The following is a 57,553-nucleotide window of genomic DNA, read 5'->3' as shown; positions in this document are numbered from 1 at the left end:
TGGCGATCAGGTGCAGCTTGGTCATCATCCCGGCCATGGAGTAGATCTGGCTACCCAGCTGCGGGATGAAGAAGGAGTTCATCACCGAATCCGAGGTGATCTGGAAGTTCACCGGGGTGTCTTTCGGGAAGGCGATTTCGTTGACGGTGGCGATACCCTGTTCCGGGTAGATGAACAGCCACTTCCAGTCCAGCGAGATGGCCTGGATGGTCACCGGCTTGACCTCGGAGTCCAGCGGACGGTAGGGGTCCAGCTTGTGGGTGCTCTCCCAGGTGATCCAGCCAAGCACGGCGATGATCAGGCAGGGAACCAGCCACACCACCAGCTCGATCTTGGTCGAGTGGGACCAGTCCGGCATGTAGGTGGCCTTGGTGTTCGAAGCCCGGTATTTCCAGGCGAACGCGAAGGTCATCAGGATGACCGGCACCACCACGATCAGCATCAGCAGGGTTGCCGTGATGATCAGGGACTTCTCGTCGGCGCCGACCTGCCCTTTCGGGTCGAACAGCGCCATGTTGCAACCACCGAGCATCAGCATCGGCAGCCACGCAAGTCTCTTCAAAATTCCTGTGTACTGCTCTTTTTTCATCTTGCGGCCTTAGTGGATGAAAATCGCTTCACCGCCCATGAGCCTTCGCCACGCACTGCACGAGGACTCGTTACCCGCGACTTTTCCAAGCCGCCTGCCAGGGCTGTCATGGATTCACGAACGCGGCCGCAAGGATTCCAGGCAAAGGGAGATCGCCCGGTCTTCGCGATGCGAAACCGATTTCGTCAGCTGATTCGTTCCGTGAGTATTCAGCGTGTGGTGTCTGGACTGGCGGCTCGTTAGAACGCGCGCGTCGCACACCGGATGCACGAGCGGATTGCCCGACTCGTCTTATGACAGGAGCCCACCGATGGCAGCCCCCTGTTGTTATGCCGCTGCACCGAAGGGTGAACACTGGCCATGATCTGCGTCAGTGCGACTCAGCGATTTGGGGGTAGGAAATGGACGGCGGGTATTACAAAGCATTTCAGAAATGCCTTTCAAGGCCTCGGCCTTTCATTTTTAACAAGATATTTTCTCAACGCGGGAAACAGTGGCGGCCTGAATCGCTCAGAAAATGAGCAATTCACGCAAGCTGGGAAAGGGTATTACCTGCCTGCCAAAGGCCGGTCCGCGGGTGCCACGAAATTGTGTCAGATCCATGAAAAACGCGGCTTTCAAAGCCATTGCGAGGAAAGCGAACCCGGCTTGTGAAACACTTGGCAAAGACCTTGCCATGATGGCGATCAAGAACCTTCGCGAAAGTCGTCGAAGCACTGCGCACACCCTGCGACACATCGACGCACAGCGACATTTGCAAGGGACAAACTGCTTCAAGTTGTGACGATCGTACCCGGCGATCCGCTCCTCGGCATGCCCGTCCCGCACAGCAGGAACGAGTTGAACTTCCACGACCACCGAAGCGGGCATGCCAGGAAAAAGTGGGTGAACCGGGCGGGACGGTCCTTACATGAACCGCCCGCGATCAGTGGCTAGACGGCTCATTGCCCGGCGCCAGCCAGGCCATCAGGCCACTGGTTTCCGCGCGGATGCGCAGGTCGGCAGCCTTGGCGCTGTAGTAGGTATCGGACGCGGCGATCTGGTGCGTGTAGTACTCGTTCTCAGCAATCAGTACATCCAGCAATGTGCGCTTGCCCAGGTGATACCACTGGTCATAGAACATCTTGCGCACCCGGTCGGACTCCGTCAGCAGCGCCTTGTAGTCATCAGCGCGCGCCGCCGACAGGTCACGCTGCTCGACCAGATTGCGGATGCGGTACTCCGACTCGCGACGGGTCACCTCCATCTTCTCCTCGGCCGCGCTCGCCCGTGCATAGGCCGCGCGCTGCGCCGCCGACGCCGAACCACCGGAGAACGCCTGCCACTCCACGGCAAGGCCGGTCGACCAGGGCTCGTTGTTGTCGAGCATGCTGTTGCCGGTGCTGCGCCCTACCACCCAGTTCAGCTTGGGCATGCGCGACGACTTCACCGACTCGGCATTGGCCAGCGCCGCCTCCTTCTCCCAACGCGCCTGTCGCAACACGGGCTGCTCCGGCAGCAGCTCCAGCGCCTGGTCCAACGACATTGGCGACCAATCCCACTTCACACCCGCCGGCACGGTCACCTCCTCGCCCACCAGCTTGGCCAAGGTCACTCTGGTTTCCTGCAGCTTGGACTGCACCATGTCGCGGGCGGTTTCCGCCTGCAGCAGACGTGAACGTGCCTGCACCACCTCGCTGCCGCGGCCGGGATCCACGACGGCAATCTTCGACAGCATGTCCACCAGTTCACGCATGCGCGCCACATAACGATCGCTGATCTCCAGCGCATCCTGCTGATGGGCCAGCTCTACCACCGCCGAGGCGGTGTTGTAGGCAACCGTCACCTGCGCCTGGCCCTTCGCCTCTTCCTGGGCATTGGCGGTATTGCTGCGGCTGTCGATGGTGTGGCGGATCGCCCCGAAGTCATAGACCGGCGTCACCATCTGCACCGTCGTGCTGCCATCGTTGCCGTAGTCGCTCCTGCTGGACTGCAGCGTCTTCGAGCTGGCGCTGATCTGCACCTGAGGCCAGCGCTCGCCCTTGGCCTCATCCACATCGCCCTTGGCGGCCAGCCAGTTGGCGTCGGCCTGCTTCATCTCCGGGCTGATGCGCAGCGCGGTATTCACCATCTCGCGGAGGTAGGCGAGCGAGGCTTCCGCCTGCCCCATACCCGAGGCCGACGCCGTTCCTCCGTTGCCATACAGGGTGCCGGTACCAATGCCCACCGGCGGGCTCAGGTCCAGTGCGGGCTTCGGGGCGGTCGGACGTGCTTCAGGGGCCTTGGCCGGTGTTGTCTCGGTATCAGCGATGGCTGCTGGCTCGGCGGCGGCAGTCTTTGCGAGCGGAGCCGACTCCGGGGCTGCCGGTGCTGCGACGGGCATCGCCTGAGAGGCATCGGACTCCACCGCAGCTCGCTCCTTGGGCGTGGAGTAGAAGCTCAGCGCTCCGCTGTAGTCATCCGACGATGCCGCATCGGCCCCCGCGATGGATGCCAGTGAAGCCAGCGTGGCGGCGAGCGCCGAGCGGCCGAACCGGGATCGAGTACGAGGGTTCTTCGAGGTCTGTTCAGGGCGTTTCATTTTCATCATCTCTCGCGGAAGGCCTCACGCGCCTTCAGCGCGGGCTTGAGTAGGTAATCCAGGATGGTTTTTTCTCCGGTCCGGATTTCCGCGGTCGCGGTCATGCCGGGGATGATCGGGAAGCGCTTGTCGCCTTTGCTCAGCTCGGCTTCGTCGGTGCGGATCAGCACCCGGTAGAAGGAGGTATCCGGACGGCCCTGACGGGCCATCTCGTCGTCCTTGATGGTGTCGGGGCTGATGAGCTCGACCTTGCCGGTGAGGCCGCCGTAAATCGCGAAGTCGTAGGCGGAAATCTTCACCGTGGCGGGCAGACCGGGGCGCAGGAAAGCCACGTCGGCCGGACGGATCTTGGCCTCCACCAGCAGGCGATCCTCCAGCGGAACGATCTCCATGATGTCCTGGCCCTGCTGGATCACACCGCCGATGGTGGTGACGCGGACGTTCTTCACGATGCCCTTGACCGGCGCCGTGAGCGTGGTGCGTTTCATCACGTCCTCACGCCCTGCCGCGTTTTCCACGGACTGGGCGAGCTCGCTCTCAACCCGGGTCAGTTCGGCGTTTGCCTCGGAGCGGTACTTGTTGCGACGCTCGCTGATCTGCAGGTTGAACTCGTTGGCCTGGCGGCGCATGCGCAGGATCTCCACGTCCGAGATCAGGCCCTGCCTGGCCAGTCGCTCCGAAACGGTCAGTTCGCCCTGGGCCAGCGAAAGGCTCTTCTGCAGACCGGCAACGCCATCGTCCAACGCATGCTTGCGGGCGTTGTAGGCCTGGGTCTCTGCCTCCACGATCGAAGGCACGGCCATCACATCCGGCGGGAACACCAGGGGCTGGCCGTAGGCCTCCGAGCGCAGGCGCACCAACTGGCCCTTGAGCGCCAGCGCCTTGGACTGCGCCTCGCGGTAGCTTGCGCTGGCCCGGGTCGGGTCGATCTTCAGCAGGACCTGCCCGGCCTCCACCACATCGCCCTCGCGGACATTCATCTGCTCGAGAATGCCGCCCTCCAGGCTCTGGATGACCTGCTCGCGGCTGGAGGGGATCACCTTGCCCTCGCCACGGGTGATCTCCTCCACCCGGGCGAAGTACGCCCACAGGATGAGCCCGCTGAACACCGACGCGATCAGCAGCAGCACCACGGTGCTCGCCGTGGTCTTCTGCTCGATCAGTGCAGCCTGCAAGTCCGAGACATAAGCAATATCGTTGTCGCGCAGCCGTGCGACTTCCTTTGCGTAAGGCGTGACGTCCATCGTCGCCACGGCCTTCTCGGACTGCGCGACAACCGGCACCGCTGCCGATCTGTTTTGGCTATTCGTCATGATCCGCTCACCAGGTCGCGGCCGGAGCCTTGTCCGGCGCAGTGCTGTTGTTGGCCTGCAGGGCGCGCAGCACTTCATCCTTCGGGCCGTCGGCAACGATCTGGCCGGCGTTCATGACGATCAGGCGGTCGACCTGCCCCAGCACCGAGAAGCGGTGCGTCACCACCACCACGGTGCAGCCCTGGGTGGCCGCCTCCAGGCGTTGCAGGAACAGGCGTTCGGTCTGCATGTCCATGCCACTGGTGGGCTCGTCCAACAGCAGCACCTGCGGGCGCAGCAACAGGGCGCGCGCCAGGGCGACCAGTTGCCGCTGTCCGCCGGAGAGCGCCTGGCCCATCTCGCCCACCGGGCGGTCGAAGCCCAGGGGATGGCTGGCCACCACGGCGTCCAGTCCAGTCAGGCGCACCACATGGAGGATTTCCTCGCTGCTCGCCGATGGATTGCCAATCAGCAGGTTGTCGCGCAGCGAACCGAAGAACAGCCGCGCGTCCTGGCCAACGAACCCCACCGTGGAATTCCAGTCCGCCGGGTCGATCTGCTCGGCATCGATGCCGTTGATCAGCAGTTGGCCTTCCACCGGCTGGTACAGGCGAGCCATGACGCGCAGCAGGGTCGACTTGCCGCTGCCGATGTTGCCGACGATGGCGACGCGCTCGCCGTGCCGGATGCTCAGGTCGATGTTGTTCAGCACCGTGGGTCGTGGCTGCATCGGCGGGGCCGGGTAGGAGAACTTCAGCTTGCGCAGCGACAGCATCGCGTTCTTCGGCGCCTCCAGGTAGCGGCGGTTGTTGTCGCGTACGGTGGGGATTTCCATCAGCTGGTTCAGGGAGTTCAGCGCGGTCTTCGCCTGCTGGTAACGCACGGCCAGACCCACCGCGCTGGCCAGCGGGGCGAGCGCCCGGCCACTGAGCAGCACCATGCCGACCAGCACGCCCAGGGTCATGTCACCGTCGCCGATGCGGTAGACGCCCCACAGGACAAGGATCACCGTGGTCATCTGGGTGATCAGCGAGACTGCGTTGGCAGCCATGTTCGACAGGGACTTGGACTTGATCGTCGAAGCGGCCAATTGCGCGCTGAAGTCTTCCCAGCGCCGCAGCATGCTGCCTTCGGCATGGGCCGCCTTGAGGGTCTCGACACCTTCGATCGCCTCGATCAGCAAACCGTGCTTCTGCGAGGCCTCCCGCAGGTTCTCTTTCATGAAGCGCGACAGCGGCAGCTGGAGGTAGGCGCACACCCCGAGCAGGACGATCATCGAGCCCAGCGGCACCAGCGCCAGCGGCCCGCCGATCACGAACAGCACGAAGACGAACAGCAGGCAGAACGGCAGGTCCGCCAGGGTGGCGAGCGATGCCGACGTGATGAAATCACGCACCGACTCGAACTCACGGAACTGGTTAGCGAAGGAACCCGCTGACGGCGGCTTGTACTCCAGCCGTGCTTCCAGCAACTGGCGGAATAGCTTCGTCCCCAGGATCAGGTCGGCCTTCTTGCCGGCAGTATCGATCAGGTAAGCACGCACCTGGCGAGAGGTGAACTCGAACCCGATCGCCAGAACCACACCGGCGGCCAGAGACCACAGGGTGACGTACGCCTGGTTGGGCACGACCCGGTCATAGACGTTCATGATGAAGAAAGTGCTGGCCAGCGCCAGGATGTTGATCAGCACCGTCGCCAGCGCACTGCTGTAGTAGTAGCGGCGATAGTTCCAGAGGGTGGAAAACAGCCAGTGGCCCTTGCCCTCCCCGCGCGGAATCTCGGTGCGCGCATCCGCTGCCGGCTTGGGCCGTACCAGCAGCGCATAGCCCAGGTAGTGTTCCTGCAGCGTCTCGGCACTCAGGGTGATGGTGCTACCACCGGCTTCGGGAACGATCAGCTCGAACTGCTCACCGCGGCGGGCCACCAGGATGCGCGCCTCGCCATTGCGGAACAGCAGCATCAGCGGAAAAAGATAGGACGACAGCTCTGCGGGGCGACGCTTCACCCAGCCGGCGCCGATGCCGGCCTGCTCGAGCATGCGCACCACCAGGCTCGGTTTCAGGCGTTGGTCGCGCGGCAGACCGGCATGCAGAGACGCAAGACTCGTCGGCCGCTTGAAGTGCGCACAGAACCAGCGCACGGCGGCCAGCAGGCTGTCACTTTCGGAGGCAACGCCCAGATCGACTGCTGCGTCGGGCGTCAGGGAAGGACTCATGGGCACACCTTCACGAGTAAAGGGAAAAGCTGTGCGCATGGTAGAAATGCGCCGTTTCCGGCGGCATCGGAAAACCCTGATTGGGCTGACGTACCTTTCCCTCACCTGCTTAGTCGTATTGCACGGCCCGCAGAGAAACAGAGAGCTGAAAGAAACACCCCATCAGGGCCGCGCAGCGATACGCGCCCCGATGGGAAGCAGAGCAGGACAGCTAGAGGCTGCTACTTGCCGGCAACCCCCAGGATGACCAGCTCCACGCGGCGGTTCGGCGCGTTACAGGCGATGAGTTCCTTGCGCGAACCGCTATCGCACTGCACCACCGGTTCGTCGCTGCCACGGGCGGAAACCTCAACCAGATTGCTGGCAAGGCCCTGCTCCAGCAGCACGCGGCGGATGGTTTCGGCGCGCTGACGCGACAGTTTCACGTTGGTCTGCGAGCTGCCGATCGGGTCGGCGTGCCCCACCACATCGATACCTTTGATGCTATCGCGCAGTTGCTGAATCTGCTCTACCACCTCACGCAGGACGTCATGGCCTTCCGGGGTCAGGTCGTCGTAGCCGCCCTTGGCGAATTGGAACAGCATGTCGCTGCGCAGGCTCAGTTTGCTCTGCGTCTCGGTCTTGCAGGGCACCACGGAACTGGCGCGGCTGACCAACTGGATCTGGCGGTGCAGGCCTTCGAGGCTCTGCTCGGCATCCTTGCCGGTATGCACGATGGGGGTGCTCTGGTTAGGACCGACAGGCGCTTCGAGGACATAGGTCTGCCCACCGTCGAGCCTGGCGTAACTCTGCGGGTTGCGCTTGCCGGTATACCCCGGCGCATCGCCGATGTAGGACTCCAGCGAGTGCTCACCCGCCGGGGTGCAGAACACGGTGTAGCCGCCCGGCATCAAGGCGCTATGCAATTGGCCGTCGATGTAGACGTGGGCTGCGTCCTTGCCGCCATCCTTGCCACGGAACATCACGATCTGGGCCTGCTGGGGTACGACGGAGCCCACTTTCTGGTAAATCTCGCCGTAGATCTTCGGGTTGGGCTCGAACGCCAGGCTCAGGGGGGAGTGGAAACCAGCGATCACCGCCAGGGTCGCCAGGGTCGCGGGCAGTTGGCGTCTGTGCTTCGGCACACCAATTCCGGTCATAGTCGATTTCATGTTCAAAACTCTCTGGCTGGCTCCGCCGACAGGGACGAAGCGCAGGGATTCGGGACAGGGGCGTTAGACGATGCTGCTGGCGACGGCCTGCTTGATCAGGGCCTCGGCGTCCAGCTGGCTGTGGCCTTGGAAGATCGAACTGCCGAGCGTGGTGGTGCCGGTGTCCTGCCAGGTAGCCGAGCCGTGGTCGGGGTGGCCATTCAGGGCATCGCCGTCCACCGTTACCTTGGACTCGCTACCCTTCTGGAACAGGTCGCTCTCCCCCTGACTCAGCACGTCGTTGAGGGAGACGGTGAGTGCTTTGTCGCCGGCAAAGTCGGGCTTCTCGATCCTGACCTGACCGTTGTCTGCGGATAGCCCCCGCAGATCCGGGCCCTGGTTGGCGCCAGCCAGTTCCAGCGTATCGAGGCCAGAACCAGCGAAGATGTGAGTCGAGTCGTGGGCAGCGTATGCAGGGGGCTCTGTGGGCATCGAGAGGGCATCGCCACCCGCCGCCGGCGTGACCGAGGCAGGATTGCTGGTGACGTACGAGGAGACCTGATCACCAGTGACCTCGATACGGCCGGCAGTGTTGCCGGTCGACTCATAGGAGAACGACTGGATGACGTAGGCCCCGACCGGGGTGCTCATCGAGCCTGTATCCAGCAGGCTGGCGTTGCTGCCGTAGCCCTCTGCTACTGCACTGGCGACCGGGGTGCTGTCCTGCCCGGTCCCGCCATCGATCTGGTGGATGATGTCGCCCGGCGCGAAGTCGCTAACGGCGATCACCGGGGCGCTGTCGTTGGGGGCGACGTCGCTGGTCACATCACCGCCCTTCAGCGTGGTCGAGGCCGGGGTTTCGATAGTGATGGGAAGAAGGGTCGTCTCGCTCTGGTTGCCCGCCGGATCGGTGGCAATGAGGGAGATTTCGTTGTTGCCCGCGGGCAGCGCCTGGGTCGGGGCCAATGACCAGTCGCCATTCTCGTCGGCCTTGGCATGGATCACCTCACCCGTCGAGAAGGTAACGGCCACGTCGACACCCGGCTCGGCCTTGCCATCGATCGTCGGTGTCTGGTTGCTGGTGACGTCGTCGCCCTTGACATCGCTGCCCGAGGCAGGAGCAAGCCAGGCCTCTGGAGCGGCAGGAGCGACAGTGTCAACGACGAGATCGATCACCTTGAGCGGGGCGCTGGGCTTCTCGCCAGGGAGCTCCTGGGTGACATCGATGTTGTGCAGGCCGTCGGCCAGTTCTGCGGTATAGGACCAGACGCCATCCGGCGACACGGTGGTGGAAGCGATTTCCTGGCCATTGTCGATGATGTGGATGATTGCGCCCGGTACGCCATTGCCGGAGAGGGCCGGATGCGCATCGTCAGTGACATCGCCGTTGGACAGCTGGCCCTGGATCGGGCCGACACCGTCGGTAGCGACGGAGTTGCTCGGCGCAGGACTGGTCGCGGTGTGGTGATGACCGTCATCGTTGTTGTGATGGATGATGGCTGCGGCAGCGGCACCTACGCCAGCCAGGCCAAGCAGCCAGGGCCACATGACGAAGCCCGCCGCCTCCTCGAAGGTGGACGCCAGGTAAGGGCTGCCGTCCGCCAGGGAGTCGCCGCCCAGGCTAATGGGGGCGGACTCACCATCGGCCACCAGCAGGTGACCGTCGAAGCCTTCGCCATCGGTACGCACATACGCATACAACTGACGATCTTCGGCAACCCCGTAGAGCTGGCCATCCATGCCGTCAGCGAAGAAGTTCTGGATGGTCAGATCAGGTTTTTCGCTGCCCTCGAAGGTGATCTGCAGGTCATCACCTTCGCGCTTGACGGTGACGTTCTCGGGAGCGATATCGTTGTTTTCTACCTGGAGAAGGTACTTGGTACCTTCATGTGCCTTGATCTTTCCACCGGCCTTGACTGCAACCTTCCTGGCTGCATTCTCAGAGACGGCGACAAGACCGATAGTTTCCACTGCCATTTAAACCCACCTCGGGAGGGACACATTTCGAGGTGAAAAGCTTAAGTTTCCGCCACCAGCGAGAAGATCGGAACACTCCGACAAGGCGGGCTGATTTTCTGATTATCGTTATCAGGTGCTTGCGAAATCACACCATACGAGGTGGGACGGCGGGCTCGCGATGATGTCGGACAGAGGCCTTGGACAGCCGAGTGTCCACACAGGCACTGGCAGGATGGCGAAAGAGGATCGCTGGACAGCGCAAACAAAAAAGCCCACCTATGAAGGTGGGCTTTCTTGGTGAAGCGGCTTTTGATTCCGCTTCCAGCGCCTGGCGATGCAGGCGCCTTGAATATGGTGGGTCGTGTAGGATTCGAACCTACGACCAATTGGTTAAAAGCCAACTGCTCTACCGACTGAGCTAACGACCCATATTTGGTCGGGGTAGAGAGATTCGAACTCCCGACATCCTGCTCCCAAAGCAGGCGCGCTACCGGACTGCGCTATACCCCGCTTGGAAGTTGGCTCCGCGACCTGGACTCGAACCAGGGACCCAATGATTAACAGTCATTTGCTCTACCGACTGAGCTATCGCGGAACGACGAGCCTTCCAATCTCTTCTACTTTCTTCCGGCTTCACCGGATTCCCGTATCAGAGGCGCGCCATTTTACGTATATCGAAACGGCTGTCAACACTCTGATCCAAAAAGTTTTTCTCTTCTTTGCATGGGAGCAGGCGGATTGCTATATCTGCATGAATAACCGATGTGATCTCCACGGGTGTAACGGGCCGATCACGGACAGGAAGAGCATGAGCACCAAGGACACCCCTCCGCCCTCATCGATCGCCAGTCGCGTCATCCAGCCGCGGTTCGGCGAGCTGATGCAAGCCTGTCGGCAAATGGCGATGAACCGCCTGGCCGAACTGCTCGGTAATGTCTTTTCCCAAATCGACGACACACTGTTCGAATGCGCCGAGAAGGCCGAGAACAATCAGGTACAGGCGCTGTTCTTCGACGCCATGCGCCAGGTTCGCAAGGAGCGGCCGGCCCTGGAGCGCTTCTATCACCAACGCATCGCCCAGGGCCTGAACGACTTCCTCGAAGGCACGCTGCCTGCCGACGACCCTTATGACCAGTTGGATGCGGATCGGCTGACGCTGATCGAACACGACGAATACGAAGAGACCCTGCTCATCATCAATATGGTGAACCAGGTGAAGGCGCAGTGCGTCCAGTCGCTGTTCACGCTCGGCCAGCGCCTGGCATTGCTGAACAACGGCAGCAGGATCGGCGAGGACCGCAATCCCTTCGGCCCCCAGGCCATCGCCCGGGCCTATGGCGAAACGCTGGCACAGGCCGCCTTTCCCCTGCGCGTCAAAACCATCCTTTATGTACTGTTCGATCAGCAGGTGATGCAGCACCTGGCGCCGCTCTACGATCAGTTGAACCAGCGCCTGATCGACGCCGGCATCCTGCCGAACCTCAGGTACCGGGTGCCCGATAAGCCCCCAACCCCGGCGCCGCGCCCTGCCCCGCCCGAGCCGAGCAGCGCTGCGCCCGACACTGCACCGGCACCGCCCTTGCAGCCCCACCATTACGACGTCGCTGACCTGCCGGACCTCCCGCCAGCCGATCGTAACGCGCTGTTCGGTGGATTGGCGGTCCTGCTGGCCGAGTTCCGCCGGCGCGGCGCCAAGGCCACGCTGTTCGGCAACAGCCACAGCATCGTCAGCTTCGGCCCCTCCGCCGAAGCAGCCACCACCACCTACAGCGCCAGCGAGTTGCTCGAAGCGCTGAACCGCCTGCAGCGCGAGTCGGCCCAGGAAATGGCTCAGCGCCTGCGCCAGCCACAGCCGGTGGACGCCCTGAAGGCCGATCTGCAGCGCGAGCTGGAGGCCGGTGCCGAACAACCCGGCAATACCCGCCTGACCGATCAGGAAGCCGACGTCATCGATCTGGTGGGGATGGTCTTCGACTTCATCCTCGACGACGAAAACCTGCCCGACAGCTGCAAGACCACCCTCTCCCACCTGCACACGCCGTATCTGAAGGTCGCCCTGCAGGACAAGCAACTGTTCACCCAGCACCACCACCCGGCGCGCAAGCTGCTCAATGCCATGGCCCAGGCCGGCGTGATCTATGGCGGCGAGGATGAGGAGCGCAGCCTGCTGGCTAAGATGCACTGGGTGGTGGAGCGGGTGATCCAGGACTTCGTCGGCGACCTCGACCTGTTCGATGCGCTGCTCGGCGAGTTCAATGAGTTTGTCGCCAACCTGCGACAGAAGGTGGAGCTGCGCGAACGCCGCGCCATGGAAGCGGTACGCGGCCGCGACCGCCTGCTGGCCGCCCGCGAGCAGGCGCTGGAGGCCATTGCCGCGATCACCGGAGGCCGCGACCTGCCGCCGCTGGTGCGTAACTTCCTGGAACAGAGCTGGTGCGATGCGCTGACCTTCATTTCACTGCGTGCCGGCGAACACAGCGACGAGTGGAAGCGCGCCTGCGAAGTGGGCGAGCAACTGGCCTGGAGCGTCACCCCGCTGGACGAGGCGGGACGCGAGCACCTGCAGGCGCTGCGGCTGGGCCTGCTGGACGAGCTGCAAAAGGGTTTGGAGCTGCTCGGCGGCTACCATGAGGATGGCATCCGCCGCCTGCTGCAGGATCTGGTCGCCTGCCAGCACGCGGTCCAGGCGCAGCAGCCGCAGGTCGCGGCCCAGTTCAGGCAGGAACTGCCCGAAAGCCCGCTGGGGGTCATGCTCGGCGCGGAAGGCCAAAGCCTCGACCGCAATACCGGCGAGCCCCTGTCCGAGCGTGCGCGTGGACTGCTCAAGGAATTGGCGCAGGTGGAGTTCGGTACCTGGTTCGAATTCAACGATGTCACACCGGCTCGTCGACTCAAGCTGTCGTGGTTCAGCCCGACTACCCGCAACTACATGTTCGTCGATCACACCGGCCAACGCGTCGCAGTCAAACCCTTGGTACAGCTGGCACGGGACATGGACGCAGGCAAAGTTCGCCTGGCCCCCACGGACCATGTCACTCCCCTGATGGATCGCGCGCTGAATATGGCCTATCGGGTCCTGCAACGTATCACCGGGCGCTCCCCGGGACAGAACCGAGGAACACTCGATGAGTGAACGTCGCCAGCACCATCGGCACCAGACCGGGCTGACCGTAGAGGTCTTCGACCGCCACTCCGGGCGCAGCCTCGGACGCCTCGCCGACCTCTCCAGCGAGGGCTTCATGCTCTGCGGCGTGGACGTGCCGAACGTCGACTCGGTCTGGGACTGCCGCCTGATCCCACGGCCGCCGCTGGATGGCATCGGGGAGATCCAGCTGGGCGCCGACTGCCTGTGGAGCCGCGGGGGCTCCGACGGCCAGTTGGGCTGGGCGGGCTTCCATATCATCGACCTCGCCGAGGATCAGGCCCTGATATTGGAGCGCCTGCTCAGCCTGCTGGCGGAGTCGCGCGAGGACCGCTGAGCCGGCGCTGAAAGGTTCGCGAGCAAGTTCGCCCGTGCAGGTCCTGACAAGAAAAAGCCCCGCAGTGCGGGGCTTTTTCTTGTGCAGTGGATCAGGAGAAGACGATCTCGTCGTTCTCCACCTTGGCGTGGATCTTCGCGCCCGGCAGGAACTTGCCGGCCAGGATCAGTTGCGCCAGCGGGTTCTCGATCCAGCGCTGGATCGCACGCTTGAGCGGGCGTGCGCCGTAGACCGGATCGAAACCGACGGCGATCAGCTTGTCCATCGCCTCGCTGCTCAGCTCCAGGCTCAGTTCGCGCTCGGCCAGGCGCTTGCGCAGGCGACCCATCTGGATCTGGGCGATGCCGGCGATCTGCTCGCGGGCCAAGGGTTCGAAGACCACCACCTCGTCGATCCGGTTGATGAACTCCGGACGGAAGTGCGCATTCACCGCATCCATCACCGCCGCACGCTGGGCTTCGCGGTCGCCGACCAGTTCCTGGATCTGCGCCGAACCGAGGTTGGAGGTCATCACGATCACGGTGTTGCGGAAGTCCACGGTACGGCCATGGCTGTCGGTCAGACGGCCGTCTTCCAGGACCTGCAGGAGCACGTTGAAGACATCCGGGTGAGCCTTCTCCACCTCGTCCATCAGCACCACGGAGTACGGCTTGCGGCGCACCGCCTCGGTCAGGTAGCCACCCTCTTCATAGCCGACATAGCCCGGAGGCGCTCCGATCAGACGGGCCACGGAGTGCTTCTCCATGAACTCGGACATGTCGATGCGCACCAGCGCCTCCTCGGTGTCGAAGAGGAATTCGGCCAGGGCCTTGCACAGCTCGGTCTTGCCCACCCCGGTCGGGCCGAGGAAGAGGAAGGAGCCACTCGGACGATTCGGGTCGGCGAGACCGGCACGGGAACGACGCACCGCGTTGGCCACGGCCACCACGGCCTCGTTCTGGCCAATGACGCGCTTGTGCAGCTCGTCTTCCATGCGCAGCAGCTTCTCGCGCTCGCCTTCGAGCATCTTGGACACCGGGATGCCGGTCCACTTGGACACGACCTCGGCGATTTCCTCGTCGGTCACCTTGTTGCGCAGCAGCTGGTTCTCGGTCTTGCCGTGCTGGTCGACCATCTGCAGGCTGCGCTCCAGGTCCGGAATGGTCTGGTACTGGATGCGCGCCATGGTTTCCAGGTCGCCCTTGCGCCGGGCCGCTTCCATTTCCTGCTTGGCCTGCTCGATCTTCTGCTGGATCTGCGCGGAACCCTGGACCTCGGCTTTCTCCGACTTCCAGATTTCCTCGAGGTCGGCGTACTCGCGCTCGAGCTTGGCGATGTCTTCTTCCAGCTTGGCGAGGCGCTTCTTGGTGGCCTCGTCGTCCTCCTTCTTCAGCGCCTCGCGCTCGATCTTCAGCTGGATCAGGCGGCGATCCAGACGATCGAGCTCTTCCGGCTTGGAGTCGATCTCCATGCGGATGCGGCTGGCGGCCTCGTCGATCAGGTCGATGGCCTTGTCCGGCAGCTGGCGGTCGGTGATGTAGCGGTGGCTGAGCTTGGCCGCGGCGATGATCGCGCCGTCGGTGATGGTCACGCCGTGGTGCACCTCGTAGCGCTCTTTCAGGCCACGCAGGATGGCGATGGTGTCTTCCTCGCTCGGCTCGTCCACCAGGACCTTCTGGAAGCGACGCTCCAGGGCGGCGTCCTTCTCGATGTACTGGCGGTATTCGTCCAGAGTGGTGGCGCCCACGCAGTGCAGCTCACCACGGGCCAGGGCTGGCTTGAGCATGTTGCCAGCGTCCATGGCGCCCTCGGCCTTGCCGGCGCCGACCATGGTGTGCAGTTCGTCGATGAACAGGATGATCCGGCCTTCCTGCTTGGACAGTTCGTTCAGAACGGCCTTCAGGCGCTCCTCGAACTCGCCGCGGAACTTGGCGCCGGCAATCAGCGCGCCCATGTCCAGCGCCAGCAGGCGCTTGTCCTTCAGGCCATCGGGCACTTCGCCGTTGACGATGCGCTGGGCCAGGCCCTCGACGATGGCGGTCTTGCCCACGCCGGGCTCGCCGATCAGAACGGGGTTGTTCTTGGTGCGGCGCTGCAGGACCTGGATGGTCCGGCGGATTTCGTCGTCACGGCCGATCACCGGGTCGAGCTTGCCGTCCTCGGCGCGCTTGGTCATGTCGACGGTGTACTTGTCCAGCGCCTGGCGCGACTCCTCGGCGTTCGGGTCGTTGACCGCCTCGCCGCCGCGCAGGTTGGCCACGGCGTTTTCCAGGGCTTTCTTGGACACGCCCTGGCTACCCAGCAGCTTGCCGAGCTTGGTGCTGTCGTCCATAGCGGCAAGCAGCACCAGTTCGCTGGAGATGAACTGGTCGCCCTTCTGCTGGGCCAGGCGGTCAGCCTGGTTGAGCAGGCGCGCCAGGTCCTGCGACAGGTTCACATCGCCGGTGGGACTCTGGATCTTCGGCAGCGAGTCCATTTCTTTATTGAGGGCGCTGCGCAGGGCTGGGATATCGAAGCCGACCTGCATCAGCAGGGGCTTGATCGAACCGCCCTGCTGTTCCAGCAAGGCGGAAATCAGGTGCACCGGCTCGATGGCCGGGTGGTCATGTCCAACGGCCAGGGACTGGGCATCGGAGAGTGCAAGCTGCAGCTTGCTGGTCAAACGGTCTATTCGCATGAGGGTCGTCCTTCCTTTCTATAGCGGGCCGGAGCGATGAGTGCTCCTGGTCACGACAAAGCCCGCCGGGATGCCAGATAGATAAGGACGATTTTGGTCGGTTCAAGCCATTTGGCCATGACACCCGTCAGTTCGTGCTTTCGAAAGAACCGTAGGAGCGGACCTGCGAGCCACTTGCGGGGCGGAACCTGTAGAAGCGAACTTGCTCACGAACTTCGCCTGACACCACGGCATCAAGCGCTTCGCGAGCAAGCTCGCTCCTACAACAAGCCAGTCAGGCGAGCCAGATCAGGCTGGCCAGGCGACCGGTACGGGAACTGCGGCGGTAGGAATAGAAGCGCTCGGTATCGGTGAAGGTGCACAGACCGCCGCCGTAGACCGCCGTCACGCCCTTGGCGGCGAGACGGATGCGCGCCAGCTCGTAGATGTCGGCCATGTACTTGCCGGCATTGGCGCTGGGCAGGAAGGCGCGTTCGGCTTCAGCGTGATCCTTGAGGAAGGCGTCGCGCACTTCCGCGCCGACCTCAAAAGCCTGTGGACCGATGGACGGGCCGAGCCAGACCAGCAGTTCGCCCGGCGCAACGCCCAGGGCGTCGACCGTAGCTTCCAGAACGCCGCCGGCCAGCCCGCGCCAGCCCGCGTGGGCGGCGGCAACGCGGGTGCCGGCGCGGTCGCAGAACAGCGCTGGCAGGCAATCGGCGGTCATGATGGTGCAGGCGATACCGGGCTGAGCACTCCAGCTGGCATCCGCCGTGGCAACGACGGACGGATCGGCTTCGACCACCTCGATGCCATGTACCTGGCTCAACCACGCCGGCTGGCAACCCAACGCCGAGGTCAGGCGCCGACGGTTTTCCGCAACGGCCGCCGGCTCGTCGCCGACATGGTCCCCCAGGTTGAAGCTGTCGAAGGGCTCCGCGCTGACGCCGCCGGCCCGGGTGGTCACGCAGGCGCGAACATTCGCCGGGGCCGGCCAGTCGGGCGTCAGCCAGGGGTTCATACGAAGGACTCGTTATCCTGCCGCAGCAGGCTCAGCAGCCAGGTGAAGTCATCCGGCAGCGGCGACTCCCACTTCATCCGCACGTTGGTCGCCGGGTGGTCCAGCTCCAGGAAGCGCGCATGCAGGGCCTGGCGCGGGAAGTCGCGCAGGGATTCGATCAGGGTCGGGCTCGCTCCCGGCGGAATGCGGAAACGCCCGCCGTAGGTGGGGTCGCCCACCAGCGGGTGGCCGATATGCGTCATATGGACGCGGATCTGGTGGGTACGGCCGGTTTCCAGCTTCACTCGCACGTGGGTATGGGCGCGGAAGCGGTCCAGCACGCGGTAGTGGCTGACGGCGACCTTGCCGGCGTCCACCACGGCCATCTTCTGTCGCTGCACGCCATGGCGGCCGATCGGCGCATCGACGGTGCCGCCGGAGACGATCACGCCGGTGACGATGGCTTCGTAGATCCGACTGACGGTACGGGCCTGCAACTGCGCGACCAGGTTGGTGTGGGCTTCGAGGGTCTTGGCCACCACCATCAGACCGGTGGTGTCCTTGTCCAGGCGATGCACGATGCCGGCGCGCGGCACGTTGGCCAGGTGCGGCACGTGGTGCAGCAGCGCGTTGAGCAGAGTGCCGTCCTGATGGCCGGCGGCGGGGTGAACCACTAGGCCGGTCGGCTTGTCGATGACCAGGATGTGGTCGTCTTCATAGACGATGTCCAGCTCGATGTCCTGGGCTTTCCACTCGCCCTGGGCTTCCAGCTCCACCTGCAGTTCCAGGCGCGAGCCGGCGTGAACAGTGTCACGCGGACGCAGCACGGCGCCATCCACCTTCAGGCGGCCGTCCTTGATCCAGCTGGCCAGGCGCGAGCGGGAGTGATCGGAGAAGAGCTGGGCGGCGACCTGGTCGAGACGCTGACCACCGAGGTCGAACGGCACTTCTGCCGCGAGTTGGATGATATCGGACATGGCGGGACACGAAGGGCGCGCGGCCTTTTGGTTCGGCTGCGCGCTGTGGTTAAATACGGGGCCTTTGTCCCAGGGGTATCCCCCTGGGGCGCCAATCATAACAGACGGTTGCGGCCGCGACAGCCGACCGTCCAGGGACGCAAGCCGCCATGCAAGTGAAACACCTGCTGCTGATCGCCATCCTCGCCTTCGTCACCGCCTGCTCCTCCAAGGGCGAGAAGGTGGATGAGAACCTGAGCGAAAGCCAGCTGTACCAGCAGGCCCAGGACGATCTGAACAACAAGAGCTACACCAACGCCGTGGCCAAGCTGAAGGCGCTGGAGTCCCGCTACCCGTTCGGTCGCTATGCGGAACAGGCTCAGTTGGAGCTGATCTACGCCAACTACAAGAACATGGAGCCCGAGGCCGCGCGTTCCGCCGCCGAGCGCTTCATCCGCCTGCACCCGCAACACCCCAACGTCGACTACGCCTATTACCTCAAGGGCCTGGCCTCCTTCGATCAGGACCGTGGCCTGCTGGCGCGCTTCCTGCCGCTGGACATGACCAAGCGCGATCCGGGTGCCGCCCGTGATTCCTTCAACGACTTCGCGCAACTGGTCAGCCGCTTCCCGAACAGCCGCTACGCCCCGGACGCCAAGGCGCGCATGATCTACCTGCGCAACCTGCTGGCCGCCTATGAAGTGCACGTCGGCCACTACTACCTCAAGCGCCAGGCCTATGTCGCCGCCGCCAACCGTGGCCGCTACGTGGTGGAAAACTTCCAGGAAACCCCGGCCGTCGGCGATGGCCTGGCGATCATGGTCGAAGCCTACCAGCGCCTGGGCATGAACGACCTGGCCGATTCCAGCCTGCAGACCCTGAAGCTGAACTACCCGGACAACCCGAGCCTGAAGGACGGCCAGTTCGTCCCGCGCGAGGACGAGGCCGACAACCGTTCCTGGCTGGCCAAGGCGACCCTGGGCCTGATCGAGACCAACGACGCCCCGCCGCACATGGAAACCCAGGCGAGCAAGGACGTGATCAAGCAGTACGAAGACGCCGAGCAGCAGATTCCGGCGGAGCTCAAACCGGAGAACCAGTCGGACGTGCAGGAAGAAGAGCACGAGTCCGAAGGCAACAGCGGCAGCAACGACCGCTCCTGGTTCAGCTACATGACCTTCGGCATCTTCGACTGAATAGCGAAGATGCGCTGATCAAGGGAGGCTTCGGCCTCCCTTTTTCGTGGGCGATCGTCCGCCGGCGCGGACCACGTCTCTGTGCGCGAACCCACGCCTTGGATACACTGCGGCTCTCTATGGAATAAGGGAACGCCATGACCCGCCTGCTGTTCTGGATCCTACTGTTCGCGCTCGGCTGGTGGCTGTGGCGTAAGGCCACCCGCCCCGCCCGCCCCAGCACACCGGAGCCCCGCGAGGAGCAAACGGTGCCCATGGTGCGCTGCGCACAGTGCGGAGTGCACGTCCCACGCAGCAATGCCCTGCAGGACGAGAGCAACTGGTACTGCAGCCGCGCTCATCTCGAGCAGGACCGTGCAGACCGTGGCCACTGAAGGCATTTCGCTCACCGGGCAGGGACGGCGCGTCCTGCGCCTGTATCACCTGTACCGCCTGACCATCGGTCTGGTCCTGGTACTGCTGATTTCCAGCAACCTTGACGGCGAAGTCCTCAAGCTCGCCCACACCGAACTGTTCCACATCGGCTGCTGGACCTACCTGGTGGTGAACATCCTGATCGCCGTCCTGATGCCGGCGCCCCGGCATCTGATGCCGCTGTTCATCCTGGCGGCACTCGACGTGCTGATGCTCAGCGGGCTGTTCTACACCGCCGGCGGCGTCCCCAGCGGTATTGGCACGCTGATGGTGATCGCCGTCGCCATCGCCAACATCCTGCTGCGCGGCCGGATAGGCCTTTTGATCGCCGCATTGGCGTCCATCGGGCTGATCTACCTGACCTTCTACATCAGCCTTACCCAGGAGATCGCCTTCAACCACTATGTACAGGCCGGCGGGCTGGGCGCCCTGTGCTTCGCCTCGGCGCTGCTGATCCAGGCGCTGGCGCGCCGCCAACAGGTCATCGAAAACCTCGCGGAACAACGGGCCGCCACGGTAGCCAACCTCGAAGAACTCAACGCCCTGATCCTCCAGCGCATGCGTACCGGCATCCTTGTGCTGGACGATCAGCAGCGCGTGCTGCTGGCCAACCAGAGCGCCACCACACTGCTCGGCGGACAGGAACTGACAGGGCAGCCGCTGGCCGAGCACAGCCCGGCGCTGCTCAACAGCCTGCGGCTGTGGCAGCAGAACCCCGCCCTGCGGCCCCCCAGCCTGCAACCACACGACACCGCGCCCAGCGTGCAGCCTGCCTTCATCCCCCTGCACCGCGGCAATGAACAGCACACCCTGATGTTCCTCGAGGACATCTCGCAGATCGCCCAGCAGGCTCAGCAGCTCAAGCTCGCCTCGCTCGGCCGCCTGACCGCCGGCATCGCCCATGAGATCCGCAACCCCCTGGGCGCCATCAGCCACGCCGCGCAATTGCTGCTGGAGTCCGAAGAGCTCGATCCGCCGGATCGACGACTGACACAGATCATCCAGGACCAGTCGCGGCGGATGAACCTGGTGATCGAGAACGTGCTGCAGCTTTCCCGCCGACGCCAGGCGGAACCCCAAGCGCTCGACCTGAAATACTGGCTGCAACGTTTCGTCGACGAACAGCGTGAGGGGCTGCGCGAAAACCAGCAGCTGCATGTCGAAACCGGGCCCGGCGCTGTGCAGACGCGCATGGACCCGCATCAGCTGACGCAGGTGCTGACCAATCTGGTCCAGAATGGGTTACGGTACAGCGCCAAGAAAAACGGCACTGGCCAGGTGTGGTTGCGCCTGTTCCGCGACAGCGAAACCGACCTGCCGATCCTGGAAGTCCTCGACGATGGCCAGGGCATTGCTGCGGAGCAGCGGGGGAGGCTGTTCGAGCCGTTCTTCACCACCGAAAGCAAGGGCACAGGTCTTGGGCTGTACATCTCCCGGGAGCTCTGTGAAAGCAACCAGGCGCGCCTGGACTATAAAACGCGTGACGAGGGTGGCAGTTGCTTCCGCCTCACCTTCGCCCATCCACGCAAACAAAGCTAAGAACACGCAATGAGCATGAGTCGTCAAAAAGCCCTGATCGTCGATGACGAACCCGATATCCGCGAGCTGCTGGAGATCACCCTCGGCCGCATGAAGCTGGATACCCGCAGCGCCCGTAACGTCAAGGAAGCGCGCGAATTCCTGGCCCGCGAACCGTTCGACTTCTGCCTCACCGACATGCGCCTGCCCGACGGCACCGGGCTGGACCTGGTGCAGTACATCCAGCAGCGCCACCCGCAAACCCCGGTGGCGATGATCACCGCCTTCGGCAGCCTGGACACCGCCGTGCAGGCACTCAAGGCCGGCGCCTTTGACTTCCTCACCAAGCCGGTCGACCTGGGACGCCTGCGCGAGCTGGTCAGCACGGCGCTGCGCCTGCGCTTCCCCGATGCCGAAGAGGCACCGGTGGACAACCGACTGCTGGGCGACTCCCCCCCAATGCGGCAGATGCGCAACCAGATCGCCAAGCTGGCGCGCAGCCAGGCACCGGTCTACATCAGCGGCGAATCCGGCAGCGGCAAGGAACTGGTCGCCCGACTGATCCATGAACAGGGCCCGCGCGCCAATATCGCCTTCGTCCCGGTGAACTGCGGCGCGATTCCTTCGGAGCTGATGGAAAGCGAATTCTTCGGTCACAAGAAAGGCAGCTTCACCGGCGCCGTGGAGGACAAGCAGGGGCTGTTCCAGGCCGCCAACGGCGGCACCCTGTTCCTCGACGAGGTTGCCGACCTACCCCTGCCCATGCAGGTCAAACTGCTGCGGGCGATCCAGGAGAAGGCCGTGCGCGCCGTCGGCGGCCAACAGGAAAATTCAGTGGACGTGCGCGTCCTCTGTGCAACCCACAAGGACCTCGCGGCGGAAGTCGCCGCCGGCCGTTTCCGCCAGGACCTCTACTACCGCCTGAACGTCATCGAACTGCGCGTGCCGCCGTTGCGCGAGCGCCGCGAGGACATTCCGCTGCTCACCGAACGCGTACTCCAGCGCCTGGCCGGCGATGCCGGGCTGCCCGTGGCGACAGTCAGCCCGGACGCCTTGGAGAAGCTCAAGAGCTACCGCTTCCCCGGCAACGTGCGCGAACTGGAGAACATGCTCGAGCGCGCCTACACCCTGTGCGAGAACGATGTGATCCAGCCGCAGGACCTGCGCCTGGCCGAAACCAGCACCGGTGGCGACAATGGCGGGCAGGCCAGTCTCGCGCAGATCGACAACCTCGAGGACTACCTGGAGGAGATCGAGCGCAAGCTGATCATGCAGGCCCTCGAAGAGACCCGCTGGAACCGCACCGCGGCAGCACAGCGACTCGGGCTCACCTTCCGCTCGATGCGTTATCGGTTGAAGAAGCTGGGGATCGACTGATCCCCACTGGACTCAGACGATGGGCGTCGCTACCAGGCGCCCTTCCGGCGCGTAGGGCGCCGCCTCGATGATCGGCGGGCGCTGCTGCATCAGGTCCGCCAGCAACTGGCAGGACGCCGGCGCCAGCACCAGACCGTTGCGGTAATGCCCGGTGTTCAGCCACAGGCCGCGATGGCCCGACACCTCGCCAATGAACGGAACGCCCTGCGGCGACCCCGGACGCAAGCCCGCCCAGTGCTTGACCGGCTCCTGCTCCGCCAACGCGGGGATCAACTCTTCCGCCGATGCACGCAGACTGGCCAGCGCTTCAGCGGACGGCGTCTTGTCGAAACCCGCGTGCTCCAAGGTGCTGCCCACCAGGATGTGGCCGTCGCGCCGGGGAATCGCATAGCGCCCTTTGGCCAGCACCATGCTGGAGAGGAAGTCGGGCGCGCAGCGGTACAGGATCATCTGCCCTTTCACTGGCTCCACCGGCAGCTCCAGCCCCAGCTTCGCCAGTAACTGACCGCTCCAGGCGCCCGCTGCCAGCACGACCGAATCCGCAGTGAAATCGCCCTGTGCGGTACGCACACCCTGTACCCGCTCTCCGGCTTGAAGGAAGCCGGTCACCTCGACCTGCTCGCGCACGGAAACGTTCGGCATGCGCACCAGCGCTTCGCGCAGCGACCTGGCCAGGCGTGGGTTGCGCACATTGGCAACGCCGGACATGTACACAGCCCGGCTGAACCCCGTCCCCAGCACGGGTACGGCATCGTGCACGGCGGAAATGCTCACCTCCGACAGCGGACGCCCCTGGGCACGGGCCCAGGCCAGCGCTTCATCCTGGTCGTCCAGATCGAGCCAGTACAGGCCGGTCACATGCACTTCCGGGTCCACCCCGGTGTCCGCCAGCAGCCGCTGGCCGAGGCCTGGATAGAAGTCCTGCGACCAGTGCGCCAGATTGGCCACGGCCCGGCTGTAGCGCCAGGGATAGAGCGGCGAAACGATCCCGCCGCCGGCCCAGGACGCCTCGCGCCCGGTCTCGCCGCGTTCCAGCAGCAATACCTCGGCCCCGGCCTGTCCCAGGGTCCAGGCAGACAACAGCCCGACGACCCCGCCGCCCACCACGATCACATCCGGCATACAACGCCCCCACATCACTTACGGAAAACCAAAGGGAAATCGGCAGTCGAGCACTATACCGGGCAACGGGAGCGACCGGGTGACGGGCGACAACTGCAACCACCCCGGAAGCGCCCTACAACGGTTTCAGACGCCACAAAACAGGCAGCCCCAATACTCCCTGACAGACCCACGAACCAGGGACGGGACATGTTCAAACGCAACGGTTTCAGCCTCATCGAACTGCTGGTGACCCTGGCAGTCCTGGCCATTGTCCTCTCCCTCGCGGCGCCAGGATTCGGCCGACTCCTGGAGGAGCATCGGCTGCAGGTCGCCACGCAGGAGCTGCAGAGCGCACTGAATCAGGCACGCACGACGGCCGTGCTGAGCGGGCAACCGGTTAGCATCGCGGCCTTGGATGGAAACTGGGAACAAGGCTGGACGCTGTTCGTCGACCGCAACAACAACGGTATTCGTGAACCCTCCGAGCAACTGCTGGCGACTCACACGGCCATTTCGCCCATCACCGTTATCCCCGACAGCACCTCCCGCCGCTACGTCCACTACACACCTGGCGGCTACAGCGCCCAGCCCAACGGGGCATTCCATTCCGGGCACTTCGTGCTCTGCGCCAGTACACAATCTGCAGCCCGGATCGTGATCAACAGGGCCGGAAGAATTCGTCGGGAATCCAGCGAGGCGGACCCACTTTGCCCCCACTGACATGCGTCACACTCGCATCGCGACACCTGTCACATATGAGCAAATCGCATGACCGAACATCGCGCTATCGCGAACGGTCATCCGTCTAGATAGGACTTTTCCTACGACAGACGGCAGCATTGCCGCGACTTAAAACGCGAGGAATGCGCCATGTCGCGCCCAATGGGATCGGCCGGATTCACGCTGGTCGAATTGATGATCGTGGTGACCCTGCTGGCGATTTTCGCCGCGCTAGCCGTCCCCAGCTTCACCTCGACCATCGAACGCAGTCGTCTGCAAACCCAGGCAGATGAGTTGAAGTCCCTGCTGCTCTATGCCCGAGGCGAGGCCGTGAGCCAGAAGGCCACCATCACCGCCGCCGGCAGCGATGACGTCTGGAGCGTCAAGCGCGGTGACGGCGATGCGCTGCGCCAGCTCAAGAGCAACCCCGAGCTCACCCGGATCCGAGCCAGCGCCGACGAGATCAAGTTCAGGAGCAACGGTACGGCAACGGCTACCACTCTCACCATCTGCCACAACGACGACACCGCCACGGGGCTGTATCTGGAGGTCCAGGCAAGCGGCGCCATCAAGTTGTTCCGTCAGGGGACAAAGGATGCGGACGAAACGCCCCTGGACAGTTGCACCCTGTGAGGAACGCCATGACGACCAGCAAAGGCTTCAGCCTGATCGAGGTGCTCGTGGCGCTGCTCCTGACCACCGTCGGCGTACTCGGCATGGTGGCGCTGCAAGGGCGCAGCATCCAGTACACCCAGGATTCCGTACAGCGTAACGCCGCCGTCGAACTGACCAACGACCTGATCGAGATCATTCGCGCCAACCCCCAGGAGCTTTTCAGCAACACGCCACCGAAGACTCCCATGAACAGTGCAATGAAGACCGCCTCTCTGTTCTACAAGGCTGAGGGGAAAGACTTCTCCGGCCGCCAGAACTGCGTGTCCAGCCCGACCCGTATCGCGAAAACGGCGCAGGAGCAGCGCGATTGCTGGGCCGACAAGGTCAAGACAGCACTGCCCGGCGGCGCGGACCTCTTCGCCAGCGACATGTACATCTGCCGCAGTCCCTCCCCCGGACAGTGCAACGCGAATGCCGGCTCGATGATCGAAATCCGCCTCGCCTGGCAGGTACGGGAGGGCACCTGCCTGGACGCCGCAGAAACCGACGCCACCGTTTGCACCTACACCGTTCGAGTAGAGCCATGACCAGCACCAAGCGCCAACTCGGCCTGTCGATAGTCGAGCTGATGATCGCGCTCGCAATCAGCAGCTTCCTGATCCTCGGCATCACCCAGATCTATCTCGACAACCGGCGCAGCTACGCCTTCCAGCAGAACCAGGCGGGCAACCTGGAAAACGGTCGTTTCGCCACGCTGACGATCAATCATTACCTAGGCAAGGCAGGCTACCGCCGCAATCCTTCCACGCTGCTCGAAGCAGTTTTTCCCGCCCGCGCCGCCGGGGGTGGATGCCAGGCTTTCAAAGCCGGGCACGCCATCACCGGGCTCGCCGCCAGCGAAGGCACCGGTTTCTGTATTCGCTACCAACCGCAAGCCAGCGAGGAGCTGGACTGCCAGGGCGAGGCTAGTGGCGTCGAATACGACAAGGCCTTTCCGTCGGCGCCCGCTTCCGAAGGCGACCTGACCCTTCTGGCATTCAAGTACGAACCGAGCGAGGGCGCACTTCAGCAAGGCCGCCTACTGTGCAAGAGCCTGAACACCGCCACTCCCCAGTATGGTGAACTGCTCACCGGTATCGCCGATCTGCGCCTGGACTTCGGAGTCGGCAGCAACGACGTCATGGAGAAGAAGGTGTCGTCCTATATCCCGCAAGCCGACTGGTCGCCGGACAGCGGCGCCATTCGAAGCGTGCGCTACGCCTTGCTGCTCGCGAGCCGCGATAGGCAGCGCGACAGCGACGATTCGAAAGTGCTCAGCGACTGGCTGGCTACCGCAGCGGACGCTACCAAGAGCCGCATCCAGAAAGCGGACAATAAAAGCCTCTATCAGGTTGCCAGCAGCACCCAGACCATCAGGAACTTCATGCCATGACAGCCCCTACCCGCAACTCCCAGCGCGGTGCGGTACTGCTCGTCGCGCTCGTCATGATGCTGCTGCTCACCTTGCTGGCCATCGGAAGCATGCGCAGCGTGACCATGGAAACACGCCTCACTGCCCATCGTGCCCATGACACGAAACTGCAGAATGTTGCCGATGCGGCCCTGCGCGAGGCCGAGTTCCGCTTCTATGGTCCGGGCTACCTCGTCGAGAAGCTGGAAGCCAGCGCCGACAACTGCAGCAAGTCGAACACTTTGAAAGCCAATGGCCTGAACAAGCCGTGCCTGCTGGCGATCGACGACGCCCACCTGCTCACCTTCGTCGATCAGCCCCAGGAAGCTACCGACGACTTCCTCAAGTCCGAATCCCAGGGCGGCCTGCTCTGGATGCCCTATCGCGGCACCGACCCAGGGACCACGACCCAAGCCAATACCCAGTACCCGGCCTCCTGGAACAGCATCCTGGCGGTCGAAACCGGAAACACGGCGGTCAACGCGGAATACGGCATGGCCGCGGAAGGCCAGGGCACCTACTTCTACCTCAACAATGGCAAGGCAGGGGACGCCCTCTATCTCCAGTCGACACACGCCAATATCTATCTTGGCCTTAATAATTAATGGCTGACATCATGCACCGTTCTCGTCTTCACCCCTGCATCAAGACGCTCTCCTGCGCAGTGTTCGGCGTCACCCTGCTCTGCGCCGCCAACTCCTTTGCCGCCGTCTCCCAGAGCCCTCTGAGCCTGACCGTGGGTGTCGCCCCCAACATGCTGCTGACACTCGACGACTCCGGCAGCATGCGCTGGGCCTTCGCCCCGGACAACAAGAACAGCTACAGCGCCACCCGGCGCGCCAAGTCCAGCGCCTTCAACCCGCTCGCCTATAACCCCGCTGTGACTTATCGCGCCCCGATCGTGTTCGACACCTCGGGCAATGAAGTCCCACTGAGCACCAGCTTTACCTCGGCGAAGGTCAACGGCTACAACAGCGCACGCGGCACCATCAATATGTCCAACGACTACAAGGTCACCTGGACTTACGTGCTCGAAAGTGGGCAAGCCACGAGCTACGGCTACAGCAGCACCAGTAACCGACTGGCGGAAAACCCGGCAGCTGACTTCCAGGCATCCGTCACCGCGACCGTCGATGGCACCACGACTGTGACCACACCAGGCGGCATCGATTTCACCTTCAAGCGCACCTCTACCCAGACTTGCGGGAGAAGATGCACCACGACAGTCAGTTGCACCGCTTCCGCCACCGTACCAGGCTCCACCAGCGCCATTGCCACAGATTGCAGCGTGAACGGCAATACGCTGTCGGCCAGCCTCGCTCAAAAAGGAGTTCCGGCCTACTACTACACCTACAACTCCACTAATGCCGGTTGCACCACCGCTAACGACGACTGCTACAGCCTGAGGTTCGTAACGTCTGCCGAGCAGCAGAACTTCGCGAACTGGTATTCGTTCTACCGAAACCGCGCTCTGGCGACGATCTCGGCCGCGGCGCTGGCCTTCTACGACCTGTCTCCTGCGGTGCGCCTGAGCTGGCAAGGCCTGGGTCGCTGCGTCAGCTTCGACGGAACCGACAGCAACTGCCGGGACAACACCTTCCAGGCCTATACGCCAGCGCACAAGGGGCAACTGTATGCCTGGCTGCAGAACATCAACTTCGACCAGAGCACATACCTGCCAGCGGCAATGAAGCGCGCGGGCGAATTCCTCAAGACGGCCACACCCTGGCAGAAGACGCCCGGCGGCACCGGCAACACCTCGCAAAATACCTATGCCTGCCGTGCCAGCTACCAGATCATGATGACGGACGGTCTGTGGAACGAATCGGCCAGCGCGCCAAGCGACTTCCGCCACGACGCCGGCACCTTCAACCTGCCGGACGGCCGGGCATACAGTCAGGGCGCCCCCTACTACGACGCCACGTCCAACACCCTGGCTGACCTCGCCATGCACTACTGGTCCACGGACCTCAATACCAACCTGGCCAACAAGGTGCCGGCCTACACGCCCTTCAAGAGCAACAACACCACGACCGATTACTGGGATGCCCGCAATGACCCGGCGACCTGGCAACACATGTCCAACTTCATCATGGGCCTGGGACTGTCCGAAGCGCTAAATCGCACGAACATTCCCTGGGATGGCGCCACCCACAAGGGGGCCGGCTATGCCGCCCTGGCCGCCGGTACGGCAACCTGGCCACCGGCTGCCGCCTCGGGCGACAACGCCGCCAACAACGTCTACGACCTGTGGCACGCCGCGATCAACTCGCGCGGCGAGTTCTTCAGCGTGGACAGCCCGGAGGCCATGGTACAGGCCTTCTCCGACATTCTTTCGCGCATCGCCGACCGCAAGTCCACCGCCGCACGCCCGGCCATCAACTCCGGCCAGGTCAGCACGGACGAGAACGACAACGGCACGGTCAAGACCGTTTCCTACCAAACCTCCTACGCCAGCGACGACCACTGGTCCGGGGACGTGAAGCGCTTCGAGAAAACCTGGAACGCCCAGAGCAACGCTTTTGAAACCACCCAGATCTGGAGCGCCAAGGCGGGCGTGCCCAGTTGGCAGAGCCGGGCGATCAAGATAGCGGGAAATTCCAACAGCGGGCTGGTCGACTTCGCCTGGGAAAATGCAGGCACCAGCAGCACCACCGGCAGCCTGGCCAACCTGCTTAGCCGGGACCCGGCAAACGCCAATGCCGCCGACACCCAGGGACAGCAGCGCCTGGAATACCTGCGTGGCAACCGTAGTGGCGAAGGCACCACCTTCCGTCAGCGCAGCGGTGTCCTGGGTGACTTCTACTCCTCCAGCCCCGCCGTCGTGAATGGCCCCCGTTACCTGGTCAGCTTCAGCAACCGTCTGGAGGGAAACACCGCCTACTCCACCTTTGCGACCACCATTGCCGACCGCTCGCCCCGTGTCTACGTGGGCGGCAACGACGGCATGCTGCATGGATTCAATGCCCTTACCGGTGCCGAGGAGTTCGCGTTCATCCCAAGCGCCGTGTTCGCCAAGCTGAACAAGCTGACCAGCGCCAACTACAGCCACGAGTTCTATGTGGAAGGCACTCCCGTCGTCGCCGATGTGTACGACGGCAGCGAATGGCGCACGGTCCTGGTCGGCACCCTGAAGGGCGGTGGCAAGGCCATCTTCGCCCTGGACATCACCACGCCCGGACAGGAGAAACTGCTGTGGGAATTCGACGACAGCCGCCTTCCCAATGATGCGGCGGTGAAGATGGGCTACAGCTTCTCGCAACCGACCATCGCTCGCCTGCATACCGGTAAATGGGCCGTGGTCTTCGGCAACGGCTACGAAAGCGACGGCAACACCAACGGCAAGGCCGCCCTGTTCATCGTCGATGCGATGCAAGGCACCTTGCTCAAGAGCCTGGAAGTCGAAGGTACCGACGGGGTCGCCAACGGCCTGTCCACCCCCAAGCTCGGCGACTACAACGCCGACGGCGTGGCCGACTACGCCTACGCGGGCGACCTGCAAGGCAACGTCTGGCGCTTCGACCTGCTACGCAACGGCCGGAGCACCACCACCCCATTTACCACCGAGGACGACGGCGAAAACGCCATCGCGGCCTTCGAAGTGGCCTATGGAGGCAAACCGCTGTTCAAGGCCGTGGCGGATACCGGCAGCCGGCAGCCCATCACCTCCGCCCCCAGCCTGGTACGCCACCCTACCGGTACGGGCTACCTGGTGATCTTCGGCACGGGCAAGTTCTTCGACACCGACGACAAGGAAGGCGACAAGAGCATGGCCCAGAGCGTCTACGGCATCTGGGACAAACAGACCCTGGGCGAGGAAGCCAGCAACCCCGCCATCACCCGCGGCAGTTTGCAAGCGCAGAGCATTGTTACGCAAACCACTGTTGCCGCCGATGGAACAACCCGGCAAGGGCGTGTGATCAGCGACAACAACGTGCGCTGGCAGGCCTCGGGCAGTCAGTCCGCGCAGAACGGCTGGTACCTGAACCTGACCCGGACCGACGGTGAAATGGTTGTGGAAAACATGGCGCAACTGGGGCGGACCCTGTTCTTCCAGTCGCTGGTGCCCAATGACGACCCCTGCGGTGACGGCGCCGCCAACTGGACTTACGCGCTCAACCCTTTCACCGGAGGCAGAACACCCCAGCACGCCTTCGATTACCAGCCCACAGGCGACGTCGGCACCAGCAACATCTCGGCGATCCGCCAGGACGGTGAAGGCGGCGGGACCATCTCCCAGAACTCGGACAGCTCGTACCAGTACTGCACCGGACAGGAGTGCGTGAACATCCACCCGGACCCGACCAGCCTCGGTCGACAGAGCTGGCGCAGAGTCGAGGACCAGGAATGAGCCGCAACCCAGCTTCAACGGAGTATTTGATGAAACGTGTTCAGACCGGCTTCACCCTGCTTGAAGTCATGATCGTGGTGGTCGTCATCGGCATCCTCGCCGCCATCGCCTATCCGAGCTACGAGGAGTACGTCAAACGGGGAAACCGGGCGGAAGGTCAGGCCGCATTGAACGATGCCGCGGCGCGCCAGGAGCGCTACTTCGCCCAGAACAACAGCTACGTGACCAGCACCGCCGACATCAGCAAGCTGGGCATGCGCACCGACGGCAGCAACACAATCTCCGAGACCGGCAAGTACCGGCTGCAAGTGGCGGGAGGCGGCGGAGGCTACACGCTGACCGCCGTTCAACAGTTCGGTGATACCAAGTGCGGCAATCTGACCCTGAACGCCCAGGGTGAGAAAGGAAGAACCGGCAGCGGCAAGACCACCGAGGATTGCTGGCGCTGAGCCAAAGAAAAAGCCCGCCGTATGGCGGGCTTTTCATGTCACACAGCCTTCACCCGCAATTCCTTGGGCATCGAGAAAGTAATGTTCTCCTCCCGGCCATCCAGCTCAACCTCGGGCTCCGCGCCCCACTCGCGAAGCTGCTGGATCACACCACGCACGAGGACTTCCGGGGCCGAGGCGCCTGCGGTGATGCCGATGCGCTGCACGCCATCGAACCATTCCTTCTTCAGGTCCTCGGCGCCATCGATCAGGTAGCCCGGGGTGCCCATGCGCTCGGCCAGCTCGCGCAGGCGGTTGGAGTTGGAGCTGTTCGGGCTGCCCACCACCAGTACCAGGTCGCATTGGTCGGCCAATTCCTTCACCGCGTCCTGGCGGTTCTGGGTGGCGTAGCAGATGTCGTTCTTGCGCGGGCCCTGGATGTGAGGGAATTTCGCCCTCAGGGCGTCGATCACCTTGGAGGTGTCGTCCATGGACAGGGTGGTCTGGGTCACGAAGTGCAGCGCCTCGGGGTTGCGAACCTCCAGTGCGGCCACATCCTCCTCGTCTTCCACCAGGTAGATGGCGCCGCCGTTGGAGTCATCGTACTGCCCCATGGTGCCCTCCACTTCCGGATGGCCTTCGTGGCCGATCAGGATGCATTCGTGGCCGTCGCGGCTGTAGCGCACGACTTCCATATGCACCTTGGTCACCAACGGGCAGGTCGCATCGAAGACCTTCAGACCACGGTTCTCGGCTTCCTTGCGCACAGCCTGAGAGACACCGTGGGCGCTGAAGATGACAATGGTGTCGTCCGGCACCTGGTCGAGTTCCTCGACGAACACGGCGCCGCGGTTGCGCAGGTTTTCCACCACGAACTTGTTGTGCACCACTTCATGGCGCACGTAGATCGGCGGGCCGAACACGTCGAGGGCGCGGTTGACGATCTCGATCGCCCGGTCGACGCCGGCGCAGAAGCCGCGGGGATTGGCGAGTTTGATTTGCATGGTGGCCTCGGGTGCTAAGCAAGCCGGCCCACAAGGGGCCGGCAGGAGTTCTTCGCCGGGTGCACAGCGGCCCGTCTACACGGACCGCCTGCTCCTTCAGGCAGATTTCACGTCAATGATATCGACTTCAAAGGCCAGCGTTTTGCCGGCCAGCGGATGGTTGAAGTCGATGGTGACGTGCTGGTCATCGAAGGCTTTGACGATACCCGGCAGCTCGGTCTTGGCGGCGTCGTTGAAGATCACCAGCAGGCCCTCGGCCAGCTCCATGTCCTGGAACTGGTCGCGCGGCATCACCTGGACGTTGGCCGGGTTCGGCTGGCCGAAGCCCAGCTCCGGCTCGATGGTCAGGGTGCGCTTGTCGCCGGCCTTGAGACCGAACAGTGCCTGCTCGAAGCCCGGCAGCAGGTTGCCGTCGCCGACCTTGAAGGTGGCCGGCTGCTTGTCGAAAGTGCTGTCGACGACGTTGCCGTCTTCCAGCTTGAGGGCGAAATGCAGGGTGACCTGGGTATCCGCACCGATACGCTGAATGGTTTCAGAAAACTCAGCCATGGGCGGTTTCTCCGGACTTCTTCGATTTGAACATATCCAGCGCCAGCATGATGGCGCCGACGGTGATGGCGCTGTCGGCCAGGTTGAACGCCGGGAAATACCAGCGGTTCTGCCAGTGCACCAGGATGAAATCGACCACGTGACCGAGCACGATGCGGTCGTATAGGTTGCCCAGCGCACCGCCCAGCACCAGGGCCAGGGCGATGGCCAGCCAGGTCTCGCCGCGCTTCAGGCGCTTAAGCCAGACCACCAGCACGGCGCTCACCACGATGGCGATCAGGGCAAACAGCCAGCGCTGCCAGCCCGAGCCATCGGCCAGGAAGCTGAAGGCCGCGCCGGTGTTATAGGCCAGGGTCCAGCTGAACAGGTCGGGGATGACCACGATCTGCTGGTACATGGTCAGCTCGGCCTGAAAGAAAGCCTTGCTGACCTGGTCCAGCACGAACACCAGCACGGTGATCCACAGCCAGGGCAGACGGCCGAAACGATCAGGCATAGTGACGAACCTCGCCGGCGCCATCGATGTTCTCGACGCAACGGCCGCACAGCTCCGGGTGCGCGGTGTGGCTGCCCACGTCAGCGCGGAAGTGCCAGCAACGGCCGCACTTGGCATGGGCGGACTTGATCACCTTCAGCTTCAGGCCCGGCAGTTCGCTTTCAACCGCGTCGGCCGGCGCATCGGCCAGCGGCGCGACGGCGGCGGCGGAGGTGATCAGCACGAAGCGCAGCTCGTTGCCCAGCTTCTCCAGGCGCTTGGCCAGGGAGTCCTCGGCGTAGAGAGTGATCTCGGCCTGCAGGTTGCCGCCGATAGTCTTGGCGCTGCGCTGGTTCTCCAGTTCCTTGTTCACGGCAGCCTTGGCGGCCATGACTTCGTCCCAGTAGGCACGGTCCAGCTCGGCGTCGGCCGGCAGTTCGGAGAGGCCGTCGTACCAGGTGGTCAGCATGACCGACTCGGCGCGCTCGCCCGGCAGGAAGCTCCAGATTTCCTCGGCGGTGAAGGCCAGGATCGGGGCGATCCAGCGCACCAGGGCTTCGGCGATGTGGAACAGCGCGGTCTGGCAGGAACGACGGGCGACGCTGTTTTCCTGGGTGGTGTACTGGCGGTCCTTGATGATGTCCAGGTAGAAGCCGCCCAGCTCCTGCACGCAGAAGTTGTGCACCTTGGAGTAGACGTTCCAGAAGCGGTAGTCGCGGTAGGCCTCTTCCAGTTCGCGCTGCAGCAGCAGGGCCCGGTCGATGGCCCAGCGGTCCAGGGCCAGCAGTTGGTCGTTGGGCAGCAGGTCCTTGGCCGGGTCGAAGCCGGACAGGTTGGACAGCAGGAAGCGCGCGGTGTTGCGGATGCGGCGATAGGCATCGGCGCTGCGCTGCAGGATGGTCTGGGAAACCGCCATCTCGCCCGAGTAGTCGGTGGCGGAAACCCACAGGCGCAGAATGTCGGCACCCAGGGTGTCGGTGACCTGCTGCGGGGCGATCACGTTGCCCAGGGACTTGGACATCTTGCGGCCGGACTCGTCCACGGTGAAGCCGTGGGTCAGCAGCTGGCGGTACGGCGCGTGGCCGTCGATGGCGCAGCCGGTCAGCAGCGAGGAGTGGAACCAGCCGCGGTGCTGGTCGGAGCCTTCCAGGTAGAGGTCGGCGGCCGGACCGCTGGCGTGGCCCAGCTCGGCGTGGGAGCCGCGCAGCACGTGCCAATGGGTGGTGCCGGAGTCGAACCAGACGTCCAGGGTGTCGTTGATCTTGTCGTACTGCGCGGCTTCATCGCCCAGCAGTTCGGCGGCGTCAAGCTTGAACCAGGCCTCGATGCCTGACTGTTCAACGCGCTGGGCAACCTCTTCCATCAGCTCGACGGTGCGCGGGTGCAGCTCGCCGGTGGCCTTGTGCAGGAAGAACGGGATCGGCACGCCCCAGTTGCGCTGACGCGAGATGCACCAGTCCGGACGGCCGGCGATCATGCCGTGCAGGCGCGCCTGGCCCCAGTTGGGCACGAAGTCGGTTTCGGTGATGGCCTGCAGCGCGCGCTCACGCAGGGTGGCGCCGGCTTCCGGCTGCTTGTCCATGCCGACGAACCACTGCGCGGTGGCACGGTAGATCAGCGGGGTCTTGTGGCGCCAGCAGTGCATGTAGCTGTGGCTGATGCTGGCGTGCTTGAGCAGCGCACCGACTTCATCGAGCTTGGCGACGATGGCCGGGTTGGCCTTCCAGATGAACTGGCCGCCGAAGAACGGCAGGTCGGCCACGTACACGCCGTTGCTCTGCACGGGGCTCAGGATGTCGTCGTTGACCATGCCGTACTGCTTGCAGGTACGGAAGTCGTCCTCGCCGTAGGCCGGAGAGGAGTGAACCACGCCGGTGCCGGCGCCCAGTTCGACGTACTCGGCCAGGTAGACGGGCGAGAAACGCTCGTAGAACGGATGACGGAAGCGGATCAGGTCCAGCGCTTCGCCTTGTGCGGTGGCGATGACCTGGCCTTCCAGGCCGTAGCGTTGCAGGCAGGACTCGACCAGTTCCTCGGCCAGCACCAGCAGGCGCTCACCGGTATCGACCAGCGCGTAGGTGAATTCGGGGTGGACGTTCAGTGCCTGGTTGGCCGGGATGGTCCAGGGGGTGGTGGTCCAGATGACGATGGCGGTGGGCTTGGGCAGGCTGTCCAGGCCGAACGCGGCGGCCAGTTTGCCTTCGTCTTCCACAGGGAAGGCGACGTCGATGGCGTCGGACTTCTTGTCGGCGTATTCCACTTCCGCCTCGGCCAGGGCCGAACCGCAGTCGAAGCACCAGTTCACCGGCTTCAGGCCCTTGAACACGAAGCCCTGCTTGACCATCTCGGCCAGGGCGCGGATTTCGCCGGCTTCGTTGGCGAACGCCATGGTCTTGTAGGGGTTGTCCCACTCGCCCAGCACGCCCAGGCGAATGAAGTCGGCCTTCTGCCCTTCGATCTGCTCGGCGGCGTATTCACGGCACAGCTCGCGGGTCTTGTCCGCCGGCAGGTTCTTGCCGTGGGTGGTCTCGACCTTGTGCTCGATCGGCAGGCCGTGGCAGTCCCAGCCCGGCACGTAGGGGGCGTCGTAGCCGGCCAGGGTCTTGGAGCGGACGATGATGTCCTTGAGGATCTTGTTGACTGCGTGACCGATATGGATGCTGCCGTTGGCGTAGGGCGGGCCATCGTGCAGGACGAATTTCGGGCGACCTTCGCCAATCTTCCGCAGCTTCTGGTACAGGCCAATGTCGTTCCAGAGTTTCAGGGTCTGCGGCTCGCGCTGCGGCAGGCCGGCTTTCATCGGGAAGTCGGTTTCGGGAAGGTTCAGAGTGGCTTTGTAATCGGTCATCTCAGGGCCTGTTCAGGATCTTCAATCAAGCGGTTGGCCCAGCCAATAGGCCCGGGCGGCGGCGATGTCGGCGAGGATGGCCGCCTTGAGTGCCTCCAGCGAGGCAAAACGCTGCTCATCACGCAGCTTCTGGTGGAAAGTGATGTCCAGATGCTGGCCGTAAAGATCGCCAGCGAAATCCAGCAGATGCACTTCCAGGTGGGGCCGGCCGTCGCCATTCACAGACGGTCGGGTGCCGATGTTGGCAACCCCGTTGCAGCGCTGGCCAGCCACCATCGTGCTGACCAGGTAAACCCCATTGAGCGGCGCCTTGCGGCGCTTGAGCTGGATGTTCGCGGTGGGCGAACCCAGTGTGCGGCCCAGCTTCTGCCCGTGCAGCACACGGCCGCTCAGGCGATATGGACGACCCAGCAGGCGCTCGGCCATGTGCAGGTCGCCGTCGGCGAGGTCCTTGCGGATGCGCGAGCTGCTCACGCGCATGCCGTCGACTTCCACGGTGGTCGCAGCTTCGACGGTAAAGCCCTGCTCCGCACTGGCGTTGACCAGGAAGGCGAAGTCGCCGGAACGGTCGCAGCCGAAGCGGAAATCATCGCCCACTTCCAGATGGCGGACCCGCAGACCCTCCACCAGCACCTGGCGGACGAACTCGGCCGCCGACAACTCGCGCAGACGGCGATTGAAAGCCAGGCAGAGGACGAAATCGACGCCGTACTGGCGCAACAGTTCGAGCTTCTCGCGCAGGCGGGTCAGGCGCACAGGCGCCGCATCCGGGGCGAAGTATTCACGCGGCTGCGGTTCGAAAATCACCACGCAACTGGGCACGCCCAGCTCCAGCGAACGCTCGCGCAGACGCCCCAGGATCGCCTGGTGACCAAGGTGGACGCCGTCGAAGTTACCGATGGTGGCGACACAGCCCCCGGACAGGGGCCGCAGATTGTGAAGGCCTCGAAGCAGCTGCATAGCGCGCGTATTGCTCAGAAAGTGGTCGATTATACCCACACCCGTCGCCGCGCGACAGGCAAAATGCCGTCGCCGCAAACGGATGCAATGCTTTGCCCGGCGAAGGTTACAGCACCGCGCGGCGAGAGAAGTCCCGCAGGCGGAAGCCCAGGAGCGCGAGCATACCGAAATAGGCGATCACCCCGGCCACCACCAACGCCCCCAGGCGCACCAGGCGAATCGGCATCCCGCCCTCGTCCCAGGCCGGCATGACGTACATCATGCCGACCAGCACGGCACACATCACCAGTACAGATACCACCAATTTGGCGATGAACTTGCCCCAGCCCGGCTGCGGATCGAACAACTGGTGCTTGCGCAACTGCCAATACAGCAGCCCGGCGTTCAGGCACGCCGCCAGGCTGATCGCCAGGGCCAGGCCCGCGTGCTTGAGCGGACCGATGAACACCAGGTTCATCAACTGGGTGGAAACCAGGGTGAACAGCGCGATCTTCACCGGCGTCTTGATGTTCTGCCGCGCATAAAAGCCCGGCGCGAGCACCTTCACCAGGATGATCCCGAGCAGGCCGACGGCGTAGGCGATCAGCGCGCGCTGGGTCATCAGGGCGTCATGGGCGCTGAACTTGCCGTACTGGAACAGCGCAACGGTCAGCGGCTCGGCGATCACCGCCAGGGCCAGGGAGCACGGCAGCACCAGCAGGAAGCACAGGCGCAGGCCCCAGTCCATCAACCGCGAATACTCGTGACGATCGTCGCTGGCGTAGGTCTTGGCCAGCGACGGCAGCAGGATGGTGCCCAGCGCCACGCCGAGCACGCCGGACGGCAGCTCCATCAGGCGATCAGCGTAATACATCCAGGACACCGAGCCGGCCACCAGGAAGGAGGCGAAGATGGTGTTGATGATCAGCGAAATCTGGCTGACCGAGACGCCAAGGATCGCCGGGCCCATCTGCTTCATTACGCGCCACACGCCGGAGTCGCGCAGGTTGATGCGTGGCAGCACCAGCATGCCAATCTTCTTCAGATGGGGCAGTTGGTAGAGCAGTTGTGCCAGGCCACCGGCCAGCACGGCCCAGCCCAGCGCCATGATCGGCGGGTCGAAGTACGGCGTGAGGAACAGCGAGAACAGGATCATGCTGACGTTCAGCAAGGTCGGCACGAAGGCCGGCACCGAGAAGCGGTTCCAGGTATTGAGGATCGCCCCCGCCAGGGACGCCAGCGAGATCAGCAGGATATAAGGAAAGGTCACCCGCAGCAGGGCGCTGGTGAGCTCGAATTTCTCCGGCGAGTCGACGAAGCCGGGGGCCGTCACCCAGATCACCCAGGGCGCGGCGAGGATGCCCAGCGCGGTGACCAGCGCCAGGATCAGCGTCAGCAGGCCGGACACGTAGGCAATGAAGGTACGCGTCGCCTCTTCGCCCTGCTGGGTCTTGTACTCCGCCAGGATCGGCACGAAAGCCTGGGAGAAGGCGCCCTCGGCAAAGATGCGGCGCAGCAGATTGGGCAGCTTGAAGGCGACGAAGAAGGCATCGGTGGCCATGCCGGCGCCGAACATGCGGGCAACTATCGTGTCGCGCACGAAACCGAGCACCCGCGAGATCATGGTCATCGAGCTGACCGCGGCCAGCGACTTGAGTAGGTTCATAGCGTCCAGAACTGGTAGAATGGCCGCCCCTGCCGGGTGCGGCACTGGCTCCGAGCGACTGCTCATCCGCCAGGCGAAGCGCAGCAGTGTAGGGCCGCGGGGCGAATAAATCACCCCATCTGCCGGACAGCGTGCGCCCGTCGCACCACTCGTCGGCAGCGACTCATACCCTTGACAAGGCCCTGATGCAACGGCATTATTCGCGGCCTTAATTTATTCGCAACATCCCAAGTTTTTCTCGAGGAGCTCGACGGTGGCCAACACACCTTCCGCCAAAAAACGCGCCAAACAGGCTGAGAAGCGTCGCAGCCACAACGCCAGCCTGCGTTCCATGGTTCGTACCTACATCAAGAACGTAGTCAAAGCAGTCGACGCCAAGGACCTGCCGAAGGCCCAGGCCGCTCTGGTTGCTGCTGTACCGGTTATCGACCGTATGGCTGACAAAGGCATCATCCACAAGAACAAGGCCGCTCGCCACAAGAGCCGCCTGAACGCCCACGTGAAGGCCCTGGCCACCGCGTAAGCGTTCCGTTCTTGAAAAACCGGCCCCAGGGCCGGTTTTTTATTGCCTGCGATTCACCTCTCAAACAAGTTATCCACAGGCAAAGCCTTCTTGCAGGCAAAAAGAAAGGGCGGTCACCCGCCCTTCTCGCTTACTTGGTCGGCCACGGCATGATCGGAATCGCCGTCACCGCATTCTGCGGGCTGCCCTCGATCACCCGGTCGCTGTAGACCAGATAAACCAGCGCGTTGCGCTTCTTGTCGAAGAAACGCACCACCTGCATGCTCTTGAACACTAGCGAGGTGCGCTGCTTGAACACCTCCTCGCCATCCTTGAGCTCACCGACGAAACGGATCGGGCCGACCTGACGACAGGAGATCGACGCCTCGGCGCGATCCTCCGCCAACCCCAGCCCGCCCTTCACGCCGCCAGTCTTGGCGCGGGACAGGTAGCAGCTGACACCCTCGACCTTGGGGTCATCAAAAGCCTCCACCAGGATCTTGTCGTTGGGACCAACCCACTTGAAGACCGTGGACACTTCACCGATCTCTTCGGCATTCGCCAGCATCGGCAGCAGCATCAGCGCCGCCATCAATCCCTTGCGCATGGATTTCCCCTCAGACGAGCACCAGGTTGTCGCGATGGACCAGCTCCGGACCATCCACATAACCGAGCAGGCTCTCGATGGCATCGGTCGGCTGGCCGATGATCTTCTGCGCCTCAAGGGCGCTGTAGTTGGCCAGGCCACGAGCAATCTCACGCCCTTGCTGATCCACACAGACCACCATCTCGCCGCGACGGAAGCTACCCTGCACGGTTTTCACACCAACCGGCAGCAGGCTCTTGTGATCATGGGCAATAGCCTTGACCGCACCATCATCCAGCACCAGCGTGCCACGCATCTGCAGATGCCCCGCCAGCCACTGCTTGCGCGCCGCCTTGCGGCTCTGCTCGGGCGTCAGCAGGGTACCCAGGCGCTCGCCGACACGCAGGCGATCCAGCACGCGCTCGATGCGCCCACCAATGATCACCGTATGCGCACCGGAACGCGCCGCCAGACGCGCCGCACGCAGCTTGGTCTGCATGCCACCGCGACCCAGCGCACCGCCCGTTCCGCCAGCTACCGCATCCAGGGCAGGATCATCGGCACGGGCCTCGAAGATCAGCTCCGCATCGGGATTGTTGCGTGGATCGGCGTCGAACATGCCATCGCGGTCAGTCAGGATCACCAACAGGTCAGCCTCGACCAGGTTGGCCACCAGCGCCGCCAGGGTATCGTTGTCGCCGAAGCGGATTTCGTCGGTGACCACGGTATCGTTCTCGTTGATCACCGGGATCACACCGAGATCGACCAGCGTACGCAGGGTATTGCGCGCATTCAGGTAACGCTTGCGGTCCGAGAGGTCGTCGTGGGTCAGCAGCACCTGGGCGGTCTGCAGGTTATGCACGCCAAAGCTGGACTCCCAGGCCTGCACCAGCCCCATCTGCCCTACCGCGGCGGCGGCCTGCAGCTCGTGCATGTCACTAGGTCGGGAAACCCAACCCAGGCGACTCATGCCCGCTGCAACAGCACCGGAAGACACCAGCACCAGCTCAACGCCCGCGCAATGCAGCGCGACCATCTGCTCGACCCAAACCGCCATGGCGTCGCGATCCAGACCGCGACCGTCGGCGGTCAGCAATGCACTGCCAATCTTGACTACCCAGCGCTTGGCGCCGGTGACCTTCTCACGCATACCCTCAACCTTAGAAGTCAGGCTTCACACGTTTCATCCGGACCAGCAGGCGCCGTTCCGATCAAGGCACGTAGAAGATTTCCGGCCCATCGCCGTCGTCTTCGTCATCCTCGAAATCATCATCATCCAGATCGTCGGCATTCTTCAGGCCGGCGCGACGCAGGGCACGGGCATCGTCCAGCGCCTGCAGACGGGCACGGGCCTCGTCCTCGATGCGCTGATCCAGCGCCGCCAGGGCTTCGCCGTAGGCCGGCTCTTCCTCGATGCGCAAGGTGCGCTCGTCGAGGTACTTCATGATGTCCTGGCTCAGGGCCTCGGTACCTTCGCGCTCCAGGGCGGAGATCACGTAGACCGGACCTTCCCAGCCCAGACGCGCAACCACGTCCTGCTTGCGACGCTCCTGCTCCTCGGGCTCGAGGATCTGGTCCATCTTGTTCAGCACCAGCCAACGGTCACGCTCGGTCAGCGCCGGGCTGAACTTCTCCAGCTCATTGACGATGGTTTCCGCGGCATCGGCCGGGTCACTCTCGTCCAGCGGCGCCATGTCGACGATATGCAGCAGCAGACGGGTACGCGCCAGGTGCTTGAGGAAGCGGATACCCAGACCGGCGCCTTCGGCCGCACCTTCGATCAGGCCGGGAATGTCGGCGACCACGAAGCTCTTGAAGCGACCAACGCTGACCACGCCCAGGTTCGGCACCAGGGTGGTGAAGGGATAGTCGGCGACCTTCGGCTTGGCGGCGGACACCGCGCGAATGAAGGTGCTCTTGCCGGCGTTCGGCAGCCCCAGCAGACCGACGTCCGCCAGCACTTTCAGCTCCAGCTTGAGGTCGCGGGCCTCGCCGGGCTTGCCCGGAGTGGTCTGGCGCGGCGCACGGTTGGTGCTGGATTTGAAGCGGGTGTTACCCAGACCGTGCCAGCCGCCCTGGGCCACCATGATGCGCTGACCGGCAGTGGTCAGGTCGCCGATGATTTCCTGGGTGTTGGCATCGATGATGGTGGTGCCGACCGGCACGGGCAGGACGAGATCGTCACCTTTGGCGCCAGTGCAGTCCTTGCTGCCACCGTTCTCGCCGCGCTGGGCGTCGAAACGGCGGGTGTAGCGGTAGTCCACCAGGGTATTCAGGTTCTCGTCGGCCTCGAGGAACACCGAGCCGCCGTCACCACCGTCACCGCCGTTGGGACCGCCTTTCTCGATGAACTTCTCGCGGCGGAAGCTCATGAGGCCGTTGCCGCCGTCACCGGCTTTCACGTGGATGGATACTTCGTCGACGAATTTCATTGCGAACGCCTCCCGCCGAGCCGGCGGGTTGAAAATAAGAAAAGGAGCATAGGATACAGCCAAGTCCGCGCAAACGCCCGAACCGACAGCACCTCGCCTGGAAACGCCAGAAACAAAAAAGCCCCGTCGCGAGACAGGGCTTTTTCAGTGAGGGCTCGCTTAGGCAGCGACGACGCTTACATAGCGACGGCCAAAGGCGCCTTTCACTTCGAACTTGATCACGCCGTCGATTTTCGCGAACAGGGTGTGATCCTTGCCCATGCCAACGCCGTAGCCAGCGTGGAACTGGGTGCCGCGCTGACGCACGATGATGTTGCCTGCTTTCACAGCCTGGCTACCGAACAGCTTCACGCCAAGGCGTTTACTTTCGGAATCGCGGCCGTTGCGGGTACTACCGCCAGCTTTTTTGTGTGCCATGAGTCAATCTCCTGAAAAGGAATTAGGCCTGGATGCCGGTGATCTTGATTTCAGTGAACCACTGGCGGTGGCCCTGACGCTTCATGTGGTGCTTGCGGCGGCGGAACTTGATGATGCGCACTTTGTCGTGACGACCGTGGGAAACCACTTCAGCGGTCACTTTCGCGCCTTCTACCACCGGCAGGCCGATCTTGACGTCATCGCCATTGGCGACCAGCAGAACGCGATCCAGGTTGATCGCTTCGCCGGTGGCGACGTCGAGTTTCTCGACCTTGAGGAATTCGCCTTCGGTGACTTTGTATTGCTTGCCACCAGTAACAATTACTGCGTACATCTGGATGTCTCCGTTAGACCTGCTCACCCGACGCTTTATAGAAAGAGGAATCGGTCGGCATGGCTGCATGGGGCCGGAAAGGACGCCCGTGCAATTGCGTAAGGCAGGGTATGCCATGGAAGTTCGGGGCCGCGATTGTACGCAAAGCGATTGCCCGGATCAAGCCTCCCGGGGCCTTGCCTTGACAGCCCTACCCCCGGCACCTAGCATGCCGCGCAATCTACGAGGAGCGCTGTCTTTCATGCAACCCCAGGCTTTCTATCGCGTGGTGGCGGACGACTTCACCGCCGTCGACGGCATTATCCGCCGCCAGCTCACTTCCCGCGTTCCCCTGGTGGAAAAGATCGGCGATTATATCATCTCCGCCGGCGGCAAGCGTCTGCGCCCCCTGCTGGTGCTGCTCTCGGGCAAGGCCTTGGGCTACTCGGGCGATGATCTGAAGCTGCTGGCCGCTACCATCGAGTTCCTGCACACCTCCACCCTGCTGCACGACGACGTGGTCGATGCCTCCGGCCTGCGCCGCGGCCGCGCTACCGCCAACGCCCAGTGGGGCAACGCGCCGAGCGTGCTGGTGGGCGACTTCCTCTATGCCCGCTCCTTCGAAATGATGGTCGAGCTGGGCTCCATGCCGGTGATGCGCATCATTTCCCAGGCCACCCGCGTGATCGCCGAAGGCGAAGTGCTGCAACTGACCAAGGTGCGCGACGCCAGCACCACCGAAGAAACCTACATGGAAGTCATCCGCGGCAAGACCGCAATGCTCTTCGAAGCCTCGACCCACAGCGCTGCCGCGCTGGCCAACGCTCCGGCCGAGCAGTCCGAAGCGCTGCGCCTGTTCGGTGATGCCCTGGGCATCGCCTTCCAGCTCGTCGACGACCTGCTCGACTACCGCGGCGACGCCACCACCCTGGGCAAGAACGTCGGCGACGACCTGGCCGAAGGCAAACCCACCCTGCCGCTGATCGCCACCATGCGCGACGGCACCCCGGAACAGGCCGCACTGGTGCGCAAGGCCATCCAGCAGGGCGGCAGCCAGGACCTGGAAGGCATCCGCGCCGCCGTCGAGGCCGCAGGCGCCCTGGACTACACCGCCAACCTGGCCCGCGAGTACGCCGCCCGCGCCATCGACTGCCTGAAGGTGCTGCCGGACAACGAATACCGCGCCGCACTGATCGAGCTGGCCGAGTTCGCTGTCGCCCGCACACACTGATCCGCCGTTTCGCAAAAGCCCGCCCCGGTTCGCCGCGGCGGGCTTTTTGTTGCCCTTCTGTTGACTCGGAGCAAGGGATCATCGTCCGCGCAGAAAAATCTTCGATTGGGACTTGCTATTACGATAATAAGAATTATTCTCAATAAACGATTCACACGGAGGAACTGCCATGACCTACATGATCGACGCCTGGCTGGATCGCCCGCATCCCTACCTGCGCATCCTGCATCGGGATACCGGGGAAGTCTGCGCGGTGCTGGAGGAAGAGGCGCTGGACGAGCTACGCGAACAGGGCGGACTGGAGCTCTCGGAACTCTCCACCAGCGAGCCCGGCGTGCTCAAGGAACTGGTGCGCAACCTGTTCCTGTTCTGTTACGCCCGCGCACTGCGCTGAGGCGCTTGGGGGATTACGGCGGCGCCGGATGCGTCGTCAGTGCTCCGCCGCCCGGGAGGCGGATGCACAAAGGGGCGCCGGAGCGCCCCTTTTTCCTGCGGAGTTGCCAGGGACGGCACTCCGCAGTGAACCGCCCGATATCAGAGGATATCCAGCAGCTCGACGTCGAACACCAGCACGCTGTGCGGCGGGATGCTGCCGACAGCCTGGCCGCCATAGGCCAGCTCGCTCGGCACGTGCAGACGCCACTTGCTGCCAGCATTCATCAGCTGCAGGGCCTCGACCCAACCGGCGATCACGCCGCCCACCGGGAATTCAGCCGGCTGGCCACGCTCGTAGGAGCTGTCGAACACGGTGCCGTCGACCAGGGTGCCGTGGTAGTGGGTACGCACGGTGTCTTCGCGGGACGGCTTGGCGCCTTCGCCTGCGACCAGCACTTCGTACTGCAGACCGGACGGCAGGACGGTCACGCCTTCACGCTTGGCGTTGTCCACCAGGTACTCACGGCCAACGGCGGCGGCGGCTTCGGCTTTCGCCTGGGCTTCGGCCTGCATGCGCTCGCGAATCACCTGGAAGCTGGCGGACAGGGCTTCGCCCGGCACGCGGCTTTCCACGCTGGCATAGGCGTCGGACAGGCCGGCCAGGATAGCGTCGAGGGACATGCCCGGAACCGGGTTCTCGCGCAACTGGTCGCCGAGCTGACGGCCGATGCCGTAGCTGACGCGGGCTTCGTCGGTGGAAAGGTTGAGTTCGCTCATGGCGGCGCTCCGCTGGGGGTTCAAAAAAGGGCCGCCAGCCTAGCACAGATGATTCGCCGCCCCCACCGCCGCAGGCCTAGTGCAGCGGGATGAGCACGCCATCGCCGATATCGAGTTCCTCCTGCATGCCGACCATTTCGTCATGCACCACCGCGTGCACCAACCGGAACGGTACCGTCGGCACGGCATGCAGCACCTCGCGGGCATGCTCGACGGAGCGCACGCTGAGCACGTGCCCCATCACGTCCTGGACCGGATAGAAACGGCCGCCCATTCGGGCCTCCAGCACATAGATATCGCCTTCCAGCGACACCAGGTTGATTTCGTCGATATCCCCGGCCAGAGAGCGATTGGTCAGTTCCTCGAGGTTCATGGGGTACCTCCTGCACGTGGCGTCATGCAAAAAGTCTTGTACAGCTACCCGTCACCGCAAGGCGGAAACGCAGCCGCCCGTCCGTTTCACAACGGCCGGGCGGCTGGAGGGAGCCTTTCGGGATCAGTGGTCGTGGCGCGTGGCCTTGTCCAGGTAACCCATGGCAAACGCGGAGAGGACGAAGGTGAGGTGGATGATCACGTACCACATCAGCTTGTTGTCCGGGACGTTCTTGGCGTCCATGAAGATGCGCAACAGGTGGATCGAGGAGATCGCCACGATGGAGGCGGCCACCTTGTTCTTCAGCGAACTGGCGTCCATCTTGCCCAACCAGCTGAGCTTCTCCTTGCTCTCGTCGATATCCAGCTGGGAAACGAAGTTCTCGTAACCGGAGAACATCACCATCACCAGCAGGCCGCCAACCAGCGCCATGTCGATCAGCGACAGTAGCACCAGCACCAGGTCCGCCTCGGCGATGCTGAAGATGCTTGGCAGGATGTGGAGGATTTCCTGGAAGAACTTGATGGTCAGGGCCAGTAGCGCCAGCGACAGGCCGATGTAGATCGGCGCCAGCAGCCAGCGGGCGGCGTACAGGGAGTTTTCGACGAAGCGTTCCATGGCTCTCGAGGGGCTGTTCGGAAGGTGCGAAGTATAGCTGAAGGCGATTTCGGAGCTGACCCGTATTTCTGTGGACAAATATGTCGACTGCCCGGGATCGGCAGGCGAAAGCCAGGCAGCACGAGCGTCCGTTGCTCAGGCGGCGTCCCGCATCAGGATTCGGGACGGAACTGATAGTTCCCGAGATTGCGGCTGCGCTCACCATTCAGACGGCGCAGCTCGGCTTGCAGGTGCAACTGCCAGATCGGTGGATCGCAAGCCTTGATATAGCCCTGCTGGGCCAGGCAGTCGGAAATCGCTTCAAGCACGCCTTCGGCGACGAAGGGCCCGAAGAACGGGCCTTGCGCCTTGATGGCGGTGGGTTGTGCACCGGCCATGCCGGCCGCGCACAACAAGGTCCAGAGTCCATTCTCTCCGGCCAACGGCCTGATCGCGCATTCGATTCGCGTGGTCAGCCCCAGACAGGGGCGGATAAGGCAGAGGTTACGCGGCATGGCGGCACCCTCGCGGCGGTCCTGAGTTCGAGACTACACCCAGGTTCCGACACGCGAAAGCGCCGTTTTATCCACGCAGGCTGTGGATAAGCATGTGAACTGCACGGGGGCAGTAGCGCCGGAGCGCCGCCCCGCGCGGTGCGGAGCCGCCTGATCAGGTTCTGCTCAGTCGGCGTCCTTCTTCTTGCGCGCCCGCTCCTTCTCCACCGGCGCCTTCGCCGCCTTGGCCTTCGCCACGGCTTCCTTGACCGGCTTTTCCTTCTCGTCCTCCTCCATGCCCAGCTCGGAAATCTCCTTCAGGCGCTCGACGACACGGGCATTCACGCTGCCCTTGGGGAAATTGCCCTTGGCATCCGGCGCACCGGCCGGTTGGCCGACCAGCAGGCTCAGCGCCTCGTCGGCCTGGCGAACAGCGTAGATATGGAACTGGCCGTTGCGAACCGCCTGCAGCACACGCTCATCGAGCATCAGGGTACTGACGTTGGAGCGCGGGATGATGACTCCCTGCTCGCCGGTCAGGCCACGGGCCTCGCAAAGACGGAAGAAGCCCTCGATCTTCTCGTTGACCCCGCCGACCGCCTGCACCTCGCCGAACTGGTTGATCGAGCCGGTGATGGCGAAGCACTGACGCAGCGGCGTGCGCGACAGCGCGGAGATCAGCGTGCAGACCTCGCCCAGCGAGGCACTGTCACCGTCCACGTAGCCATAGGACTGCTCCAGGGCGATGCTCGCGGAAATCTCCAGCGGGAATTCCTGCGCATAGCGGCTGCCCAGGTAGCCCGTCAGGATCATCACGCCCTTGGAGTGGATCGGCTGGCCGAGGCTCACCTCGCGCTCGATGTCGACGATGCCGCTGCCGCCGGGGTAGACGGTGGCGGAAATCCGCGCCGGCACGCCGAAAGCCGAGTCACCGACTTCCAGCACGGTCAGGCCGTTGCACTTGCCGACCGCGGCGCCTTCGGTATCGATCAGGATGATGCCGGCCAGCATATCGTCGAGGATGCGTCCGGACACCCGTCCGGTGCGGGTCTCCTTGGCCTTCAGGGCGCGCTCGATGTGGCCGAGGTCGGTCACCGTCTCATTCGCCAGCTGGCGGATGAAATCCGCCTCGCTGACCAGCTGGAACAGGTCGCTGATGCGCGCCGACAGGCGCCCCTGGTGCTCGGCCAGGCGCGCGCTATAGGTCGCCAGGCGGGCGACGGCGGCGCTGGTCAGCGGCGCCAGGCCCTCTTCCGAGGTGCGGGTTTTCAGCAGTTGGGCGAACTGTTCGAGGCTGTCCTCGCCCAGCGGGATGTCTTCGTCGAAGTCCACCAGGACGCGGAACATCTCCTGGAAGTCCGGATCGAGATCCTGCAGCGTGTAGTAGATCTGCCGCGAACCAATGATGATCACCTTGATGTTCAGCGGGATCACCTGCGGCGTCAGGCTCATGGCCGCCAGGCGGCCCAGTTCTGCCAGCGGCGACTCCATCTTCAGCTGGCGCGAATGCAGCGCACGCTTGAGCGCATCCCAGACGAACGGCTCGCTGAGCAGCTTCTCCGCCTCCAGCACCAGGAAGCCACCGTTGGCGCGGTGCAGCGCGCCCGGACGCAGCTGGCGGTAGCTGGTGTACAGCGCGCCCTGGTCGGAGGCGTACTCGATGCGGCCGAACAGGTTGTCGTAGGTCGGGTGCGACTCGAAGATCACCGGCGCACCGCTGGTGGCATGGTGGCCGATCACCTGGTTGGGCGCGTACTGCTCCTGCAGGCCCAGCTTGCGCTGCGGATCGGTGCGGTCGGAGTCCACCAGTTGGTCGACCACGGTCTTCAGCAGGTTCAGCTGCATCGCCTGCAGGTAGGCGCTGACACCGGAGTTGTTGTTGTACTTCTCCACCAGCGGCGCCAGCAGCGGCTGCAGGGCGAGGGTGATGGTTTCTTCGTTGAGCTGGCGCAGCTGGTTGCTGGACTCGCGCTTCCACTGCGGCAGGCTGGCCAGTTCTTCGTTCAGGTGCTCTTCCAGTTCAGCGATGTCGGCGTGGAAGCGCTCGCGCTCGGCCTCGGGCAGTTGGGCGAATTCGGCTTCGTCCAGAGCCTTGCCGTCGCTCATCGGGGTGAAGGCGATGTTGGCGCTGTCGCGGTACAGCGCGACGTCCTTCTCCAGCGCCAGGCGCTCGACGGTGTCCAGGGCCTTGTCGTAGCGCTGGTTAAAGGCGCGGTCGATGGCGCTCTTCTTCTGCTGGTAGGCCGGGTTCTCGAACACCGAGGGGAAGGTGGCGAGCAGATTGTCGATCAGGTGATCGAAGTCGGCGCCAAAGTCCGCCGCGCTGCCCGGCGGCAGCTCGATGGCACGCGGCTCGCGGGATTCATCGAAATTGTTGACGTAGACCCAGTCCGCCGGGGTCGGCAGACGCTTGCCTTCGGCCTTCAGGTAGCGCTGCACGAACGAGAAGCGACCGGTGCCCGGCTCGCCCATGACGAACACGTTGTACCCCGGACGCGGCATCGCCACGCCGAACTGCAATGCCTCCACCGCGCGCTCCTGGCCGAGTACGCCGAGGAAGGGCTCCAGTTCGTCGGTGGTGGTGAAGGGGAATTGTTCGGGGAAGAAGGGACGGGTCAGTTCATCGGGCGCCAGGCGCAGGCCTGCAGCAACGGAATCGGGCATCGGAAATCCTTGCTTCGGGCGGCACGAAGCCGCGGAGAGTTGCCCGCATTCTCGCGCCGCCCGCGCGCCACTGGCAAGGCGGTATTGGTGACAGTTTCAGTCCACTTCATCGGCGCAGCGCAGGCAGTGCTCCGCCGCCGGCAACGCCTGCAGCCGACGCGCCTCGATGGGCTCTCCGCAGCGCGCGCAGAAGCCGTAGGTGCCGTCAGCCAGGCGCAGGCGCGCCAGGCCGACCAGCCGCATGCCCGCCTCCGCTTCCGCCAGCAGCGCGCGCAGGACGTCGTCGTTCTGCCGCTGCTGGGCCTGCTCGGCGAAGTCCGGCGAATGGGTCCGGCCGAGATCGCGACGGATCGCCTCGGCACGCCGGGAATACTCTATCGCCAGTTGATCCAGGCGCGGACGCGGATCGAAATCGGCCATGGCGACCTCCTTGCAAGGGGAACTCCTTCCAGTGTGGCCCGTTCCAAGACAACCGCCGCTGATGCCGATCAATAACCTGCCGGCGGCGGCAGAAAGCGTGAATATGCCGTACAGGAGAGCACCGGCTTCCTTGACACCCCGAGTTCATTCCTAAAAGCTTCAGGCGGCGCTGTTTGCTGTCAGCGACACCTGCCCGTATTCAAGAAAAGAGAGAAAAACGATGAAAAGGATTCTGATCGGTACCCTCCTCGCCACCGCCTCCCTGAGTGCTATGGCCGACGCTCCCGGTAGCGACGGCTGCGGCTGGGGCAACATGCTCTTCAAGGGCCAGCGCGGCACCGCTACTCACGTCCTGGCGGCCACCACCAACGGCACCAGCGGCAACAACACCTTCGGCATGACCACCGGCACCAACGGTTGCCACACCAACGGCGCACTGACCTACGGCGGCAAGCCGATGATCGTGCTCAGCAGCATGATGGACGAGCTGTCCGAAGACATGGCCAAGGGTAACGGCGAAGCCCTGACCACCTACGCCGTAGTCCTGGGCGTGCAGCCGCAGGATCGTGCGCACTTCGCCGAAGTGACCCACCAGCACTTCGCCCAGATCTTCAACAAGTCCGACGTCACCGCGGAAGACGTGTACGCCAACACCCAGGCTGTCCTGAAGCAGGACGCCCAGCTGGCCAAGTACGCCGAACAGGCCTGACGGCCACGCGCGAGCCCACCGCCACGGTGGGCTCTCTCCTCCCCTTCCAGTAGCCCCCTCCATGCCCAAACGCCTGTTGCCCTGGATGGCGCTGTGCGCCTGCACCCCACTGTTCGCCGCACCACAGATCGCTCCAGAGCGCCTGCAGGCACTGGCCAGCGAACCCTACTGGCTCGCCCTGGGTCACTACGAACACACCAGGCTGGGCGGCTGGCGCAGCTTCGTCGACGACCCGAAGTTCTTCCTCGCCGCCGACGGCGAGCAGCACCCCGATGCCGAACTGGCCGCTACCGTGAAGGCGCTCTACGCCCCCGCCGAACTCGGCGACAAGCACGCCCAGTGCGTCTACCCAGCGCGCACCCGCTGGCTGCGCCAGCAACTGCAACTCGACGACCTGCCGTCCGTGGCCTGCCAGGAGTACAAGACCTGGTACACCGACATCAATCCGCACAGCGCGGTGCTGGTGTTCCCGGCGGCCTACCTGAACAGTCCATCGTCGATGTTCGGCCACACCCTGCTGCGCATCGACCAGGCCGATGTCGACTCCGACAACACCGCCCTGCTGAGCTACGCGCTGAACTTCGGTGCCTACATCGAGGGCATGGACAACAGCATCCTCTACGCCTGGAAGGGCCTGATGGGCGGCTACCCCGGCCTGTTCGCCCTGGTGCCGTACCGCGAGAAGCTCTCCGAGTACAGCCGGCTGGAGAACCGCGACCTCTGGGAATACCGGCTCAACCTGAACCCTGAAGAAACCGGGCGGATGGTCGAGCACGTCTGGGAGCTCAAGCAGGTCCGCTTCAAGTACTACTTCTTCGACGAGAACTGCTCGTTCCGCCTGCTGGAACTGCTGGAAATCGCCCGCCCCGGCACCGAACTCACCGACCAGTTCCCGCTCACCGCCATCCCCACCGACACCGTGCGCGCGGTGAAGAACGCCGGGATGATCGACCGCATCGACTACCGCCCCTCCCGCGAGCGCGAACTGCTTGCCCGCGGCGCGCCGCTGAGCCACGACGAGAAGGTCCTGGCACACCAACTGGCGGACGATGACCGGCTGCTCGACAGCCCCGAATTCAAGGCCCTGCCCGCCGACCGCCAGGCGCTGGTGCAGGACACCGCCTTCCGCCTGGTGCGCTACCGCGCCACCGGCCAGGAGCGCGACGCCTCTACCGCCTCGCGCAGCTACAACCTGCTCAAGGCTATCAACCAGAACCCGCCGCCAGCCCTGACCGTGGAGCGCCCCGGCCAGCCGGAAGACGGCCATGAATCGCGCACCTGGCAGCTCGGCGCCGGCAGCCGCGACGGCGAAGCCTTTGCCCAGTACGGCCTGCGCATGGCCTACCACGACCTCGCCGACAACCAGTACGGCTTCCCCCTCGGCGCGCAGATCGAAATCGGCCAGATGAAGCTGCGCCAGTACGAGGGCAATCGCTGGCAATTGCAGCAACTGGACCTGGTCACCATCCGCTCGATGACGCCGCGCAACGAACTGCTCAAACCGCTCTCCTGGCAGGTTTCCGGCGGCTGGGAACGGGTGCTCGGCAAGCACAGCGACGACGACCACGACACCCTGGTCGGCCACCTCAACGGCGGCGCCGGCGGCAGTTGGAAGCTCAGCGACGAGCTGCAGGCCTATGCGCTGGGCACCGCACGGATCGAGAACAACCAGGATTTCGCCGCAACCATCGCCCCGGCGCTGGGCTTCGACACCGGCCTGCTGTGGAGCAACCCGCTGGGCAACCTGACCCTGGAAGCCAAGGGCGACTACTTCCACAACGGCGAAGTGCGCCGCAGCCTGAGCTTCGGCCAGCAGGTGGAGCTGGGCCGCAACCTCGGCCTGCGCCTGTCGGCCCAGCGCGAGTTCAGCCAGTTGGCCACCCCGGTCAACGAGGTGATGCTGGAGCTGCGCTGGTACCACTATTGAGGCGCCACGCGCCTCAGTCCTTCAGCGCCGCCCAATCCAGGCCGAACCGCGCGAGGTACTTGCGCAGGCGGTCGGCGTCATTGGGGTTCTGCTTCTCCTGACGCGAAACGGCGAACAGCTGGCGCCCGGCGTCGGACAGGCTACGTGCCTGCCGGCATACCGCGATGACCGCCTCCAGTTGCAGGCGGTCGAACAGGTCCAGCGCCTCGGCGCCTTCGCCCAGTAGCGCCTCTACACTGCCCTCCGACTGCGCGGCGCCCCAGGAAAGCCGCAACCGGCCGATCTCCTCCTCCACCAGCGTCTCATCGATGCGCCCGCTGTCAGCCAGGGTCGCCATGCGTGTGATGGATGCCGACAACTCGCGGAAGTTGCCGCTCCACAACGCCTGCGCCGAGTTGGCGAAAGCCAGGTAGCGCGTGCGCGCCTCGCGGTTGAAGCGCACCAGGCGGCCCTGCTCGCGGGCGTGGCGCTCCAGCTCGAAGTCGATGTTCGGCTCGATGTCTTCGCGGCGCCCGGCCAGGCCCGGCAGATCGAAGGTCCAGAGGTTGATGCGGGCGAACAGATCCTCGCGGAACAGTCCTTGGGCGACGCGCTCGCGCAGGTCGCGGTGGGTGCCGGCGATCAGCTGGAAGTCACTGCCCACCTCGCGGTCCGAGCCCAGCGGAAAGAAGCGCTTCTCTTCGATGGCCTTGAGCAGCATGGCCTGCTCGTCCAGCCCCAGCTCGCCGATCTCGTCGAGGAACAGCATGCCGCCGTCGGCCGAGCGCAGCAGGCCTTCGCGGGCATTCTGCGCGCCGGTGAACGCACCCTTGATGTGCCCGAACAGCGCGGACATGGCGCCATCGCCGCGCAGGGTCGCGCAGTTCACCTCGACGAAACGGCCCTGGAACTGGTGCCGGGCGCGCTTGAGTTCGTAGACGCGGCGAGCGAGGAAGGACTTGCCGGCGCCCGTCGGGCCAATCAGCAGCATCGGCGCGCGGGAGCGCCCGGCGACCCGTTCGATCTGCTCGATGGAACGGTTGAATGCGGCATTGCGCGTAGCGATACCGGACTTGAGGAAGGCCAGGCTCTCCTCCTGCTCGCGGCGGAAGCGCGTGGCAATGCGGTCGTAACGCGACAGGTCGAGGTCGATCACGGCAACCGTCCCTTCCGGGTGCCGCGCCTCATCCTTGCGCCGCGACGGCGAGGCCTGCACCAGCCGCGCCGGCAGGTAGCGCGCCTCGGTCAGGAGGAACCAGCAGATCTGCGCCACGTGGGTCCCGGTGGTGATGTGCACCAGGTAATCCTCGTGCTCGGTATCGAAGGCGTAGCCGGCAACGAAATCGTGGAGCGCGCCGTAGACCTCCTCGAAGTCCCACGGGTTGCGCAGCGCCATAGGCTGCAGGCGCACCTCAGTCTCCGGCGAGATGTGCCGGACATCGTCGGCGATGCGCTCGGCCAGGCTCACGTCCCGTGCATCCAGTCCGTGGATCAGTTCCAGGCGGTCGATCAGCAGGTCCTGCTGCTGGCACAAGCCAACGGTGGGCCGCCACTTCTGCCAGCGTGCCGCGCCCTTGCCGACGCGATCCAGGGTCGAGCCAAGGAAGCCAATGGCGACGGTTTTCTTCGTCTGCATCTTTTATCCAAAAAGATAAATACCGATTCAAGGATATCCATAAATCAGGAAAACCACCAAGTCGTAGCGGCATACTGAAAACCAGTAAAAATAATTAAATCGTTATTTATCAACAACTTGAATAAAAACTCAGGCAGACCAGGACAAACCTGGCACGTCCCTCGCTATATCCCTCTCGACCGCATCGCTGATGCAGCCCACGGGCAGGGACTCCAACTCCCGCCGGTGCCCGAGCCCACCCCTGGTGTTGGCTTCGCGCATGCCGCTGCAGCAGTCACGGTCGATGGCGCGGTAGCTCAGCCTGGTAGAGCACTCCCCTTGGAGGGAACCGTCGCAGGTTCGAATCCTGCCCGCGCCGTTCGATAGCTCAGTCCGGTAGAGCAGCCATCGAAGGAATGGCCTGTCGCGGGTTCGACTCCCGCTCGAACACTGCCCTGTTAAGGCAGCTACTCATGAATGCAACACCCCGCCGGTGCGGCAACGGGACATGCGCCAGCAGCCAGGATGGCTGAACAACGCAAGGGACCCGAAGCCACCGCCGGCCCGCCCGGTACGCGAATCGGGCTTGCGACAAGGCAGGTGCTGGCCGAAGGAATCGGTCACCTGGACAGGACGTCCGCAGTGCCCGCCTCTCGCAGGCTCCATCCACGCCACCCGGCGGGCCGGCGAGCACCGGCACCAGGACAAAGAGAAAAGAAGGAAGAGAGAAATGAAACTGCTGAAGCGCTTTACCGTGAAGAAGAACGAACGCGGCCTGCTGTACGCCGAGGGCGATTTCCTGGCGATCCTCGAGCCGGGCATCCACCGCCATCTGGACCTGTACAACCGCCTGAGCGTGGAAACCTTCAGCCTGAACACCCCGTTGTTCGAGCACCGCCTGGCCGGTTATCTGCGCCAGTCCGAACCGGTGCTCGTCGAACGCTACTTCACCCGTATGGACCTCTCCGAGAACGAGGCAGGCCTGCGTTTCGAGGACGGTGTGCTGGCGGAAATCCTGCCGCCGGGCAGCCGCCGGCTGTACTGGAAGGGCCAGACCGAACAGCGCCTGGAGCGCATCGACCTGAGCCAGGACTACCGACTGGCCGCCCCGCTGCTGGCCCAACTGAGCCAGCCGAACCTGCGCGGCCGCAGCCTCGCCGGCCTGGATGCGGTGCTGATGGCACAGGTGCCGGCCTACCAGGTCGGCGTGCTGAAGGTCGACGGCGCGGTCATCGAACTGCTGCCGGCGGGCCAGTACGGCTTCTGGCGCTACAACCGCCAGGTGAGCGTGGAGCTGATCGATACGCGCATCCAGGCGCTGGAAGTCAGCGGCCAGGAAATCCTCACCCGCGACAAGGTGAGCCTGCGCCTGAACCTGGCCGCCAACTGGCGCTACAGCGACGTGCTGACGGCGTACTCGCGCCTGTCCAAGCCGCTGGAGCACCTGTACCGCGAGCTGCAGTTCGGCCTGCGAGCGGCGGTGGGTACGCGCTCGCTGGATGAGCTGCTGGAGAACAAGCAGCTCATCGACGAGTCGGTCGGCGCCCACCTCGCCGAGCGGTTGGCGGGCACCGGCATCGAGGTCAGCGGCCTGGGCGTGCGCGACATCATCCTGCCGGGCGAGATGAAGGCGCTGCTGGCCCAGGTGGTGGAAGCGGAAAAGGCCGCACAGGCCAACGTGATCCGCCGCCGCGAGGAAACCTCGGCGACCCGCTCGCTGCTGAACACGGCCAAGGTGATGGAAGAAAACCCCACCGCCCTGCGCCTGAAGGAACTGGAAACCCTGGAACGGGTGGCCGAACGAATCGACCGCATCTCGGTATTCGGCGGCCTGGATCAGGTATTGAATGGACTGGTAACGCTGAAGCAGGCCTGAACAAGGCCTGTCCGGCAAAGAGGAAGGCGCCATGAAAAGCAACAAGCAACGCCGCCAGGAAATTCGTCTGGCGCGGGAGCGGCGCAAGGCAAAGAGGGCTCGGCCCGCCGAACAGCCCATGGCCCCGGTCGCTCCTGTCGGCACCTTCCCGGTCACCCGCTCCGAGCTGGCGCCCTACAACAGCTATGGCGATCCGCTTTTCGTCCAGCGCGGCTGGTATGAGGATAAAACCTTTAGCTGCCAGGACTGTGGAGCCCGGGAAACCTGGACCGCCGCACAGCAGAAATGGTGGTACGAGGACTGCAAAGGGCAGGTCTACTCCACCGCGATTCGCTGCCGGGCGTGCCGATTGAACAAACGAATTCGCGACGGCCGGGCGCAACCCGCATCCGGCCGGCTCGCCACCGAACAGAAGAGAGTCAAAGCATGAGCAACAAGACCTTCCAGCTGCTGGAAGTCACCAACGGCAAGCCGATCAAGCTCTGGACCCAGGGCGTGCCGGTCGAGGACGACGCCCGCCAGCAACTGATGAACACCGCAAAGATGCCGTTCATCTTCAAGCACCTGGCTGTGATGCCGGACGTGCACCTGGGCAAGGGTTCGACCATCGGCAGCGTGATCCCCACCCGGGGCGCCATCATCCCGGCAGCAGTTGGCGTGGATATCGGTTGCGGCATGATCGCCGCGCGCACCTCGCTGATGGCCGCCGACCTGCCGGACAACCTGCATGGCCTGCGCAGCGCCATCGAGAAGGCCGTGCCCCACGGCAAGACCTTCGGCCGCCGCGACCAGGGCGCCTGGGAAAACGTGCCGGATCACGCCGATGACGCGTGGAAGGCGCTGGCCGGTCGCTTCAAGGCGATCACCACCAAGTACCCGAAGCTGGAGAAGACCAACAACCGCCACCACCTGGGAACCCTCGGGACCGGCAACCACTTCATCGAGGTCTGCCTCGACGAGGCCGACCGCGTGTGGTTCATGCTGCACAGCGGATCGCGCGGGGTGGGCAACGCCATCGGCAACCTGTTCATCGAACTGGCCCAGGCCGACATGCGCCAGCACATCGCCAACCTGCCGGACCGCGACCTGGCGTACTTCGAGGAAGGCAGCCGGCACTTCGACGACTACGTGGAAGCCGTGGGCTGGGCCCAGGACTTCGCCCGGCAGAACCGCGAGCTGATGATGCGCGCGGTGATCGCCGCCGCGCGGCAAGTGATCCGCAAGCCGTTCGAGGCCAGCCTGGAAGCGGTGAACTGCCACCACAACTATGTACAGAAGGAACGCCACTTCGGCGAAGAGGTGCTGGTGACCCGCAAGGGCGCGGTGTCCGCGCAGAAAGGCCAGCTCGGCATCATTCCGGGATCGATGGGCGCCAGGAGCTTCATCGTCCGCGGCCTGGGTAACGAGGAAGCCTTCTGCTCCTGCAGCCACGGCGCCGGCCGGACCATGAGCCGCACCAAGGCGAAGAAGCTGTTCACCGTGGAAGACCAGGTGCGCGCCACCGCCCACGTCGAATGCCGTAAGGACAAGGACGTGATCGACGAGATCCCCATGGCCTACAAGGACATCGACGCCGTGATGGCGGCCCAGCGCGAGCTGGTGGAAGTGCTGCATACCCTGCGTCAGGTGGTGTGCGTGAAGGGATAGCGCGAGGCGCGCCGAATACGGCCCGCCTCGACTGCAAGACAAGGAATCGGAAGATGAGCAAGGAAGAACGACATCCACTCCCCGCCGCCATGCGCGAACGGGTGCTGGAAGAACTGGAAAGACTGGAACAGGAGCGCGACGTCACCGTGC

Annotated in this window: 50 protein-coding genes and 4 tRNA genes (2 of these 54 only partly in view); 23 read left to right on the top strand and 31 right to left on the bottom strand. The window is 64.1% G+C overall.

Features of this window, described 5'->3' with window-relative positions; all coding sequences use genetic code 11:
- The 9 genes from cyoA to O6P39_RS04710 all read right to left on the bottom strand — a co-directional run.
- Positions 1-589, bottom strand: partial view of a ubiquinol oxidase subunit II gene (gene cyoA / locus O6P39_RS04750; protein WP_275610264.1) — the 5' portion only. The gene continues 398 nt to the left of window position 1, outside the view; the window shows 589 of its 987 coding nt (coding positions 1-589); its start codon is at positions 587-589; its stop codon lies beyond the left edge, outside the window.
- 925 nt (positions 590-1,514) lie between these two features.
- Positions 1,515-3,149, bottom strand: coding sequence for a TolC family protein (locus O6P39_RS04745; RefSeq protein ID WP_275610263.1), 1,635 nt, complete (start codon positions 3,147-3,149; stop codon positions 1,515-1,517).
- Between the two features lie 5 nt (positions 3,150-3,154).
- A complete protein-coding gene (locus O6P39_RS04740; protein ID WP_345774669.1) occupies positions 3,155-4,462 on the bottom strand; it encodes an HlyD family type I secretion periplasmic adaptor subunit in 1,308 nt (435 codons plus the stop codon).
- 7 nt (positions 4,463-4,469) lie between these two features.
- Positions 4,470-6,656: a type I secretion system permease/ATPase gene (locus tag O6P39_RS04735; protein ID WP_275610262.1), complete on the bottom strand. Its 2,187-nt coding sequence runs from the start codon at positions 6,654-6,656 to the stop codon at positions 4,470-4,472.
- Positions 6,657-6,877: 221 nt separating this feature from the next.
- The gene (locus tag O6P39_RS04730) at positions 6,878-7,780 is read right to left on the bottom strand and encodes an OmpA family protein (protein WP_275610261.1); all 903 of its coding nucleotides are present in this window, start codon (positions 7,778-7,780) and stop codon (positions 6,878-6,880) included.
- 90 nt (positions 7,781-7,870) lie between these two features.
- On the bottom strand, positions 7,871-9,763 hold the full coding sequence (locus tag O6P39_RS04725) for an Ig-like domain-containing protein (RefSeq protein ID WP_275610260.1): 1,893 nt from the start codon (positions 9,761-9,763) through the stop codon (positions 7,871-7,873).
- 334 nt (positions 9,764-10,097) lie between these two features.
- A tRNA-Lys gene (locus O6P39_RS04720) sits at positions 10,098-10,173 on the bottom strand.
- Positions 10,174-10,178: 5 nt separating this feature from the next.
- Positions 10,179-10,255: transfer RNA gene (locus O6P39_RS04715), tRNA-Pro, on the bottom strand.
- A 9-nt stretch (positions 10,256-10,264) separates the two neighbouring features.
- Positions 10,265-10,340 (bottom strand) — tRNA-Asn (locus O6P39_RS04710).
- 213 nt (positions 10,341-10,553) lie between these two features.
- On the opposite strand from O6P39_RS04710, the gene O6P39_RS04705 reads away from it, so the two are divergent.
- Positions 10,554-12,878 carry a DUF1631 domain-containing protein gene (locus O6P39_RS04705; protein ID WP_275610259.1) on the top strand — a complete coding sequence of 775 codons (2,325 nt, stop codon included), beginning with the start codon at positions 10,554-10,556 and terminating at the stop codon, positions 12,876-12,878.
- Positions 12,871-13,224, top strand: coding sequence for a PilZ domain-containing protein (locus tag O6P39_RS04700; protein WP_275610258.1), 354 nt, complete (start codon positions 12,871-12,873; stop codon positions 13,222-13,224). Before O6P39_RS04705 ends, O6P39_RS04700 begins: the two co-directional genes overlap by 8 nt.
- Before the next feature lie 91 nt (positions 13,225-13,315).
- Here the strand turns inward: O6P39_RS04700 and clpB are convergent, their stop codons facing one another.
- The 3 genes from clpB to rluD all read right to left on the bottom strand — a co-directional run bounded on the left by clpB (position 13,316) and on the right by rluD (position 17,836).
- Positions 13,316-15,880 carry an ATP-dependent chaperone ClpB gene (gene clpB, locus O6P39_RS04695; RefSeq protein WP_275610257.1) on the bottom strand — a complete coding sequence of 855 codons (2,565 nt, stop codon included), beginning with the start codon at positions 15,878-15,880 and terminating at the stop codon, positions 13,316-13,318.
- A gap of 274 nt (positions 15,881-16,154) precedes the next feature.
- Positions 16,155-16,880, bottom strand: a complete 726-nt coding sequence (pgeF, locus tag O6P39_RS04690; protein WP_275610256.1) for a peptidoglycan editing factor PgeF — start codon at positions 16,878-16,880, stop codon at positions 16,155-16,157.
- Positions 16,877-17,836, bottom strand: a complete 960-nt coding sequence (gene rluD, locus O6P39_RS04685; RefSeq protein WP_275610255.1) for a 23S rRNA pseudouridine(1911/1915/1917) synthase RluD — start codon at positions 17,834-17,836, stop codon at positions 16,877-16,879. The genes pgeF and rluD overlap by 4 nt, the downstream gene beginning before the upstream one ends.
- Before the next feature lie 149 nt (positions 17,837-17,985).
- Between rluD and O6P39_RS04680 the strand changes: the two genes are divergently transcribed.
- From O6P39_RS04680 to O6P39_RS04665, 4 genes are all read left to right on the top strand, one after another.
- Positions 17,986-19,011: an outer membrane protein assembly factor BamD gene (locus O6P39_RS04680; RefSeq protein WP_275610254.1), complete on the top strand. Its 1,026-nt coding sequence runs from the start codon at positions 17,986-17,988 to the stop codon at positions 19,009-19,011.
- Positions 19,012-19,148: 137 nt separating this feature from the next.
- Positions 19,149-19,385 (top strand): PP0621 family protein, encoded by a 237-nt coding sequence (locus tag O6P39_RS04675; protein WP_275610253.1) that lies wholly within the window; start codon positions 19,149-19,151, stop codon positions 19,383-19,385.
- On the top strand, positions 19,375-20,964 hold the full coding sequence (locus O6P39_RS04670; protein ID WP_275610252.1) for an ATP-binding protein: 1,590 nt from the start codon (positions 19,375-19,377) through the stop codon (positions 20,962-20,964). The genes O6P39_RS04675 and O6P39_RS04670 overlap by 11 nt, the downstream gene beginning before the upstream one ends.
- A gap of 15 nt (positions 20,965-20,979) precedes the next feature.
- A complete protein-coding gene (locus O6P39_RS04665) occupies positions 20,980-22,320 on the top strand; it encodes a sigma-54 dependent transcriptional regulator (protein ID WP_275610251.1) in 1,341 nt (446 codons plus the stop codon).
- Positions 22,321-22,332: 12 nt separating this feature from the next.
- Here the strand turns inward: O6P39_RS04665 and thiO are convergent, their stop codons facing one another.
- Positions 22,333-23,442, bottom strand: a complete 1,110-nt coding sequence (gene thiO, locus O6P39_RS04660; RefSeq protein WP_275610250.1) for a glycine oxidase ThiO — start codon at positions 23,440-23,442, stop codon at positions 22,333-22,335.
- Positions 23,443-23,631: 189 nt separating this feature from the next.
- Between thiO and O6P39_RS04655 the strand changes: the two genes are divergently transcribed.
- From O6P39_RS04655 to O6P39_RS04625, 7 genes are all read left to right on the top strand, one after another.
- A complete protein-coding gene (locus tag O6P39_RS04655; protein WP_275610249.1) occupies positions 23,632-24,144 on the top strand; it encodes a GspH/FimT family pseudopilin in 513 nt (170 codons plus the stop codon).
- A gap of 150 nt (positions 24,145-24,294) precedes the next feature.
- Complete coding sequence (locus O6P39_RS04650; RefSeq protein WP_275610248.1) at positions 24,295-24,777, top strand: GspH/FimT family pseudopilin; 483 nt, start codon at positions 24,295-24,297, stop codon at positions 24,775-24,777.
- An 8-nt stretch (positions 24,778-24,785) separates the two neighbouring features.
- Complete coding sequence (pilV, locus tag O6P39_RS04645) at positions 24,786-25,346, top strand: type IV pilus modification protein PilV (RefSeq protein ID WP_275610247.1); 561 nt, start codon at positions 24,786-24,788, stop codon at positions 25,344-25,346.
- Positions 25,343-26,191 carry a PilW family protein gene (locus tag O6P39_RS04640; protein WP_275610246.1) on the top strand — a complete coding sequence of 283 codons (849 nt, stop codon included), beginning with the start codon at positions 25,343-25,345 and terminating at the stop codon, positions 26,189-26,191. The genes pilV and O6P39_RS04640 overlap by 4 nt, the downstream gene beginning before the upstream one ends.
- Positions 26,188-26,814: a PilX N-terminal domain-containing pilus assembly protein gene (locus tag O6P39_RS04635; RefSeq protein WP_275610245.1), complete on the top strand. Its 627-nt coding sequence runs from the start codon at positions 26,188-26,190 to the stop codon at positions 26,812-26,814. The genes O6P39_RS04640 and O6P39_RS04635 overlap by 4 nt, the downstream gene beginning before the upstream one ends.
- Positions 26,815-26,825: 11 nt before the next feature.
- Positions 26,826-30,560, top strand: coding sequence for a PilC/PilY family type IV pilus protein (locus O6P39_RS04630; protein WP_275610244.1), 3,735 nt, complete (start codon positions 26,826-26,828; stop codon positions 30,558-30,560).
- A gap of 29 nt (positions 30,561-30,589) precedes the next feature.
- Entirely contained in the window at positions 30,590-31,009 is a 420-nt protein-coding gene (locus O6P39_RS04625; protein ID WP_275610243.1) for a type IV pilin protein, read from the top strand.
- 38 nt (positions 31,010-31,047) lie between these two features.
- On the opposite strand, the gene ispH is transcribed toward O6P39_RS04625, so the two are convergent.
- The 6 genes from ispH to murJ form a co-directional block, all read right to left on the bottom strand.
- Positions 31,048-31,992: a 4-hydroxy-3-methylbut-2-enyl diphosphate reductase gene (gene ispH, locus O6P39_RS04620; RefSeq protein WP_275610242.1), complete on the bottom strand. Its 945-nt coding sequence runs from the start codon at positions 31,990-31,992 to the stop codon at positions 31,048-31,050.
- Between the two features lie 96 nt (positions 31,993-32,088).
- Positions 32,089-32,541, bottom strand: a complete 453-nt coding sequence (fkpB, locus tag O6P39_RS04615) for an FKBP-type peptidyl-prolyl cis-trans isomerase (protein WP_275610241.1) — start codon at positions 32,539-32,541, stop codon at positions 32,089-32,091.
- On the bottom strand, positions 32,534-33,037 hold the full coding sequence (gene lspA / locus O6P39_RS04610; protein ID WP_275610240.1) for a signal peptidase II: 504 nt from the start codon (positions 33,035-33,037) through the stop codon (positions 32,534-32,536). The genes fkpB and lspA overlap by 8 nt, the downstream gene beginning before the upstream one ends.
- Positions 33,030-35,864 carry an isoleucine--tRNA ligase gene (gene ileS / locus O6P39_RS04605; RefSeq protein ID WP_275610239.1) on the bottom strand — a complete coding sequence of 945 codons (2,835 nt, stop codon included), beginning with the start codon at positions 35,862-35,864 and terminating at the stop codon, positions 33,030-33,032. Before ileS ends, lspA begins: the two co-directional genes overlap by 8 nt.
- 21 nt (positions 35,865-35,885) lie before the next feature.
- Positions 35,886-36,824, bottom strand: a complete 939-nt coding sequence (ribF, locus tag O6P39_RS04600) for a bifunctional riboflavin kinase/FAD synthetase (protein WP_275610238.1) — start codon at positions 36,822-36,824, stop codon at positions 35,886-35,888.
- A 106-nt stretch (positions 36,825-36,930) separates the two neighbouring features.
- Positions 36,931-38,469, bottom strand: a complete 1,539-nt coding sequence (murJ, locus tag O6P39_RS04595; protein ID WP_275610237.1) for a murein biosynthesis integral membrane protein MurJ — start codon at positions 38,467-38,469, stop codon at positions 36,931-36,933.
- Between the two features lie 253 nt (positions 38,470-38,722).
- Here murJ and rpsT point away from each other — a divergent pair, with 253 nt between their 5' ends.
- Complete coding sequence (gene rpsT / locus O6P39_RS04590) at positions 38,723-38,992, top strand: 30S ribosomal protein S20 (RefSeq protein ID WP_009617555.1); 270 nt, start codon at positions 38,723-38,725, stop codon at positions 38,990-38,992.
- A gap of 130 nt (positions 38,993-39,122) precedes the next feature.
- Here rpsT and O6P39_RS04585 read toward each other — a convergent pair whose 3' ends face one another.
- The 5 genes from O6P39_RS04585 to rplU form a co-directional block, all read right to left on the bottom strand.
- Complete coding sequence (locus tag O6P39_RS04585; RefSeq protein WP_275610236.1) at positions 39,123-39,578, bottom strand: CreA family protein; 456 nt, start codon at positions 39,576-39,578, stop codon at positions 39,123-39,125.
- A 10-nt stretch (positions 39,579-39,588) separates the two neighbouring features.
- Positions 39,589-40,707 (bottom strand): glutamate 5-kinase, encoded by a 1,119-nt coding sequence (proB, locus tag O6P39_RS04580; protein ID WP_275610235.1) that lies wholly within the window; start codon positions 40,705-40,707, stop codon positions 39,589-39,591.
- Positions 40,708-40,768: 61 nt separating this feature from the next.
- Positions 40,769-41,989, bottom strand: coding sequence for an Obg family GTPase CgtA (cgtA, locus tag O6P39_RS04575; RefSeq protein WP_275610234.1), 1,221 nt, complete (start codon positions 41,987-41,989; stop codon positions 40,769-40,771).
- A 159-nt stretch (positions 41,990-42,148) separates the two neighbouring features.
- Positions 42,149-42,406 (bottom strand): 50S ribosomal protein L27, encoded by a 258-nt coding sequence (gene rpmA / locus O6P39_RS04570; RefSeq protein ID WP_009617551.1) that lies wholly within the window; start codon positions 42,404-42,406, stop codon positions 42,149-42,151.
- Positions 42,407-42,428: 22 nt separating this feature from the next.
- Complete coding sequence (gene rplU, locus O6P39_RS04565; RefSeq protein ID WP_017521623.1) at positions 42,429-42,740, bottom strand: 50S ribosomal protein L21; 312 nt, start codon at positions 42,738-42,740, stop codon at positions 42,429-42,431.
- Between the two features lie 241 nt (positions 42,741-42,981).
- Between rplU and O6P39_RS04560 the strand changes: the two genes are divergently transcribed.
- Both O6P39_RS04560 and O6P39_RS04555 read left to right on the top strand, forming a co-directional pair.
- Positions 42,982-43,950 (top strand): polyprenyl synthetase family protein, encoded by a 969-nt coding sequence (locus O6P39_RS04560; protein ID WP_275610233.1) that lies wholly within the window; start codon positions 42,982-42,984, stop codon positions 43,948-43,950.
- 169 nt (positions 43,951-44,119) lie between these two features.
- On the top strand, positions 44,120-44,344 hold the full coding sequence (locus tag O6P39_RS04555; protein ID WP_017521625.1) for a hypothetical protein: 225 nt from the start codon (positions 44,120-44,122) through the stop codon (positions 44,342-44,344).
- Between the two features lie 140 nt (positions 44,345-44,484).
- Here the strand turns inward: O6P39_RS04555 and O6P39_RS04550 are convergent, their stop codons facing one another.
- From O6P39_RS04550 to O6P39_RS04525, 6 genes are all read right to left on the bottom strand, one after another.
- On the bottom strand, positions 44,485-45,102 hold the full coding sequence (locus O6P39_RS04550; protein WP_275610232.1) for an FKBP-type peptidyl-prolyl cis-trans isomerase: 618 nt from the start codon (positions 45,100-45,102) through the stop codon (positions 44,485-44,487).
- Between the two features lie 76 nt (positions 45,103-45,178).
- On the bottom strand, positions 45,179-45,475 hold the full coding sequence (locus O6P39_RS04545; RefSeq protein WP_275610231.1) for a DUF6482 family protein: 297 nt from the start codon (positions 45,473-45,475) through the stop codon (positions 45,179-45,181).
- A gap of 123 nt (positions 45,476-45,598) precedes the next feature.
- Positions 45,599-46,093 carry a TIGR00645 family protein gene (locus O6P39_RS04540; RefSeq protein ID WP_275610230.1) on the bottom strand — a complete coding sequence of 165 codons (495 nt, stop codon included), beginning with the start codon at positions 46,091-46,093 and terminating at the stop codon, positions 45,599-45,601.
- A gap of 152 nt (positions 46,094-46,245) precedes the next feature.
- A complete protein-coding gene (locus O6P39_RS04535; protein WP_275610229.1) occupies positions 46,246-46,587 on the bottom strand; it encodes a hypothetical protein in 342 nt (113 codons plus the stop codon).
- 165 nt (positions 46,588-46,752) lie between these two features.
- A complete protein-coding gene (locus O6P39_RS04530) occupies positions 46,753-49,230 on the bottom strand; it encodes an AAA family ATPase (protein WP_275610228.1) in 2,478 nt (825 codons plus the stop codon).
- 96 nt (positions 49,231-49,326) lie between these two features.
- The gene (locus O6P39_RS04525) at positions 49,327-49,650 is read right to left on the bottom strand and encodes a TraR/DksA family transcriptional regulator (RefSeq protein WP_275610227.1); all 324 of its coding nucleotides are present in this window, start codon (positions 49,648-49,650) and stop codon (positions 49,327-49,329) included.
- A gap of 220 nt (positions 49,651-49,870) precedes the next feature.
- On the opposite strand from O6P39_RS04525, the gene O6P39_RS04520 reads away from it, so the two are divergent.
- On the top strand, positions 49,871-50,359 hold the full coding sequence (locus O6P39_RS04520) for a DUF3015 domain-containing protein (RefSeq protein ID WP_275610226.1): 489 nt from the start codon (positions 49,871-49,873) through the stop codon (positions 50,357-50,359).
- Between the two features lie 61 nt (positions 50,360-50,420).
- On the top strand, positions 50,421-52,286 hold the full coding sequence (locus O6P39_RS04515) for a DUF4105 domain-containing protein (protein ID WP_275610225.1): 1,866 nt from the start codon (positions 50,421-50,423) through the stop codon (positions 52,284-52,286).
- A 13-nt stretch (positions 52,287-52,299) separates the two neighbouring features.
- On the opposite strand, the gene rtcR is transcribed toward O6P39_RS04515, so the two are convergent.
- Positions 52,300-53,901 (bottom strand): RNA repair transcriptional activator RtcR, encoded by a 1,602-nt coding sequence (gene rtcR / locus O6P39_RS04510; protein WP_275610224.1) that lies wholly within the window; start codon positions 53,899-53,901, stop codon positions 52,300-52,302.
- Positions 53,902-54,186: 285 nt separating this feature from the next.
- On the opposite strand from rtcR, the gene O6P39_RS04505 reads away from it, so the two are divergent.
- From O6P39_RS04505 to O6P39_RS04485, 5 genes are all read left to right on the top strand, one after another.
- Positions 54,187-54,259, top strand: a tRNA-OTHER gene (locus O6P39_RS04505).
- A gap of 351 nt (positions 54,260-54,610) precedes the next feature.
- Complete coding sequence (locus O6P39_RS04500; RefSeq protein WP_275610223.1) at positions 54,611-55,756, top strand: slipin family protein; 1,146 nt, start codon at positions 54,611-54,613, stop codon at positions 55,754-55,756.
- A 31-nt stretch (positions 55,757-55,787) separates the two neighbouring features.
- Complete coding sequence (locus O6P39_RS04495; RefSeq protein WP_275610222.1) at positions 55,788-56,186, top strand: zinc-ribbon domain-containing protein; 399 nt, start codon at positions 55,788-55,790, stop codon at positions 56,184-56,186.
- Entirely contained in the window at positions 56,183-57,403 is a 1,221-nt protein-coding gene (locus tag O6P39_RS04490) for an RtcB family protein (RefSeq protein ID WP_275610221.1), read from the top strand. Before O6P39_RS04495 ends, O6P39_RS04490 begins: the two co-directional genes overlap by 4 nt.
- A 53-nt stretch (positions 57,404-57,456) precedes the next feature.
- Positions 57,457-57,553, top strand: partial view of a nucleotidyltransferase domain-containing protein gene (locus O6P39_RS04485; RefSeq protein WP_275610220.1) — the beginning only. Its footprint extends 710 nt past the window's final position; only the first 97 of its 807 coding nucleotides appear in the window; its start codon is at positions 57,457-57,459; the stop codon falls past the right edge of the window.

It is taken from the genome of Pseudomonas sp. PSE14 (genome assembly GCF_029203285.1).
Lineage (GTDB): Bacteria > Pseudomonadota > Gammaproteobacteria > Pseudomonadales > Pseudomonadaceae > Pseudomonas.
Note: the sequence above shows the minus strand (reverse complement) of the source record. Positions and strands in the feature narration are given on the sequence as shown.

Coding starts and splice junctions, on each gene's coding strand:
- O6P39_RS04745 (WP_275610263.1), bottom strand. CDS start 3,149: ATGAAACGCCCTGAACAGACCTCGAAGAACCCTCGTACTCGATCCCGG.
- O6P39_RS04740 (WP_345774669.1), bottom strand. CDS start 4,462: ATGACGAATAGCCAAAACAGATCGGCAGCGGTGCCGGTTGTCGCGCAG.
- O6P39_RS04735 (WP_275610262.1), bottom strand. CDS start 6,656: ATGAGTCCTTCCCTGACGCCCGACGCAGCAGTCGATCTGGGCGTTGCC.
- O6P39_RS04725 (WP_275610260.1), bottom strand. CDS start 9,763: ATGGCAGTGGAAACTATCGGTCTTGTCGCCGTCTCTGAGAATGCAGCC.
- O6P39_RS04705 (WP_275610259.1), top strand. CDS start 10,554: ATGAGCACCAAGGACACCCCTCCGCCCTCATCGATCGCCAGTCGCGTC.
- O6P39_RS04700 (WP_275610258.1), top strand. CDS start 12,871: ATGAGTGAACGTCGCCAGCACCATCGGCACCAGACCGGGCTGACCGTA.
- clpB (WP_275610257.1), bottom strand. CDS start 15,880: ATGCGAATAGACCGTTTGACCAGCAAGCTGCAGCTTGCACTCTCCGAT.
- pgeF (WP_275610256.1), bottom strand. CDS start 16,880: ATGAACCCCTGGCTGACGCCCGACTGGCCGGCCCCGGCGAATGTTCGC.
- rluD (WP_275610255.1), bottom strand. CDS start 17,836: ATGTCCGATATCATCCAACTCGCGGCAGAAGTGCCGTTCGACCTCGGT.
- O6P39_RS04680 (WP_275610254.1), top strand. CDS start 17,986: ATGCAAGTGAAACACCTGCTGCTGATCGCCATCCTCGCCTTCGTCACC.
- O6P39_RS04675 (WP_275610253.1), top strand. CDS start 19,149: ATGACCCGCCTGCTGTTCTGGATCCTACTGTTCGCGCTCGGCTGGTGG.
- O6P39_RS04665 (WP_275610251.1), top strand. CDS start 20,980: ATGAGTCGTCAAAAAGCCCTGATCGTCGATGACGAACCCGATATCCGC.
- thiO (WP_275610250.1), bottom strand. CDS start 23,442: ATGCCGGATGTGATCGTGGTGGGCGGCGGGGTCGTCGGGCTGTTGTCT.
- O6P39_RS04655 (WP_275610249.1), top strand. CDS start 23,632: ATGTTCAAACGCAACGGTTTCAGCCTCATCGAACTGCTGGTGACCCTG.
- O6P39_RS04650 (WP_275610248.1), top strand. CDS start 24,295: ATGTCGCGCCCAATGGGATCGGCCGGATTCACGCTGGTCGAATTGATG.
- pilV (WP_275610247.1), top strand. CDS start 24,786: ATGACGACCAGCAAAGGCTTCAGCCTGATCGAGGTGCTCGTGGCGCTG.
- O6P39_RS04640 (WP_275610246.1), top strand. CDS start 25,343: ATGACCAGCACCAAGCGCCAACTCGGCCTGTCGATAGTCGAGCTGATG.
- O6P39_RS04635 (WP_275610245.1), top strand. CDS start 26,188: ATGACAGCCCCTACCCGCAACTCCCAGCGCGGTGCGGTACTGCTCGTC.
- O6P39_RS04630 (WP_275610244.1), top strand. CDS start 26,826: ATGCACCGTTCTCGTCTTCACCCCTGCATCAAGACGCTCTCCTGCGCA.
- O6P39_RS04625 (WP_275610243.1), top strand. CDS start 30,590: ATGAAACGTGTTCAGACCGGCTTCACCCTGCTTGAAGTCATGATCGTG.
- ispH (WP_275610242.1), bottom strand. CDS start 31,992: ATGCAAATCAAACTCGCCAATCCCCGCGGCTTCTGCGCCGGCGTCGAC.
- fkpB (WP_275610241.1), bottom strand. CDS start 32,541: ATGGCTGAGTTTTCTGAAACCATTCAGCGTATCGGTGCGGATACCCAG.
- lspA (WP_275610240.1), bottom strand. CDS start 33,037: ATGCCTGATCGTTTCGGCCGTCTGCCCTGGCTGTGGATCACCGTGCTG.
- ileS (WP_275610239.1), bottom strand. CDS start 35,864: ATGACCGATTACAAAGCCACTCTGAACCTTCCCGAAACCGACTTCCCG.
- ribF (WP_275610238.1), bottom strand. CDS start 36,824: ATGCAGCTGCTTCGAGGCCTTCACAATCTGCGGCCCCTGTCCGGGGGC.
- murJ (WP_275610237.1), bottom strand. CDS start 38,469: ATGAACCTACTCAAGTCGCTGGCCGCGGTCAGCTCGATGACCATGATC.
- O6P39_RS04585 (WP_275610236.1), bottom strand. CDS start 39,578: ATGCGCAAGGGATTGATGGCGGCGCTGATGCTGCTGCCGATGCTGGCG.
- proB (WP_275610235.1), bottom strand. CDS start 40,707: ATGCGTGAGAAGGTCACCGGCGCCAAGCGCTGGGTAGTCAAGATTGGC.
- cgtA (WP_275610234.1), bottom strand. CDS start 41,989: ATGAAATTCGTCGACGAAGTATCCATCCACGTGAAAGCCGGTGACGGC.
- rpmA (WP_009617551.1), bottom strand. CDS start 42,406: ATGGCACACAAAAAAGCTGGCGGTAGTACCCGCAACGGCCGCGATTCC.
- rplU (WP_017521623.1), bottom strand. CDS start 42,740: ATGTACGCAGTAATTGTTACTGGTGGCAAGCAATACAAAGTCACCGAA.
- O6P39_RS04560 (WP_275610233.1), top strand. CDS start 42,982: ATGCAACCCCAGGCTTTCTATCGCGTGGTGGCGGACGACTTCACCGCC.
- O6P39_RS04555 (WP_017521625.1), top strand. CDS start 44,120: ATGACCTACATGATCGACGCCTGGCTGGATCGCCCGCATCCCTACCTG.
- O6P39_RS04550 (WP_275610232.1), bottom strand. CDS start 45,102: ATGAGCGAACTCAACCTTTCCACCGACGAAGCCCGCGTCAGCTACGGC.
- O6P39_RS04545 (WP_275610231.1), bottom strand. CDS start 45,475: ATGAACCTCGAGGAACTGACCAATCGCTCTCTGGCCGGGGATATCGAC.
- O6P39_RS04540 (WP_275610230.1), bottom strand. CDS start 46,093: ATGGAACGCTTCGTCGAAAACTCCCTGTACGCCGCCCGCTGGCTGCTG.
- O6P39_RS04535 (WP_275610229.1), bottom strand. CDS start 46,587: ATGCCGCGTAACCTCTGCCTTATCCGCCCCTGTCTGGGGCTGACCACG.
- O6P39_RS04530 (WP_275610228.1), bottom strand. CDS start 49,230: ATGCCCGATTCCGTTGCTGCAGGCCTGCGCCTGGCGCCCGATGAACTG.
- O6P39_RS04525 (WP_275610227.1), bottom strand. CDS start 49,650: ATGGCCGATTTCGATCCGCGTCCGCGCCTGGATCAACTGGCGATAGAG.
- O6P39_RS04520 (WP_275610226.1), top strand. CDS start 49,871: ATGAAAAGGATTCTGATCGGTACCCTCCTCGCCACCGCCTCCCTGAGT.
- O6P39_RS04515 (WP_275610225.1), top strand. CDS start 50,421: ATGCCCAAACGCCTGTTGCCCTGGATGGCGCTGTGCGCCTGCACCCCA.
- rtcR (WP_275610224.1), bottom strand. CDS start 53,901: ATGCAGACGAAGAAAACCGTCGCCATTGGCTTCCTTGGCTCGACCCTG.
- O6P39_RS04500 (WP_275610223.1), top strand. CDS start 54,611: ATGAAACTGCTGAAGCGCTTTACCGTGAAGAAGAACGAACGCGGCCTG.
- O6P39_RS04495 (WP_275610222.1), top strand. CDS start 55,788: ATGAAAAGCAACAAGCAACGCCGCCAGGAAATTCGTCTGGCGCGGGAG.
- O6P39_RS04490 (WP_275610221.1), top strand. CDS start 56,183: ATGAGCAACAAGACCTTCCAGCTGCTGGAAGTCACCAACGGCAAGCCG.